The sequence below is a fragment of the Massilia sp. Mn16-1_5 genome, assembly GCF_004798585.1.
GTDB lineage: Bacteria > Pseudomonadota > Gammaproteobacteria > Burkholderiales > Burkholderiaceae_D > Telluria.
This window is the reverse complement of record NZ_PPXQ01000003.1, coordinates 286156-343826: the sequence shown is the minus strand read 5'-3', so window position 1 is coordinate 343826 and position 57671 is coordinate 286156. Positions and strand designations below refer to the sequence as shown.

Annotated in this window: 42 protein-coding genes, 1 tRNA gene and 2 pseudogenes (2 of these 45 only partly in view); 31 read left to right on the top strand and 14 right to left on the bottom strand. The window is 57.8% G+C overall.

Annotation, left to right across the window (positions count from 1 at the left end; translation table 11 throughout):
• Nucleotides 1-490, bottom strand: partial view of an ABC transporter permease gene (locus C2862_RS05325; protein ID WP_136219062.1) — the start only. The gene continues 2045 nt to the left of window position 1, outside the view; only the first 490 of its 2535 coding nucleotides appear in the window; it begins with the start codon at nt 488-490; its stop codon lies off the left edge, out of view.
• Between the two features lie 12 nt (nt 491-502).
• Complete coding sequence (locus C2862_RS05320) at nt 503-1510, bottom strand: adenosine deaminase (RefSeq protein ID WP_136219061.1); 1008 nt, start codon at nt 1508-1510, stop codon at nt 503-505.
• Between the two features lie 644 nt (nt 1511-2154).
• On the opposite strand from C2862_RS05320, the gene C2862_RS05315 reads away from it, so the two are divergent.
• From C2862_RS05315 to C2862_RS05235, 17 genes and pseudogenes are all read left to right on the top strand, one after another.
• Nucleotides 2155-4077 (top strand): PrkA family serine protein kinase, encoded by a 1923-nt coding sequence (locus C2862_RS05315; protein WP_136219060.1) that lies wholly within the window; start codon nt 2155-2157, stop codon nt 4075-4077.
• A 161-nt stretch (nt 4078-4238) separates the two neighbouring features.
• Entirely contained in the window at nt 4239-5510 is a 1272-nt protein-coding gene (locus tag C2862_RS05310; protein WP_136219059.1) for a YeaH/YhbH family protein, read from the top strand.
• Nucleotides 5511-5525: 15 nt separating this feature from the next.
• On the top strand, nt 5526-7052 hold the full coding sequence (locus C2862_RS05305; RefSeq protein WP_136219058.1) for a SpoVR family protein: 1527 nt from the start codon (nt 5526-5528) through the stop codon (nt 7050-7052).
• Nucleotides 7053-7595: 543 nt separating this feature from the next.
• Nucleotides 7596-8258 carry an energy transducer TonB gene (locus C2862_RS05300; RefSeq protein WP_136219057.1) on the top strand — a complete coding sequence of 221 codons (663 nt, stop codon included), beginning with the start codon at nt 7596-7598 and terminating at the stop codon, nt 8256-8258.
• 84 nt (nt 8259-8342) lie between these two features.
• Entirely contained in the window at nt 8343-9275 is a 933-nt protein-coding gene (locus C2862_RS05295; protein ID WP_229467295.1) for a MotA/TolQ/ExbB proton channel family protein, read from the top strand.
• Between the two features lie 3 nt (nt 9276-9278).
• Entirely contained in the window at nt 9279-9707 is a 429-nt protein-coding gene (locus C2862_RS05290) for a biopolymer transporter ExbD (protein WP_136219056.1), read from the top strand.
• A gap of 73 nt (nt 9708-9780) precedes the next feature.
• On the top strand, nt 9781-10212 hold the full coding sequence (locus C2862_RS05285) for a biopolymer transporter ExbD (RefSeq protein ID WP_210735887.1): 432 nt from the start codon (nt 9781-9783) through the stop codon (nt 10210-10212).
• Nucleotides 10213-10282: 70 nt separating this feature from the next.
• Nucleotides 10283-11512 (top strand): hypothetical protein, encoded by a 1230-nt coding sequence (locus C2862_RS05280; RefSeq protein ID WP_136219054.1) that lies wholly within the window; start codon nt 10283-10285, stop codon nt 11510-11512.
• Nucleotides 11513-11717: 205 nt separating this feature from the next.
• Entirely contained in the window at nt 11718-12728 is a 1011-nt protein-coding gene (locus tag C2862_RS05275) for a bifunctional riboflavin kinase/FAD synthetase (protein ID WP_136219053.1), read from the top strand.
• An 81-nt stretch (nt 12729-12809) separates the two neighbouring features.
• Complete coding sequence (gene ileS / locus C2862_RS05270) at nt 12810-15719, top strand: isoleucine--tRNA ligase (RefSeq protein WP_136219052.1); 2910 nt, start codon at nt 12810-12812, stop codon at nt 15717-15719.
• A 68-nt stretch (nt 15720-15787) separates the two neighbouring features.
• A complete protein-coding gene (gene lspA, locus C2862_RS05265; RefSeq protein WP_136219051.1) occupies nt 15788-16306 on the top strand; it encodes a signal peptidase II in 519 nt (172 codons plus the stop codon).
• Between the two features lie 20 nt (nt 16307-16326).
• On the top strand, nt 16327-17547 hold the full coding sequence (coaBC, locus tag C2862_RS05260; RefSeq protein ID WP_136219077.1) for a bifunctional phosphopantothenoylcysteine decarboxylase/phosphopantothenate--cysteine ligase CoaBC: 1221 nt from the start codon (nt 16327-16329) through the stop codon (nt 17545-17547).
• A gap of 19 nt (nt 17548-17566) precedes the next feature.
• Nucleotides 17567-17815: pseudogene (locus tag C2862_RS05255) on the top strand (dUTP diphosphatase); the annotation flags it as partial.
• Between the two features lie 372 nt (nt 17816-18187).
• Entirely contained in the window at nt 18188-19528 is a 1341-nt protein-coding gene (locus C2862_RS05250) for a tyrosine-type recombinase/integrase (protein ID WP_136219050.1), read from the top strand.
• On the top strand, nt 19521-21371 hold the full coding sequence (locus C2862_RS05245) for a phage integrase SAM-like domain-containing protein (protein ID WP_136219049.1): 1851 nt from the start codon (nt 19521-19523) through the stop codon (nt 21369-21371). The genes C2862_RS05250 and C2862_RS05245 overlap by 8 nt, the downstream gene beginning before the upstream one ends.
• Nucleotide 21372: 1 nt before the next feature.
• Nucleotides 21373-23283: a hypothetical protein gene (locus C2862_RS05240; RefSeq protein ID WP_136219048.1), complete on the top strand. Its 1911-nt coding sequence runs from the start codon at nt 21373-21375 to the stop codon at nt 23281-23283.
• Nucleotides 23273-23713, top strand: coding sequence for a hypothetical protein (locus tag C2862_RS05235; protein WP_136219047.1), 441 nt, complete (start codon nt 23273-23275; stop codon nt 23711-23713). The genes C2862_RS05240 and C2862_RS05235 overlap by 11 nt, the downstream gene beginning before the upstream one ends.
• Before the next feature lie 114 nt (nt 23714-23827).
• Here C2862_RS05235 and C2862_RS05230 read toward each other — a convergent pair whose 3' ends face one another.
• The 8 genes from C2862_RS05230 to C2862_RS05195 all read right to left on the bottom strand — a co-directional run bounded on the left by C2862_RS05230 (nt 23828) and on the right by C2862_RS05195 (nt 42581).
• Nucleotides 23828-24541, bottom strand: a complete 714-nt coding sequence (locus tag C2862_RS05230) for an HNH endonuclease (protein ID WP_136219046.1) — start codon at nt 24539-24541, stop codon at nt 23828-23830.
• On the bottom strand, nt 24538-26301 hold the full coding sequence (locus C2862_RS05225) for a DUF262 domain-containing protein (RefSeq protein ID WP_136219045.1): 1764 nt from the start codon (nt 26299-26301) through the stop codon (nt 24538-24540). The genes C2862_RS05230 and C2862_RS05225 overlap by 4 nt, the downstream gene beginning before the upstream one ends.
• A 99-nt stretch (nt 26302-26400) precedes the next feature.
• Nucleotides 26401-28386, bottom strand: coding sequence for a hypothetical protein (locus C2862_RS05220; RefSeq protein ID WP_136219044.1), 1986 nt, complete (start codon nt 28384-28386; stop codon nt 26401-26403).
• Nucleotides 28387-28394: 8 nt separating this feature from the next.
• Entirely contained in the window at nt 28395-33407 is a 5013-nt protein-coding gene (locus C2862_RS05215; protein WP_136219043.1) for an Eco57I restriction-modification methylase domain-containing protein, read from the bottom strand.
• Between the two features lie 4 nt (nt 33408-33411).
• Nucleotides 33412-36276 carry a helicase-related protein gene (locus tag C2862_RS05210; protein WP_136219042.1) on the bottom strand — a complete coding sequence of 955 codons (2865 nt, stop codon included), beginning with the start codon at nt 36274-36276 and terminating at the stop codon, nt 33412-33414.
• Between the two features lie 6 nt (nt 36277-36282).
• Entirely contained in the window at nt 36283-41616 is a 5334-nt protein-coding gene (locus tag C2862_RS05205) for a DEAD/DEAH box helicase (RefSeq protein WP_136219041.1), read from the bottom strand.
• Nucleotides 41617-41642: 26 nt separating this feature from the next.
• A complete protein-coding gene (locus C2862_RS05200) occupies nt 41643-41810 on the bottom strand; it encodes a DUF1778 domain-containing protein (RefSeq protein ID WP_136219040.1) in 168 nt (55 codons plus the stop codon).
• A gap of 534 nt (nt 41811-42344) precedes the next feature.
• Complete coding sequence (locus C2862_RS05195; protein WP_373888245.1) at nt 42345-42581, bottom strand: helix-turn-helix domain-containing protein; 237 nt, start codon at nt 42579-42581, stop codon at nt 42345-42347.
• A gap of 718 nt (nt 42582-43299) precedes the next feature.
• Here C2862_RS05195 and C2862_RS05190 point away from each other — a divergent pair.
• Together C2862_RS05190 and C2862_RS05185 are read left to right on the top strand one after the other, a co-directional pair.
• Nucleotides 43300-43878: a hypothetical protein gene (locus C2862_RS05190; RefSeq protein ID WP_136219038.1), complete on the top strand. Its 579-nt coding sequence runs from the start codon at nt 43300-43302 to the stop codon at nt 43876-43878.
• A gap of 97 nt (nt 43879-43975) precedes the next feature.
• On the top strand, nt 43976-44557 hold the full coding sequence (locus C2862_RS05185; protein WP_136219037.1) for an HAD domain-containing protein: 582 nt from the start codon (nt 43976-43978) through the stop codon (nt 44555-44557).
• Nucleotides 44558-44872: 315 nt separating this feature from the next.
• Here C2862_RS05185 and C2862_RS05180 read toward each other — a convergent pair whose 3' ends face one another.
• Both C2862_RS05180 and C2862_RS05175 read right to left on the bottom strand, forming a co-directional pair.
• Nucleotides 44873-46006, bottom strand: coding sequence for a reverse transcriptase family protein (locus C2862_RS05180; protein ID WP_136219036.1), 1134 nt, complete (start codon nt 46004-46006; stop codon nt 44873-44875).
• A 230-nt stretch (nt 46007-46236) separates the two neighbouring features.
• Nucleotides 46237-47367 carry a hypothetical protein gene (locus C2862_RS05175; RefSeq protein WP_136219035.1) on the bottom strand — a complete coding sequence of 377 codons (1131 nt, stop codon included), beginning with the start codon at nt 47365-47367 and terminating at the stop codon, nt 46237-46239.
• 632 nt (nt 47368-47999) lie between these two features.
• On the opposite strand from C2862_RS05175, the gene C2862_RS05170 reads away from it, so the two are divergent.
• The 7 genes and pseudogenes from C2862_RS05170 (at nt 48000) to C2862_RS05140 (ending at nt 54380) form a co-directional block, all read left to right on the top strand.
• A complete protein-coding gene (locus C2862_RS05170) occupies nt 48000-49223 on the top strand; it encodes a hypothetical protein (RefSeq protein ID WP_136219034.1) in 1224 nt (407 codons plus the stop codon).
• A 294-nt stretch (nt 49224-49517) separates the two neighbouring features.
• A complete protein-coding gene (dut, locus tag C2862_RS05165; protein ID WP_136219033.1) occupies nt 49518-49982 on the top strand; it encodes a dUTP diphosphatase in 465 nt (154 codons plus the stop codon).
• An 89-nt stretch (nt 49983-50071) separates the two neighbouring features.
• Nucleotides 50072-50275 (top strand): annotated as a pseudogene (locus tag C2862_RS05160) (dUTP diphosphatase); the annotation flags it as partial.
• A gap of 20 nt (nt 50276-50295) precedes the next feature.
• Nucleotides 50296-51381 (top strand): M48 family metallopeptidase, encoded by a 1086-nt coding sequence (locus C2862_RS05155; protein WP_136219032.1) that lies wholly within the window; start codon nt 50296-50298, stop codon nt 51379-51381.
• 140 nt (nt 51382-51521) lie between these two features.
• Nucleotides 51522-52532 (top strand): XdhC family protein, encoded by a 1011-nt coding sequence (locus C2862_RS05150; RefSeq protein ID WP_136219076.1) that lies wholly within the window; start codon nt 51522-51524, stop codon nt 52530-52532.
• 67 nt (nt 52533-52599) lie between these two features.
• Nucleotides 52600-53493 (top strand): DMT family transporter, encoded by an 894-nt coding sequence (locus C2862_RS05145; RefSeq protein ID WP_136219031.1) that lies wholly within the window; start codon nt 52600-52602, stop codon nt 53491-53493.
• Nucleotides 53490-54380 (top strand): DNA-3-methyladenine glycosylase, encoded by an 891-nt coding sequence (locus C2862_RS05140; RefSeq protein WP_136219030.1) that lies wholly within the window; start codon nt 53490-53492, stop codon nt 54378-54380. Before C2862_RS05145 ends, C2862_RS05140 begins: the two co-directional genes overlap by 4 nt.
• Here the strand turns inward: C2862_RS05140 and C2862_RS05135 are convergent, their stop codons facing one another.
• Entirely contained in the window at nt 54381-54794 is a 414-nt protein-coding gene (locus tag C2862_RS05135; RefSeq protein WP_136219029.1) for a T6SS immunity protein Tdi1 domain-containing protein, read from the bottom strand.
• Nucleotides 54795-54835: 41 nt separating this feature from the next.
• Here C2862_RS05135 and C2862_RS05130 point away from each other — a divergent pair, with 41 nt between their 5' ends.
• Entirely contained in the window at nt 54836-55024 is a 189-nt protein-coding gene (locus tag C2862_RS05130) for a hypothetical protein (RefSeq protein WP_136219028.1), read from the top strand.
• Here C2862_RS05130 and C2862_RS05125 read toward each other — a convergent pair.
• A tRNA-Met gene (locus C2862_RS05125) sits at nt 54995-55071 on the bottom strand. The genes C2862_RS05130 and C2862_RS05125 overlap by 30 nt on opposite strands.
• 173 nt (nt 55072-55244) lie before the next feature.
• Between C2862_RS05125 and C2862_RS05120 the strand changes: the two genes are divergently transcribed.
• The 4 genes in view from C2862_RS05120 to C2862_RS05105 are tightly spaced (at most 58 nt apart) and all read left to right on the top strand, a layout consistent with a single transcriptional unit that may run on beyond the window.
• A complete protein-coding gene (locus C2862_RS05120; protein WP_136219027.1) occupies nt 55245-55832 on the top strand; it encodes an NUDIX hydrolase in 588 nt (195 codons plus the stop codon).
• Between the two features lie 19 nt (nt 55833-55851).
• Nucleotides 55852-56574 carry a leucyl/phenylalanyl-tRNA--protein transferase gene (gene aat, locus C2862_RS05115; RefSeq protein WP_136219026.1) on the top strand — a complete coding sequence of 241 codons (723 nt, stop codon included), beginning with the start codon at nt 55852-55854 and terminating at the stop codon, nt 56572-56574.
• A 58-nt stretch (nt 56575-56632) separates the two neighbouring features.
• Nucleotides 56633-57361: an arginyltransferase gene (locus C2862_RS05110; protein WP_136219025.1), complete on the top strand. Its 729-nt coding sequence runs from the start codon at nt 56633-56635 to the stop codon at nt 57359-57361.
• A 48-nt stretch (nt 57362-57409) separates the two neighbouring features.
• Nucleotides 57410-57671 carry the 5' end (the start) of a quinone-dependent dihydroorotate dehydrogenase gene (locus C2862_RS05105; protein ID WP_136219024.1) on the top strand. The gene runs 776 nt beyond the window's last position, so 262 of the gene's 1038 nt are visible here — the first part of the coding sequence; its start codon is at nt 57410-57412; its stop codon lies beyond the right edge, outside the window.

Below are 57671 nucleotides of genomic sequence, written 5' to 3'. Positions count from 1 at the left end.
GCAGCGGATCGCCGACCTTGACGTTCAGGGCCGGCAGCAAATTCGCGTCGACCCAGACCGTGCCGGGCGCCGGAATCGAAGCGGCCGCCGTGCCGCGCGCCGCGCTGGCCTGGTCCGGATCGGTCGTGATGCGCAGGACGCCACGCAGCGGATAGCCGGGCGAGACGGCCTTGATCGAGGCCAGCTGGGCGCGCGAGTTCTCGCCCTCCCCGCCCTGGGCCATGCTGGGGAAGATGACGGTATCGGCCAGCAGCAGGCCGCGCCGCGCCGCTTCCTGGCGCCAGGCGGGCGGCACCGGATTGTCGGCATTCACCAGCAGGTCGGCGCCGAGCAGCTGGTTGGCATCGCGCGCCAGTCCCGCGCGCATGCGGTCGACGAAGAAGCCGACCGAGGACAGTGCCGAGACGGCGACGATCAGCGCCACCAACAAGAAGCGCAGCTCGCCCGCGCGCCAGTCGCGCGCGGTCATGCGGAGGGACTGGAGCAGCATGGGCAGCTTTCCTTAACGTGCGCCGAAGAAGGCGTCGACCTCGGCCAGGAAGCCGCGCTTCTGCTCGGGCCCGAGGAAGGCCGCCTCGAAGGAGTTGCGGGCCAGCTGGCGCGCATGCGACGCGTCCAGCGGCAAGGCCTCGAAGGCGGCGATGAAGTTATCGTTCATGTAGCCGCCGAAATAGGCGGGATCGTCCGAGTTGACGGTAGCCGCCAGCCCCTTGTCGAGCAGGGTGCGCAGGTTGTGCGAACCCATCACGTCGAAGACGCGCAGCTTGATGTTCGACAGCGGGCAGACGGTCAGCGCCATGTGCTCGCGCACCAGGCGCTCGACCAGTTCCGGGCTTTCCAGGCAGCGCACGCCATGGTCGATGCGTTCGACGTTGAGGACGTCGAGCGCGCTCTCGATATAGGCGGGCGGGCCCTCTTCGCCCGCATGCGCGACCAGGCGCAGGCCGAGCTGGCGCGCGCGCTCGAATACGCGTGCGAATTTTTCCGGCGGATGGCCGACCTCCGAGGAATCGAGGCCGACACCGATGAACTTGTCGCGGTAGGGCAGCGCTTCGTCGAGCGTGGCCAGGGCTTCTTCTTCGGACAGGTGGCGCAGGAAGCACATGATCAGGGACGCGCTGATCGGACCATCCTGGCAGGCGCGCCAGATGCCGTTGATGACGGTCTCGAAGGGCACGCCGCGCGCGGTATGGGTTTGCGGATCGAAGAAGATTTCGGCATGCCGGACATTGTCGGCAGCGGCGCGCTTCAGGTAAGCCGCCGTCATGTCATAGAAGTCCTGCTCGTGCAGCAGCACGCTGGCGCCGGCGTAATAAATGTCGAGGAAAGACTGCAAATCCGAAAAAGCGTAGGCCTGGCGCAACGCTTCGACCGATGGATAAGCTAGCGTTACGCCGTTCCTTTGCGCTAGCGCAAAGATCAGTTCCGGCTCGAGCGAGCCCTCGATATGGATGTGCAATTCGGCCTTCGGCATCTGTTCGATGGTCCGGCGCAGCTGCTCGTTCAGCATGGATGTTCTCCGTCAAGACGGTTTTTTGGGGCAAGATCGACAAGTGTACCGCATGCCGCCGCGCCTTACTTTTCATTGGAAGAGAGCCCGAAAAACGGCGTGTTTGGCGTGCGCCACCGGCCGGCCAGTTCGTGCACTATCGGACCAGGGCTTTTGTCACCCCAGCAGTAAAGACTGCTGGAAATAGCCATACGGTATGCATAGAACGTGTATTGCAGCCGACGCCTTATGCGCTTTCCAAATACACTCAGAAGCTATTGTTTTTCGTTAATAATCAGATACTTACAGTTGTTACATCCACGAGAACGATAGTGCTTTGACTTCGAGAACTAATAGGCACATAATAAATTTCAGAAACATAAAAAGACCCTTCATCCACGGGACACCCGGCCACAAGCCGGCTCAAAAAAGAACAATCCGCCTGAGCCGCCGCGCACGTCGCGTCGCTACCAGGACGACCCGCCTAACGGGTGGAACTTCGCGAAGCCGTCGCGAACGGATTTCGGCCATGCCCCCTGGTCGATCCGGCGCGCAGCAGGTCTAACGAAGTATCCGTACAACGCCAAGAAAATACCGGGCTTGGGCAGCGGCATACGCCGTCTGTCGTGACAGTGATCGTTGTTAGCAAACTAAAGGACATGCACATGACCATTTTTGACAACTACGCAGCCCGTTACGAGCGTACCCGCGAAGAAGAATATTCCCTGTCCGAATATCTTGCCCTCTGCAAGAAAGACCCGCTGACCTATGCGAGCGCGCCGGAGCGCATGCTTGCGGCGATCGGCGAGCCGCAGCTCGTCGATACCCGGCTCGATCCGCGCATGTCGCGCATCTTCGCCAACAAGGTCATCAAGATCTACCCGGCCTTCCGCGAGTTCTATGGCATGGAAGAGGTGATCGAGCAAGTCGTCTCCTACTTCCGCCATGCGGCGCAAGGCCTGGAAGAACGCAAGCAGATCCTCTATCTGCTGGGACCGGTGGGCGGCGGCAAGTCGTCGATCGCCGAGAAGCTGAAACACCTGATGGAGCAAGTCCCCTTCTACGCGATCAAGGGTTCGCCCGTGAACGAATCGCCGCTGGGCCTCTTCAACGAGGAAGAGGACGGCGTCATCCTGGAAGAAGACTACGGTATTCCACGCCGCTACCTGCGCTCGATCCCGAGTCCGTGGGCGGTCAAGCGCCTGCACGAATTCGGCGGCGACATCAACAAGTTCCGCGTCGTCAAGCGCTATCCCTCGATCCTGAAGCAGGTCGCCATCTCGAAGACCGAGCCGGGCGACGAGAACAACCAGGACATTTCCTCGCTGGTCGGCAAGGTCGACATCCGCAAGCTCGAGGATTATTCGCAGGACGATCCGGACGCCTACAGCTACTCCGGCGGCCTGTGCCTGGCGAACCAAGGCCTGATGGAATTCGTCGAGATGTTCAAGGCGCCGATCAAGGTGCTGCACCCGCTGCTGACCGCGACCCAGGAAGGCAACTACAAGGGTACCGAAGGCTTCGGCGCGATTCCCTTCGAAGGCATCATCCTGGCACACTCGAACGAGTCAGAGTGGAAGAGCTTCCGCAACAACCGCAACAACGAGGCTTTCCTCGACCGGATCTATATCGTGAAGGTTCCCTACTGCCTGCGCATTTCCGATGAGATCAAGATTTACGATAAGTTGATCCGCAACTCCTCGCTCGAGAAGGCGCCTTGCGCGCCCGGCACGCTGCGCATGATGGCGCAGTTCGCGATCCTGTCGCGTTTAAAAGATCCGGAGAATTCGAGCGTCTACTCGAAGATGCTGGTCTACGACGGCGAGAACCTGAAGGACACCGATCCGAAGGCCAAGTCGCTGCACGAATACGTCGACTATGCAGGCGTGGACGAAGGCATGAACGGCCTGTCGACGCGCTTCGCCTTCAAGATTTTGTCGAAGGTCTTCAACTTCGACAACACCGAAGTGGCCGCCAATCCGGTACACCTGCTGTATGTGCTGGAACAGCAGATCGAGCGCGAGCAGTTCCCGCCTGAACTCGAGCAGCGTTACCACTCCTATATCAAGGAGCACCTGGCGCAGCGCTACGTCGATTTCATCGGCAAGGAAATCCAGACCGCCTACCTGGAGAGCTATTCGGAATACGGCCAGAACATTTTCGACCGCTACGTTACCTTTGCCGACTTCTGGATCCAGGACCAGGAATTCCGCGATCCGGATACCGGCGAAAGTTTTGATCGCGAATCGCTCAACGCCGAGCTGGAAAAGATCGAGAAACCGGCCGGGATTTCGAATCCGAAGGATTTCCGCAACGAGATCGTCAACTTCGGCTTGCGCGCCCGGGCAACGAACGGCGGCAAGAATCCGGCCTGGACCAGCTACGAAAAGTTCCGCACCGTCATCGAGAAAAAAATGTTCTCGAATACGGAGGAACTTCTGCCGGTCATTTCGTTCAATGCGAAGGCCAGTGCGGAAGACGCGACGAAGCACGCCGACTTCGTCAACCGCATGGTCGAGAAAGGCTATACGGCCAAGCAGGTGCGGCTCCTGTGCGAATGGTATCTGCGTGTGAGGAAGTCGTCGTAAGAAAAAGTCGGCGATGCAGGGCAGCGGCTGCCCGCTGCCCGCCTCTGACGCATATTTGACTCCCCTGTCAGGCGTGCGCACCCCGCTTATGCACGCTGCGTATTAAGATAGGGGGACCGTGGCAGCTGGCGGTCCGCTGCGGTTTTTACAGGAGGCATGTTTTGACTTACCTCATCGACCGACGCTTGCAGGGCAAGAACAAGTCCGCGGTGAACCGCGAACGCTTCCTGCGCCGCTACAAGGCGCAAATCAAGGACGCGGTCGGCCGTGCGATCAAGGGCCGCTCGATCACCGACATCGAGAACGGCGAGAAAGTCTCGATCCCCGTCAAGGACGTCAACGAACCGCACTTCGGCCATGCCCATGGCGGCGTGTGGGAAACCGTCAACCCCGGCAATACCGAATACCAGAAAGGCGACCAGTTCAACCGGCCGCGCAGCGGCGGCGGCGGTTCCGGCCGCGGCCGCGCAGGCAACAGCGAACAGACCACGGAAGACGATTTCATCTTCGAGCTCTCGCGCGAAGAATTCATGAATTATTTCTTCGAAGATCTCGAGCTGCCGAACATGGTCAAGACGCAGCTGACCCAGACCATCGATTTCAAGACCCAGCGCGCCGGCTACAACGTCTCCGGCACGCCGTCCAACATCCACGTGCTGCGCTCGCTGCGCGGTGCGCTTGGCCGGCGCATCGCGGTTGGTGGACCGAGCCGGCGCCAGGCTAATGCCCTGCAGGAAGAACTGGATGAGCTGGCCGAGGCCGAAGTGCCCGAAGACGACCCGCGCATCCTCGAGCTGAAGAAGAAGATCCACCATCTGCACACGCGCATCAACGCGATCCCCTTCATCGATCCGTTCGACCTGCGCTACAGCAACCGCATCAAGGTGCCGAAGCCCAGCACCCAGGCCGTGATGTTCTGCATCATGGACGTCTCCGGCTCGATGGACGAAACCCGCAAGGACACCGCGAAGCGCTTCTTCATCCTGCTGTATTTATTCCTCAAGCGCGTCTACGAACGCATCGACGTGGTCTTCATCCGCCACCACACGGCCGCGGCCGAAGTCGACGAGGACGAATTCTTCCACTCGCGCGAGTCCGGCGGCACCGTCGTCTCGTCCGCCCTGCACCTGCTGCAAAAGGTGATCGCCGACCGCTATTCGAGTTCCGACTGGAACGCCTATGTGGCCCAGGCCTCGGACGGCGACAACTGGGACAACGACTCGGTGCTGTGCAAGCAATTGCTCGATACCGGGATCATGCCCAAGGTCCAGTACTACACCTACGTCGAAATCACCGACGGGCCGCCGCAGAACCTGTGGGAGCAATACACCGAAGTGGCCGCGCACCACCCCAACTTCGCGATGCAGAAGATCGTGACGCCGGCCGACATCTACCCCGTCTTCCGCGAGCTGTTCAAGAAGCAGCCCAAGTAAAAACAGAGGTACCCCATGCCAGACGACCTCATCAAGAATCCCCGAGCGCTGCCCGAACAGTCGGAGTGGACCTTCGACCTGATCGAGCAGGCACACGAGGAAATCCGCCGCGTGGCCAGGAAGTTCGGCCTCGACACCTACCCCAACCAGCTCGAGATCATCACCGCCGAGCAGATGATGGATGCCTACACCTCGGTCGGCATGCCGGTGTCCTATAACCACTGGTCCTTCGGCAAGCACTTCCTGTCGACCGAGAAGAGTTATAAACGCGGCCAGATGGGCCTGGCCTACGAGATCGTCATCAACTCGAATCCCTGCATTGCCTATCTCATGGAGGAAAACAGCCTGACGATGCAGGCGCTGGTGATCGCCCATGCCGCCTATGGCCACAACTCCTTCTTCAAGGGGAACTACCTGTTCCGCACCTGGACCGACGCCGAGGCGATCGTCGACTACATGGTGTTTGCCAAGAATTACATCGCCGAATGCGAACAGCGCTACGGCATCGATGCCGTCGAGGACCTGCTCGACTCCTGCCATGCGATCCAGAATTACGGGGTCGACCGCTATAAACGTCCGGCGAAACTGTCGGTGGCGCAGGAAGCGGCGCGCCAGAAGGAGCGCGAGGAATATGCCCAGTCCCAGGTGAATGCCCTGTGGCGCACGGTGCCGCGGCGCGAGGAAGAAGAGCGCGACGCCCCGCCGCCGCGCTTCCCGCCCGAGCCCGAAGAAAACCTGCTCTACTTTATAGAGAAGTATGCGCCGCTGCTCGAACCCTGGCAGCGCGAGCTGGTACGCATTACACGCAAGATTTCCCAGTATTTCTACCCGCAGCGCCAGACCCAGGTCATGAACGAAGGCTGGGCCACCTTCTGGCACTACACGATTTTGCAGGAACTATATAAAGAGGGGATCGTCGGCGACGGCTTCATGCTCGAATTCCTGCAGAGCCATACGAACGTCGTCTACCAGCCGCCGGCAACCAGCCCCTATTACAGCGGCATCAATCCTTACGCGCTGGGCTTCGCGATGATGACCGACATCCGGCGCATCTGCGAGAACCCGACCGAGGAAGACCGGGCCTGGTTCCCGGACATGGCCGGCAGCGACTGGATCAAGACCCTCGACTTTGCGATGCGTAACTTCAAGGACGAAAGCTTCATCGCCCAGTACCTGTCGCCCAAGCTGATCCGCGACTTCCATTTCTTCGCCGTGCTCGACGACGACCGCAGCGACAAATTGACGATTTCGGCAATCCACGACGAGGCGGGCTACCGGTATGTACGCCAGCAGCTGGCCGAGCAGTACAACATCGGCAACCGCGAGCCCAACATCCAGGTCTGGCAAGTCAATACACGCGACGACCGTGCGCTGACCCTGCGCCATACCCAGTTCCAGCGCCGCCCGCTCAACGGCCAGGCCCAGGAAGTGCTGAAGCACGTGGCCCGGCTCTGGGGTTTCGACGTCCGCCTGGAAACGGTCGACACCAGCGGCCACGTCGTCAGCTTCCTCGACTGCCGGCGCGAGAAGCGCCACCGCTAATCCCGCCAGCCTCTCCTCCAGGCAGCGTTCGCGCAGCCGACCATGTCTGGAGGAAAAATTTCTACTGATGCATGTCAAGACATAGCGACTCTGCGACGTGCCATCACTTCCAGTCATGCCTCCTGCCCCGCAGTCCCTCCATTTCTGTTAGCTGGCGAACGCTCGGGTTTGCTAAAACTGGCTATAGTTTGCAAAAAGCCGAGCATTGCACTATATGATATTTGCCAATTGGCAAATTCGGCGTGCATAATTTGGCAAAAAGCTAGTTCTTTCCAGATCTTCTACAGTTGGATAATATTAAGCTGTAAAGTTGTAATTTTATATAGAGTTCCCCTGCGATTTTTTGCACACCAAGGATGCGTCCGGATGAGCCGTATCCCTTGTTTTTACAGGGGTTTAGGCTCGTTTCGGGGCCTCAAAAATACCTGTGCAAAAAAGAATTCGTAGGTATAATTCGCCGATGTCCCGGATGCGGCCTTGTCATTTCGTCGTGTTTTGTGGGTTTAGTAGCAACAAAAAGAGTTGGTATTGGAGAAAGCAGGCATGAATTTTTCACATGAGAAGGAACCGGGGAAGAATCTCACTGGTATCACCATTGTGGTCCTGTTGCACGTCCTGGTCGCCTGGGGGATCATCAATGGTCTCGGTACGAAGGTGATCTCGAAGGTGCAGGAAGCAGTGGAAACGAAGTTGATCGAAGAGGTGAAACCACCTCCACCACCGGAGACTCCTCCACCGCCGCCGCCGCCGGAAATGAAGGCCCCGCCGCCTCCATTCATCCCGCCGGTCGAGGTCCAGGTGCAGCAACCGCCGCCGCCGCAAAACACCATTGCTGCCGCGACGAACACGCCGCCTCCGACGACCAGTCTGGCTCCGCCGGCACCGCCAGCGCCACCGGCTCCGGCCGCAGCGCCAGCCGGTCCTAGCCGTACCGCTGCAGTTGCTGACTTCAGCACCTGCGCAAAGCCGGAATATCCGAAGTCGTCGGCGCGTAACGAAGAAGAAGGTACGACGACGATTTCGTTCCTGATTGGTGTCGATGGCCGCATGGTCGATTCCAAGATCACGAAATCGAGTGGTTCGCGTGATCTGGACCGCGCAGCACAGACTGCCATCGGCAAGTGCCGCTTCAAACCGGCAATGGTCAACGGTCAGCCTGAACAGGCATGGGTCCCAGTACAGTACGTCTGGTCGCTGGAACAATAACCGAGACAGAAGATCGTCTCACAACTATGATTTTCGTTGTCTTTAGATCAGCGAACTGTCTATTTTTATATTTCTGGAGGAAGCATGTTTAAGAATACCCGTTTGTCCGCTGTACTGGCGGCAGTCCTGTTCTCGGTTACGGCGGCATCGGCCCTGGTCTCGGCACCAGCCTTCGCTGACGCACCGGCAGCAACCGCTCCGGCCGCCGGCGCACCGGCAGACGCAGCAGCCGCTCCGGCCGCTGACGCAGCAGCCGCACCTGCAGCCGAAGGCGCAGCAGCACCAGCTGCCGCTGCTGGCGAAAAAGAAGAAGTCAAGAACCCGTACGGCTTCTCGGCCATGTGGGAAGAAGGCGACTTCGTCAACAAGGGCACCATCATCATCCTGTCGCTGATGTCGATGGGTTCGTGGTACATCATCATCACCAAGCTGATCGACCAGTCGAAGATCATGCGCCAGTCGAAAGAAGTGTCGCAGAAGTTCTGGAAAGCCAACTCGATCGCTGCCGGCTCGGCTCAGCTGAAAGAAGGCTCGCCATTCCGCTTCATCGCTGAAACCGGCACCAAGGCAACCCAGCACCACGACGGCGCCCTGCTCGAGCAGATCGACCTGTCGACCTGGGTGACCATGCAGATCCAGCGCGCCGTGGACCGCGTCCAGTCGCGTCTGCAAGACGGCCTGTCGTTCCTGGCAACCGTCGGTTCGACCTCGCCGTTCATCGGTCTGTTCGGTACCGTCTGGGGCATCTACAACGCACTGACCAACATCGGTATGTCGGGTAACGCATCGATCGACAAGGTCGCCGGTCCTGTGGGTGAAGCACTGATCATGACCGCCTTCGGTCTGTTCGTCGCAGTTCCTGCCGTTCTGGGTTACAACTGGCTGGTCCGCCGCAACAAGTCGGCCATGGAAGACGTTCGTTCGTTCAGCGCCGACGTGCACTCGGTTCTGGTTTCGGGCGCCATGTCGACCTCGGAAGCCGCACGTGCTGCTGCTGGCGCTAAAAAGATTGGATAAATCATGGGTATGAGTGTCGGCTCCGATAGCGGAGATGATGATGCCGTGATGTCAGAGATCAACACGACGCCGCTTGTCGACATCATGTTGGTTCTCCTGATCATCTTCCTGATCACCAGCCCGGTGGTCCTGAAGCTGCAAAATGTGAATCTGCCGGCGGAAACGAACCAGGTCACCAAGACCACGCCGGAAGACATCAACATTACCGTCAATAAAGACGGCGAAATGTACTGGAACCAGCGCCGCATCGCGAACACGGACGAGTTGTTCAAGTTCTTCGCGGAGCAGTCGGTGAAGGTGCCGCAGCCTGCAGTGAAAGTCCGTGGCGACCAGGCTACCCGCTACGAAGCGATCGGTCGGGTGATCTACACGGCACAACGTGCTGGTGTGCAGAAGGTCGGTTTCGTGATCGAACCGCCTGACAAGGGCTAAACACAAGCCCGCGGCGCCGGGATGCATATCCGGCGCCGCACCTTGCACCCCAGTTATTTAAAAAGGAAACACCATGGGTATGAACGTAGGTTCAGGCTCCGCCAAAGGAGCTGATCCGGAACCGATGATGGAAATGAACATGACGCCCTTGATCGACGTTCTGTTGGTCTTGATCATCATGTTGATTATCACGATTCCGAAGCAAAACCACTCGGTCAATCTGAACATGCCGGTCGGCACCCCGCCGCCACAGACTGAAGAGCCGCGCGTCGTTACCATCGACGTCGACTTCGACGGCACCATCCTCTGGGACGGCCAGACGATCCCTGATCGTCCGACGCTGGAAGCGAAGATGAATGAAGTGGCTGCCCAGCCGAACCAGCCGGAAGTGCACCTGCGTCCGAACAAGCTGGTCGAGTACAAGGTGGTTGCCGGTGTCATGGCAACGGCCCAACGTCTCGGCGTCACTAAGATCGGCATGGTCGGTAACGAGCAGTTCCAGTAACCGCACCAGGCTTGACCAACACGGCAGGGTTTCCCTGCCGTGTCCATTTTCAAAGAAGGATTTCTACAGCATGAGCAAATTCCGTCTCGCACACCTCGGCCTCGCACTGGCCGCCCTTGGTTTCACCGCCGCCACCCCAGTCATCGGCCTCGCCCCTGCCCACGCGGCAGAAGCCATGCGTCCTGAAATCGGCAAGCGCCTGCAGGAAGCCCAGGCACTGATGAAGCAGGGTAAGCACAAGGATGCCCTGGCAAAATTGCGCGAAGCGGACAAAGTCTCCGGCAAGACGCCGAATGAAGCCTACCTGATCGACCGCGTGCGTGCCGCGGCAGCCTCGCAGGCTGGCGACTATGGCACCGCAGCCGATGCCTTCGAATCCCTGATCGCGTCGGGCAAGCTGTCGGCATCCGAACGCAGCCAGTTCTCCGAAGGCCTGATCGGCATCTACATGCGCGGCGGCGAACTGAACAAGGCAAACGAAGCCATCCTGCGCCAGCTGAAAAACGGCGACGATCCAAAACTGCGCGGCTACCTGCTGCAGAACTATTACAAGCAGGGCAACACCGCTGCCCTGGAAGCCGAACTGCGCAATGCCGAAAAGGCCGGTCGCATGACCGAAGACCAGCTCGGCATGCTGGCCAACATCCAGCTCAAGAAGAACGACAAGGTCGGCTACGTCAACACCATCGAAAAGCTGGCGGCCAACTACCCGAAAGCCCAGTACTGGAACGACCTGCTGAACCGCGTGCAGGGCAAGCCTGGCTTCTCGGGCCGCCTGTCGGTCGACGTCTATCGCCTGAAGCTGGCGAACAACCTGATGAAGAAGCCGAGCGAGTACATGGAAATGGCCCAGCTCGTCCTGCAAGCCAAGGCTCCGGCTGAAGCCCTGAAGGTCATCGACAAGGGCTACAAGGCCGGCGCCCTGGGCACCGGTCCCGACGCCGCCCGTCACCAGCGCCTGAAGGACCTGGCCGAGAAGACCCTGGCCGAGCAGAACAAGGGCGTCGCCGCCCTGGAAGCCGAATACGCGGCTGCCAAGGACAACGACGGCCTGGTTTCGCTCGGCTACAGCCTGGTGCAGTCGGGCCAGGCCGACAAGGGCCTGAAGATGATGGAAAACGCGATCAAGGCCGGCGGCCTGCGTTATCCGGACGAAGCCAAGCTGCGCCTGGGCGAAGCCTACGCGGCAGCCGGCAAGAAGCAGCAGGCAATCAACACCCTGAAGGGCGTCGCCGGCAAGGAAGGCACCGCCGAACTGGCCCGCTACTGGATCATGGCGATCAACAAGCCACTGGCCTGATAGCTATCCGGCTCTGCAAAACGCCGCCTGTTCTCAGGCGGCGTTTTTTTTGGCCGTTCAACCAAATGCCGGATTACCCACCGGGCATGGCCCGCCCGTCTCTCCGCATTGCAACAAGCCTTTACCGTATAATCAGGGTTTTCGCCCCGCGGCATGGCTCACCACGACATGCGTGGCAGGCTTGCCGGGCACTCTGGAACCATCAATGAAGGTATTTCGCGGACTTCCCAACGACGCAGCGCGCGCACCATGCGCCCTTACCATCGGCAATTTCGATGGTGTCCATCGCGGCCACCAGGCCTTGCTGGCGCGCGTCCGGGCTGCAAGCGAAACGCTGGGACTGGAAGCGGCGGTGATGACCTTCGAACCGCACCCGCGCGAATATTTTGCTCGCCGCAGTGGCGACCTCAGCCGCGCTCCGGCGCGCATCGCCAACCTGCGCGACAAGCTCGAAGACCTGGCCCTGGCCGGCATCGACCGCGTCATCGTCGAACACTTCAACGAACAGTTCGCTTCCATTTCTCCCGAAGATTTCATCGCGCGCGTGCTGGTCGACGGCCTGCACGTGAAATGGCTGATGGTGGGCGACGATTTCTGTTTCGGCGCGAAACGTGCCGGCAATGTCGCCATGCTGATGGAAGCCGGCAAGCGCTACGGCTTCCACGTCGAGACCCTGCCGACCGTACGCGAAGGCGACCAGCGCATCTCCTCGTCCGCCGTGCGCGCTGCGCTCGCGGCGGGCGACCTGCAGGCTACCGGCGCCCTGCTCGGCCACCCGTATGCGATGTCCGGCCACGTGATCCACGGCGCCAAGCTGGGCCGCACACTTGGCTTCCCGACCCTGAACCTGCGCGTCGCGCACCGCCCTGCCCTGCAAGGCATCTTCGTGGTGCAAGTGCACGGACTGGCCGAGCAGCCGCTGCCGGCCGTCGCCAGCCTCGGCGTGCGCCCGACTGTCGAAGACGCCGGCCGCATGCTGCTGGAAGTGCACGTCTTCGACTACGACCGTCCCTGCTACGGCAAGCTGGTGCGCGTCGAGTTCCTGCAAAAACTGCGCGACGAGGAAAAGTATGTCGACCTCGACACGCTCACCGCCGCGATCCACCGCGATGCCGAGCAGGCACGCGCCTGGTTCGCGCGCAACACGCCGCAGCCGCAAGCGCGCGATGGCAGAAGCACCCGCGCCCGCGCCCTGAGCGCCACCGACCGAATTTGACGCGCGACGGCATCGTTCGCCCGCGCGGCTGCGCCTCGACACCGAGCCAGCCACCACTGCATTTCCTTACCGAAGAAATTTATGTCCGAAAACAGCAAACCCGTCCAGAACGCGCCTGCCCAGAAAGCGGCCAAGAAGCCTGAGAATAAGCCAGTGAGCAAATACCCGGTCAACATGACCGATACGCCCTTCCCGATGCGCGGCGACCTCGCCAAGCGCGAACCGGGCTGGGTCAAGCAATGGCAGGACAAGCAGATCTACCACCGTATCCGCAAGGCGGCCAAAGGCCGTCCGAGCTTCGTGCTGCACGACGGTCCCCCGTATGCCAACGGCGACATCCACCTCGGCCACGCCGTGAACAAGATCTTGAAGGACATGGTCGTCAAATCGCGCACCATGGCCGGCTTCGACGCGCCCTATGTGCCGGGCTGGGACTGCCACGGCATGCCGATCGAGATCCAGATCGAAAAACTCTACGGCAAGAACCTGCCGACCGCCGAAGTGCTGCAAAAAGCCCGTGCCTATGCGCTCGAGCAGATCGACCGCCAGCGCGCCGGCTTCATCCGCCTGGGCGTGCTTGGCGAATGGGAAAATCCCTACATGACCATGGCGTACGGTAACGAGGCCGACGAGCTGCGCGCGCTGGGCAAATTGCTCGAGAAGGGCTATGTCTACCGCGGCCTGAAGCCGGTGAACTGGTGCTTCGATTGCGGCTCGGCGCTGGCCGAGGCGGAAGTCGAATACCAGGACAAGCGCGACCCGGCGATCGACGTCGGTTTCAAATTCGCTGAAGAAGAAAAGCTGGCTGCGGCCTTTGGCCTGCCGTCGCTGCCGACCATGAACGGTTTCATCGTGATCTGGACCACGACCCCGTGGACGATCCCGTCGAACCAGGCGCTGAACGTCAACGCCGAGGTCACCTATGCCCTCGTGCAGGCGGAACGCAACGGCGAGCCGCTCCTGCTGATCCTGGCGCAGGACCTGGTCGAATCCTGCCTGCAGCGCTACAAGCTCGAAGGTCAAGTCATCGCCACCACGACGGGCGACAAGCTGGAAGGCATGCGCTTCAAGCACCCGCTGTTTGCCGCCGATCCCTTCTATGACCGCCTGTCGCCGGTTTACCTGGCCGACTACGTCACCACCGACAGCGGTACCGGCGTGGTCCACTCGGCGCCCGCCTACGGCCTGGAAGACTTCATCTCCTGCAAGGCGCACGGCATGAAGGACGACGAGATCCTCAAACCCGTGATGGGCGACGGCCGCTTCGTTTCAAACCTGCCGCTGTTCGGCGGCCTGACGATCTGGGAAGCGTCGAAGCCTATCTGCGCCGCGCTGACCGAAGCCGGCGCCCTGTTCGAACTCAAGATGTTCGACCACAGCTACATGCACTGCTGGCGCCACAAGACCCCGATCGTCTACCGCGCAACCAGCCAGTGGTTCGCCGGCATGGACATCACGCCGAAGGATGGCGGCCCGACCCTGCGCCAGACCGCGCTGGCCGGCATCGAAAAGACCCAGTTCTTCCCGGACTGGGGCCAGGCGCGCCTGCACGGCATGATCGAGAACCGTCCGGACTGGACCCTGTCGCGCCAGCGCCAGTGGGGCGTGCCGATGGCCTTCTTCATCCACAAGGAAACCGGAGAATTGCACCCGCGCACCCCGGAACTGCTGGAGCAGGTCGCCAAGCTGATCGAAGAAAAGGGCATCGACGCCTGGCAGGCGCTCGATCCGCGCGACTTGCTGGGCGATGACGCCGACATCTACGAGAAGAACAAGGACACGCTGGACGTCTGGTTCGACTCCGGCGCCACCCACCAGACCGTGCTGCGCGGCTCGCACGCCCAGCAGTCGACCTTCCCGGCCGACCTGTACCTGGAGGGTTCCGACCAGCACCGCGGCTGGTTCCACTCCTCGCTGCTGACCTCCTCGATGCTGAACGGTACGCCGCCGTACAAGGCGCTGCTGACCCACGGCTTCACCGTCGACGAGAACGGCAAGAAGATGAGTAAATCGTTGGGCAACACCCTGGCGCCGCAGAAGATCTCGGACACCCTCGGTGCCGACATCCTGCGCCTGTGGGTGGCCTCGACCGACTACACGGGCGAGCTGTCGATCGGCGAAGAGATCCTGAAACGGGTGACGGAATCCTACCGCCGCATCCGCAACACGCTGCGCTTCCTGCTGGCGAACACCTCGGACTTCGACCCGGCCAAGCACGCCGTGCCGGTGGCCGAACTGTTCGAGATCGACCGCTATGCGATCGCCTCGATGGCGCAGTTGCAGAAGGACGTCGCTGCCCACTTCGACCGCTACGAGTTCCACCCGGTCGTCGCGCGCCTGCAGAACTACTGCTCGGAAGACCTGGGCGGCTTCTACCTCGACATCCTGAAAGACCGCCTGTACACCACCGGCGTGGATTCGCAGGCGCGCCGCTCGGCCCAGACCGCGCTCTGGCACATCGCCCATGCGCTGCTGCGCGTGATGGCGCCGGTGCTGTCCTTCACCGCCGAGGAAGCCTGGGCCGTGTTCGCGGGCCAGCAAGCCTATGCCGACTCGGACGAGACCATCTTCACGCAGACCCTGTGGACCTTCCCGGAACTGCCGGATGCCGAAGCCCTGCTGGCCAAGTACGCGGCCCTGCGTGAAGTGCGTGCCGACGTGACCAAGCAGCTGGAAGAAGTGCGCGCCTCCGGTGCGATCGGCTCCTCGCTGCAGGCCGAGCTGACGATCAAGGCCGCCGGCGCCAAGCACGATCTGCTGGCGAGCCTGGACGACGACCTGAAATTCGTCTTCATCACCTCGCAGGCCAGCGTCGAGCAGGCCGCCAACGAAGCCGAGGAAGCCGTACAGGTGACGCCGTCGGAAGCGCCGAAGTGCGAGCGCTGCTGGCACTACCGCCGCGACGTCGGCCACAACCACGAGCACCCTGGCCTGTGCGGCCGCTGCGTGAGCAACCTGTTCGGCGCCGGCGAAGCACGCCGCTTCGCGTAAGGACCCGGCAAGCAACCGCCATGTCGCGACCCGGCATGGCGGTTTTTCATATCCAGACCTGACCTCCCATGGCAACCAAGAAAAAACCAACGATTTCCAAGGTCCACAGCAGCGGCGCCGGCATCGGTCCCTGGCTCGGCATCGCCTTTCTCGTGGTCCTGATCGACCAGCTCACCAAGATCACGGTGCAGAAGACCTTCTCCTACGGCGAAACCCTGCCGATCACCAGTTTCTTCAACCTGGTGCTCGTGTATAACCCGGGCGCAGCTTTCTCCTTCCTGGGCGACCAGGGCGGCTGGCAGCGCTGGTTCTTCACCGCGATCGCGGTCGGCGCCATCGGCTTCATCCTCTACCTGATGAAGCGCCATGCCGGCCAGCGCCTGTTTTGCTGGGCCCTGGCCCTGATCCTGGGCGGCGCCGTGGGCAATGTGATCGACCGCGTCGCCTATGGCCACGTGGTCGACTTCCTCGATTTCTACTGGCGCGGCTGGGGCCACTTCCCGGCCTTTAACGTCGCCGACATCGGCATCTCGGTCGGCGCCTTCCTGTTCATCGTCGACGAACTGCGTCGTGTGAACAAGCACTGAGCAAGGAGCTGGACATGAGCATGGACCTGCAAGGTAAGAAAATCGTCCTCGGCCTCTCCGGAGGCGTGGCCTGCTACAAGGCGGCGGAACTGTGCCGCGCACTCATCAAGCAGGGTGCGCAGGTGCAAGTCGTGATGACCGATGCCGCGACCCATTTCATCGGGCCGGTGACCATGCAGGCCCTGTCCGGCAACACCGTCTGGCTCGACCAGTGGGACCCGCGCATGCCCAACAACATGGCGCACATCGACCTCACGCGCGGCGCCGACGCCGTGCTGATCGCGCCCTGTTCGGCCGACTTCATCCGTAAACTCGCGCACGGCGTCTGCGACGACCTGCTTTCGACCCTGTGCCTGGCGCGTCCGCACGGCGTGCCGCTGCTGGTCGCGCCGGCCATGAACGTCGAGATGTGGCAGAACCCGGCCACTCAACGCAATGTCGCTACCCTGCGCCAGGACGGCATTTGCATCTTCGGGCCTGCGGCGGGCGAACAGGCCTGCGGCGAGACAGGCCTGGGCCGCATGCTCGAACCCGAGCAGCTGCTCGAGGAACTGGTCGCCTCCTTCCAGCACAAGATCCTAGCCGGCAAGCGAGTCTTGATCACGGCCGGACCTACTTTCGAGGCGATCGATCCGGTGCGCGGCATCACCAACCTGTCGTCCGGGAAGATGGGCTATGCCATCGCCCGTGCCGCGCGCGAAGCGGGCGCCGAGGTGACGCTGGTGTCGGGCCCGACGGCGCTGGGCACGCCGCACGGCGTGCGCCGCATCGACGTGCTGTCGGCCCAGCAGATGCACGATGCCGTCATGGCCGGCATCGAAGGCCAGCACGTGTTCATCGGCGTCGCCGCGGTGGCCGACTGGCGCGTGGCGAATGCCAGCGAGCAGAAACTGAAAAAGCAGGAAGGCGGCGCCCCGCCCCAGCTCGAATTCGTGCAGAACGCCGACATCCTGGCGTCCGTCGCGGCCACCACCTCGCTGTCGGGCTGGCCTTACTGTGTCGGCTTTGCCGCGGAGTCGGAAAACCTGGTCGAATACGGCGCCGCCAAGCGCGAGCGCAAGGGCATCCCTCTCCTGGTCGGCAACATCGGCCACCACACCTTCGGCCAGGACGAGAATTCGATCGTCCTGTTCGACGAGAACGGCCACACCGTGCTGCCGCGCGCCGACAAGCTGACGCTGGCGCGCCAGCTGGTGTCGGAAATCGGCAAGCGCCTCGAACAGCGCTCCCTACTTACCTGATTTACCCAGACAGCATTACATGAAGACTATCGACGTAAAAATCCTCGACCCGCGCATGAAGGAACTGCTGCCGGCCTACGCCACGCCGGGCAGTGCCGGTCTCGACCTGCGTGCCTGCATCGAGGCGCCGCTGACGATCGAACCGGGCCAGACCGTGCTGGTGCCGACCGGTCTGGCGATCCACGTGGCCGATCCGGGCTATGCGGCCATGATCCTGCCGCGCAGTGGACTCGGCCATAAGAACGGCATTGTTTTGGGCAATCTGGTAGTTACACGTCATTAATGAAGCAGTCTCGATGGTCTCAAGGCCACTGTTTCCTACAACTCTCGAGATAACGAAGTCTCTCCCCTCTCTCCGCATTGACCACCATTCGGTCCTGCTGTCTACGGCTCTCGCCTCCCGGTTCTCACTCAGCCCTGAGTCAGCTAGCCTAGCTAGCTACTGTCTTCGTACGTCACTTCCCAGCGTTTGATATAGCACGAAATAAGTAATTCGCAAGCGTAACCCATTGATTTTAAAAGAATATTTTACATAGCTCCGGAAGTTGGCCGACAATACAGCTGCGTCGGCAGCTGCCGCTTCCAGTCCACGACTGCGTCCCGACGAGCCTCTGCAAGGCCGAGCCAAGACGCAGCTGACATGGGCCGTACGACGGCTCTAGTCTCAGATTCGGCAAGCCCAGCAGTCATTTATATTTTTATGCATTTTTTCGCCCCTCTTATAAAGCGACGAATTGATAAGGTCTCAAAAGTATTATTTCTAATGGAACTCTACTTCTTCGACCCCAAAATTTTTGACAATCTGCCGAATTCAGAACGCAAGAAATACACTGAACTCATCAACTCCCTTGCGATACCCGCCGGCCGTCCATTCTTTCTCGACAAAAACCACGTCCCAGACAAAGAATTGGATGGCTTTTGCTCATATTTACTTGAGCCACGCCGACGTAGCCCGAATACCTGGAGGACTTACGCGAATCAAATTTCTTTATTTTTACGATTCGTCGAAGCACAGAAGAAAACTTGGAAAGATGTGACTCGAAAAGACCTCCTTACTTACTATCGCGTTCGCACTACAGGCGACTTCCAAGATGGGAACATTATAAAAGGACAATCTTGGAACGTGACAGCCTCAGCGGTTGTGCATTTATATGAATATGGCGTCGAAGCGGGAATCGTCGAGGTTCTCCCATATAAATATCGGAAATCGAGAGCCATGTTCGGGCGCGGGCATACAGAAACCTCTGAGCTTATTGTAAATACGATTCCTGAGCGTGTTAACTTTATTAGCATCACCAACTATAAGACCCTTTGGCGCCCAGCCTTAGCGCAACAACGAAACGCACAGCGAAACTTAGCCCTATCAGATTTGCTCATTACGGTTGGCTTACGCATATCCGAGGCGTTGTCGCTTCAAACTCATCAATTACCGGACCCCGATAATATCAAATTCGCGGGTAAGAAGAGTGTGTCAATCCGGGTTGTTGGAAAGGGAAGCAAGCCGCGAACAGTGCTTGTACCCAAAAGAATCATGCGCGCATTACGTTTTTATATCGACGAAGACCGTCAAACTGCCCTGAAGGCCTTATCTCGAAAGAAGAAGAAATACAAACCCACAAATCATGTCTTCTTAAGCGAAAAAGGAACAAGGCTCTCTGCTCGTGACGTGCAGCGTTTTTTCGCCGGCATATCGAAACGTACTGGATTAAGATTAAGTCCACACGGCTGCCGGCATACCTTCGCGGTGTACCAGCTAGAAGCCATGATAAAAAGGATGGCCCTCAACCTGCGCGAACTTAAGCAGCACGGCGCCGACGCCTATCGACAGGTCCTAAACGACCCATTACGACAACTGCAGCTATTGTTGGGACACTCGATGTTATCGAGCACCTATATCTATCTTGATTTCCTTGAAGAATCTGAAACGCTTGTCGATGAATCTTTGAATGACTGGAGCGACTGGGAACGACAGCATGGTTAAGAAACGTATTGAATTCTACGAAGTAGTTGAGACTGAAAATAATGTCACGACACTTGGTAGCCTGGTGTTGGATAAGCGAAGTACCTTAGGCGCAAAAGCACTAATCGACTTAAGAAATTTTTCGTGTTATGAGTTTCTCTCGAGAGATTTGTTAGCAGCCTTGGACGAATATACAAAGCCTAAAAAATTAGCTAGCGACCATAGCTTTATAAGCTATGGCCAAGCTATCCGCACGCTATTGAGGTTCTGCACGGAATCCTGTCAGGTCTCTGAATTTCGCATGCGCAATATAGATACCGAGTTTTTACTCGAATTTCGAAGCTATGTGCGACTCACATTCTCAAACGACACAAACGACCACCGCCGTCGGCTTTATGGAAATATTGAAAGATTGATTAAGGCCGCACAAGAACTAGGCTTGGTGTCTACTGAGCTTTGCGCGCCAAGAAACTTCAAACACTCTAAAAAAATAAAAGGAACTCTGCCTTACACCACTAGCGAAGCCTTAGACATCGAGGACGCGTGTCGCACGCATATAAGGGCGACGTTAGAACGTTTGGACAAAGGAAAAAAAATTTTACAAAACGGACAAGACCCTAGAACCAGAAGCCCTAGAAAAGGAAAATCGCCACTAGCACCTGAAGAACGTTTGTGGAATCAACTTCCAAATTTACTATGGTTTGTTGTGAATGTGATGGATGGCATGTATGTCCAAAACGCCGGAACTGCCAAACGTGGCCTCTCCTCTTTTAACAACGCAACCAATGGGGCCTATAAAGGTCCCTATCGAAAATCCGATGTTTTCTCGTATCTTTATCCATTCGTAGAGGACTTGATACCTTTCGTTAACTTACTAGCCAAGACAACCGGAAGAAACGAAACGTCGATATTGACATTAAGCAGAGACTGCTTGGAAGAGGTTGACGGGCGTTACTTGCTTTGGTACAAAAAGCAGAGAGGCTCAAGCAAACTCTACAAAAGGCCAATCTCAAACGAAGGGATGTTTTCGCCTGTTGGCTTAATAAAAACTTTACTTCAGATAACCAAGCCGCTGCTAAATCTAGCAAAACCAGAACATCGAGAGAATTTATTTCTTGGATTTACAATTAAATCAAGGGGCGCCGACACGGTCAAGCCGATAGACCCATCATACTTAAAATATCAGATGAATAGAAGAGGCGGTTGGTGTGACCGTAATGAGCTCATGACGGAAAGCGGAGCACCGCAAAAGGTCTCACTTCGTCGATGGCGAGTCTATTACCTAGTCAAGCGCTATCGCACTCATGGCCAGTTAAGCAAAGTTAGTCGTGACGCAGCACACACACTATTACGAACGAGTGTTAGTTATGTAAATAACGAAAGTATGACGCATGTACATGAGCGTGCGACGGAAAACGGAATTCGTGCAGCTCTGAGTGTGGCGCGGCCGACAGTCGTTACGGCAGAGTCTCCCGATGAATTGGCGGAGACACTAAGGTCTTCCAAGCAAGAAGCTTCTAAGCTTCTGCAAGGAGAACAGGATGTTTTTATAGCCGCGTGTAAGGACTTTTATAATCGGCCAAACGGCGAAAAAAATACTCCCTGCGACAAGCCCTGGGCTTGTTTGGGATGTTCCAATGCCGTGATTACTCGACACGTGCTGCCCAGAGTCGTTGCATTTAGAGATTTTATATCTCAGCAACGAACTGAGCTCACCCAAGAGGACTGGCAACAAAAATTTGGAGACGCCTGGATGGTCCTGCATCAGCACGTACTACCAAAATTTTCTGACGAAACTATTGCCGAAGCACAGCGGTGTGCAAAAAGTGAAGTATTTTATTTCCCCATTACATTAAGGGCGTGATATGCGCGAGGTAGGGTATGAAAGTCTTGAGCCCATAACAGCGGAACTAGCGAAAAGCCGTTTTGTAAAAGCAAACCTGCCAGTTTCTGACAAATCCAAATTCGGGGATTCAATTTGGGATATGTCGTCACAGGTAACTTTACCAGGAATAAGCAAGTACCAGAAAACTTGGGATTTTTCGAGAATTCCGGGATTCCCAGCAGGGTTTTCGCTTGCGCTCGCAGAGTACGCGTATGCTCGCCTCTACACTCCTGTTATCACAAATGAGAGAGAGGTTGTTTGGTTGACTGTTCATAACGAACTTATTGTCCTGTCCGAGTTTGCAAGTTTCTGTGCCAACAACTTCTTAGAGGACTTTGGCAGCATCGACGTAGTACATTTGAAAAAATTTCTTAATCTGTTACGCTTTGAAACTAATGGTGTGGCAAAGTCGGAAGAGAGGATTTCTTACATCTTTCGTGTTATTTACCGCTTTTGGGAATATGGTGCGCGAATAAGCCGCCCAATCCCCAGTCTGCCTTTCGGAAAGAAACACGAAAGAATGTTCAAATCGCCAGCTCGAGTCCCAGAGGAAAATTCAACACCAGTAATTCCTGAAGCTATTTTTAGTGCCACGGCCTCAATAGCGTTAGATTACGTTTTGAAATATAGCACAACAATAGTTGCGGTCTGGCGTGAATTACAGCTCTTCTGGAACTCAAAGCTTGTGCCACGTAATCTTGAGCAGGTTGTTTCGCTTCGAAAGCTCAGGAGGAAAGCGGCAAAAGTGTTAGTAGAGAAACCGGCTGGCTGGCGTTTAGACGGCTGGTCATCATTGGGGGAGCTTTATGCCGAGTTACATCAATTAAGAACCGCCTGCACTATCGTTATCCTAGCCTTTTCCGGCATTCGCATCTCCGAACTGCTTTCGATTGAAGCAGGGTGCTGTACCACTGAGCAGTATGAAGACGGCCATACTCGGCGATATATAAATACCTTGCTCCATAAGCACTGTGAGCGTGGAGCGAAAGACACATGGGTCGTAATACAAGAGGTAGTGGACGCGATTTCTGTTCTGGAACAACTTACTGAAAAGGTAAGAAGTGCCACTGAAGACAAGCGTCTTTTCCTAAGTGATGGGACCGGTCATTTCTTTGGCATACATAGGGATTTCTCACTTGAGAAAGTTTCAGAATATACAAACGGGGCGATAAATTATCAGCTAAACTCTTTCCGAGACCATTGCAACAAATTTCTTCACGCGAAGATTCCATGTTGGCTTGACGATACTCTCGCAGTATCCGTGCAATGGGAATTTAATACTAGACAATTCAGAAGAACACTAGCGCGATATATTGCAAGGCAGCCTTTTGGCTTAATTGCTGGAATGCGTCAATATAAGCATGTAGAAGTGACGGTGTTTGAAGGATATGCTGGGCAGGAACCTGAATGGAACAAGCTACTGGAGAGTGAAAGAGTACTGGCGAGTATTGATTTGCTTGACGAAGTTGCGTTGGATTTATCAAGTGGAGAATTAGCTGGAAAACTTGGAGAACACCTAAAAAAGCAATTTTTTCTGGAGTTTAAAGGGCAAGCTGAGGATTTCGCGCCTTCCCAAATCGCAAAATGGCTAGCCAACTCGCAAAAACCAATCTTTGTTGGCAAGCTTAACTTCTGCTTTTTCGAGCCCAAAAATGCAGCTTGTACTGATTCATCCTCATCACGTCCGATTCTCAATCACTGTCAGCCGGATATCTGCAGCAATTCATGTATTGGAAAACGCCACATAGCAAAATGGGAAGCACAAGCGAAGCAGGCGGAAGACCTTGCATCGCTCCCCAAGATAACGAAAATTCATCGTATCGCACTCATAAATGAAGCAACAAAATTGCGAGCGGTAATCGATACTTACGGAAAGAAGGATGAAGGATAAAACAAAACAAGCTATTACAGATGCTCTCGACAAGCTCGCATCAGCCAAACCCGCGCGAACAAATGGAAAAATCACGGGATTAAACTTAGCTAAAGAGGCAGGCGTTAGCAAAGCGACTCTGTACCGATATCTTAACGACCACATCGACCTCCAGACTGAATATGCTACTCTCCGCAAAAACGGAGTTTCGGAAGAAGATGTAGTTCCAGAGACTTTAGAGCAAGCATATCGTCTAGCGTCTGAAGAAGTGAAAATGCTTCGGTCGGCTTTGTCTGATGAGCGAGAGGCAGCTGCCCAAGCATCTAAACTTCGAGCGAACCAAGTTCTGCTTTTATGGCTGGAAATCGAACGTTTGCGAGAAGAAAACGAAAAGCTAGCGTCCTCACTAGCCAAGAGTGCCGCATTGCTGAGGCCGAGCAATATTGAATGAAAGGCTAGTGGCTTAACGGTTCCATAAATGCTTACGGTCTCTGGCATTAATGCTCTATGAAAGCATGGAATAGCACAAGTGGTAATACTTTAAATTACTACAATAAGGTCGTGCTCAATAGCGAAATTCGTTATCCCGATGAAACGTTAAGTACGAAATCTGAGCCGGCTTAACGTTGTGGATTTGCCAATCATTTGAGATTCCTAATTGAATTTGAGCCGCCGCCTGCAGGGCGTTTGAAACAATCAGCTTTCCTTCATTTGAGAATGAAATCCAACCACCGTCGAACAGTGCATCAACGTGGGGAGCGAGCAGAAGCCCATTGAATACATCCAGCCTCTCGTCGTCGCTCAGGCACTTAGCCCAGGGTTTGATATGCGATGCTCGCAGCAAGGCAGGCACGGCGAGGCCGGTGACGCAACAACGTCCCTGCCAGTAATCCATCAGCGCATTTCGAAATAGGTTTTGGCCTACACGCTGTACTACCAGTCGCTCGGCTTCAGTCGTTTGCGGCAGGTGTAGGGTTCCATGTCGGAACTGGTCCGCGACACGATTGGGCATAGTTCTTGCGACGGCTGACGCACGTTGAAGCGTTGCATAGAGCTTGTCCAAGTCGGCCACGAGGAGGACACCACCGTCAGCGCCATCTAGCAGTGCCGGTGTCGAAGCTGAGACACAAAATCCGCCGCCGCTGGCATGCACAAGAACCACTTCGGGGAACTGGGCCGAGCGTAGCTCTAGCCCGCCATCATTGAGCAACAATGGTGTACGCTCAAAGCCGCAATCTGCGGCGGCCTTCTCCAAACGGAGACGCTCCAGCGGGGTCATGCCGTGCTGTCCGCCAGCTTCTCGTAGCCTGCGCGAATCACTCGGGCAATAAGCGGCCTTCGCGCGGCCAGGAACTCGTCGTAGGCCATGCTCCACCAACCGTCAGGCAATGCGTGCCACTCACACATCCGAGCCAATTCATCGGTCGAAAAGCGTGCCGCATACTGGGGCCAATAGCTAGCTGGTGGTCCATCGGAGATAGCGATGTTGTCATCCCACTCTACCAGCGCGAAGTTCGCTATCTGATTAATGTCGCGAATGCTTTCGATGCCCTGCTTCTTCAAGTAATGTTTGGGGAACAAGTGGTGACGCTCCAGTGCCTTCTTCTGTCCCTGCGCCGGCGGGTCTAACAGGTCAGCCACCGGGCTTTTCGAAAACAATGCACGCGCGCCCAACAGCGTTTGTGCCGCGTAAAAACCGAACAGCGCCGGACTGCGTCCCGCGGAGGTCGCAAGGTCCATGGGCAGCGTCTTGGTCCAGTAGTCGTCAGTGAGCGTAGCGATTTCCACTGCAGCCAAGCGTGTCAGGAACTGGTCGCCGGACTTGAGTTCGCGAAGCGCCGCTAAGTCCTGCTCCATTCGCGACTCCGGCGATGCAGTGAAGCGACCGGTCAGAAGCGACATGTACAGCCAGCGCGCGATGGCATTCTTGAGTTGGAATCCCTCCACGCCGTATTCTGTTCGGCCAAGTAAGTAAAGTTGGTAGGCAAACACCAACGCATTGACCGAACTGATAGTTTTCTCACTGCGGTAGCCCGCCGCGCGCACGATGTTGAGGAAGTCGGCCCAATAGGTGAGATTCAAGACACGGGCCTGGGCGCCACGCAGCTTACTGAACTGGCTGTCGCGCAGACCAGGACTGGCCTCGCCGGTCGCTAAATCCTTACCACGCAGTAGTGAATACACATTTTCGAGCCGCGCGCGTCGGAAGGCCACCCCGACGTCTACTCGCAGCAAATGGTCAGGGTCTGGTTGAAAGATTTGATTGAATGGGCTGGGCTGTCCCGCTGGAGCGGGCTGGCGCGCGGCGCGGCAGAACTGTTCCAATTCCGAACGACCATCATCCCAAAAGACAGACATCAGGGTCAGGATAAAGTCCGATTGGTTTAGCTTCTTGCCCTCGCTGTTGATGCGCACGAAAACATCGGCTACCTGCTCCTCGGTGCATTGTTGCGAGAGCTCCAGCGCAATAAAGGGGAAATTCGTTAGGCCAGCTAGGCGCCCAATCGCATCGGCAATCTTCTCTTCCTCGGCATCGGACACCTCGCGGGCCGCCGATAAACGCTTTAGATATTCGGCGATAGTTTTATGCGTGGGGCGGTTGAACACTTCGGAAATATCGACGATATACTCGGGGTCCCGCTCAGTGGTTGCATCAGGTACGGCGAAGATGCCGCTCTGTGGTCGGAAAGCAATCCGGATATGCTCACGCTCAAAGTTCTCTCGCAGTACAGCTTCACGCCTGATAACCGCATACAAAGACGTTAGACGCTGCTGTCCATCTACGATGAGTAGCGAAGGCGTTTTTTGCTTGTTCGAATCGCCGATAACTTTGGTATCGGCGCCCTCCGCTCCGGTTTGCCAGAACAGGAAATAACCGACCGGGTAGCCGCGGTACATTGAGTCAAACAGGTCTCGTACTTTAGCATTTGCCCACACAAACGGGCGCTGGATGTCCGGCAAGCCAATGCGACCGAGGCCGATGTCATTGATGAGGCCGCCGAGGCTGTAGTGAACTTCTTTAAATAGAGTATCGGTCATAATCCTAAGAAATTTTATTTTTAATATCGGATTTAGCACTGCTCACAGTCATGGACATCGTCCTGCATAGTGCGGTGACATATGGCATTTTACTTTTTGTCACTCGAATCCCGGCAATACGGGCATAAGCTCTCGCTTAAATAAGAGCTTTTCATCACAGCCTGGCTCCAATTCCAGGACGACATTCGGCTCCCCACGGAGCTCTTCCGGCGGGGGCGAAGTAGTCGTCACGATGAATTGAAACGGGATGGCGCCGTTCCGGCCGAGTTGCTCTGCGGCCTCCGACACCATCAGAAAGAACTCTCGGTACAGGCGCTCGCTCATATCAGCCTCTCGTGGGCAGTCATGGACCAAGAAGCCGGGATGGCTGCTTGCTTCCGACGTGGCCGAGTCAAGCAAACAGACGATGTCGCCCAGGAGCACTTCCAGTACCTGATACGCTTCACCACCACGTGAAACCTCAAACGGCCGAAGCTCATGGTCCGGAACAAATCGAGCGTGCCCGGCAGCCCCGAGCAACCGCGTTGAGACACAGGAGGTCAAGGATTTGATTGCATCGGCACGAGAGGACTGCTGTAACCGTCGAACGCCTACCGAAGTTCGTAAGCTACCTAAGTCCGACTCGAGCTCCTGCTGGCGCTTTCGTGCTCGTAACAAATCGGGAGAGTCGATGCCTTGGACTCTTTGCGAATGCAATAACTGAAGTTCATCCCAAGACCTTTTCAGAAGAGTGCGGGAATTTTCGCTCGTTGCGATTCGAACGTGCAGCCTTCGCAACTCAGCCTTCTTGCCCGAAATCCGTTGAGATTGCTCGGATATTGCCGTTGTAGTGTTCTGGAATTCAAGTTCCAGTTGAGCCAGCTGCTGGGCAAGTTCCGAAGCGCTTGCCCGTACTTCTTTACCGTCGCGATGCCAGGTCATGCTGACCGCATCCTTTCGGTCTTGAATATGCCGACACATCGAGAACTCGACGTCACCGTGGTCACACCGGCCGCCAGCAAGTCCCTCTAGTCGGTCACGCAACGTGGTCAATCGCTCAAAGTCGGCACGGTTCGCGTTAAGGAGCGCCTTGGCGATACCCACCTCAAGCTCGGCCCGCCGAAAAACATTATTCAAACTGGCAAGACGAATTTGTTCCTGTGCGAGTTGCTCTTCGGCCTGCTCGACCTCACGCTCTAAACGGTTTTCCTCTCTCTCCGCAGCTGCCAATGTGGCCTGCAAACGAGATTCGACTGATTGGCCAACGGTCGTTACGTGCAGCGGCTCGCCGTCATCGGCTCCAAGCCGGAAGCGCAACTGACGCTCGGCATGAGCGAGCAAAAACACCGGTGCGCGCTCCAATTCAGGAATCCGCTCCTTACCTTGGTCGAACTCAACTTGTTTTGACTCAATTTCGCGAAGAAGCTTGTCCAGCCCGGTGTCGATAAGTCCTAATATAGAAGCGACGAACAGTGGTGGGTCGCGCCGCGGCCTAGGAAATCCATGTCCTTCGCCGTCCCGCCAATGATAAAACCCGTCAAAACGAGTCCTCTGGTCTCTAATGCACCAAGCCAGCAAATGGCGCCACTTGAGTGGCTGATTTGTACCTGGTAGCGATTGCGCGGCAAGACGACCTATCGAAAACCGCTCCAGTGCCTTGAGGTATCCCGAGAAATCATTCGAAGCCTCCCCTTGAAGAAGCAACTGTAGCTCGTCGCACTGCGCAGCTAGCGAGTGACTGTAAGCGCTATAAGGTCGAAAGACCAGCCACGTCGCGTCTTCAACGTGGACCTTCGCGGCCACGCCTCCTTTGGGGAAACCTCCTACCGCCTTCTCGCGCAACGTTGCGATGGCAGGCGCATCATCCCCCAGTACATATCGCATCAGTAGACAGAGCGAGGTCTTCCCGACTCCGTGGCCGGCGCTGGTCAGGCCAGGGGACTCACTTGTTGCTGATTCCTTGGCCCAGACAATGTTAAGCCCCTGGTGCAGTTCAATGGCACGTGTCAGCACCAGTGGCTCGCGGGACTCCACCAGCCAAACGGTTTCAACCCACAGTCGTGGATGCTTCCGAACGGGTCTGTACTCCTTGAGCCAGTGTGTCATCGTGTCCCCTAACGTGTCCCAGTAGCCCTAAGTGCTGCAGAACCACCATCAGTAGCTGCTTCCTCTGCCAATAGGCGCCGCGACTCTGCGGCTAGTAACAGTCGAGCGATGTCGGTGTGTTCCTCCAGCTGACTTATGTCACGTGGAAGTGCTTCCCCGCCGCGCTTAAACAATGACTCCGTTCCCTCCGTCTGGCGCACAAGGACTGAGATGGCCTCAAGGCGCTGAACAATGGGGCGAACACGCTCCAGCAGCGGCACCACATCCGCAGGGCCTTGCTTACTCATCAGGGTCGCAAGCAGTTGCCCATCCGCCGGTTCAAGATGCTCCTTCGCAGTAGCCGAACGGGCAATAAGGGATTGGAGTTTCGATACAGAACATCCGCCAGGACAATGTTCCAGGAGTGCGACGATGAGTCCTGCGAACTTGGCCTCCTCTGCGTTTCGAATCAAGCCGTGTTCGGAATACTGCATAGGCACGGCCGAAGTGCCTGGAGCTTCTCGCGACGGCATTGCGCTTTGATGGTCCCATGTCTCCATCACCAAGCGGCATGTACGGTATTCGCCGAAACTGCGCTGCTCGCTTTCTTTGAGCACGCGGAAGGTTTCGCTCGGGTAGCCGGCACCCATCACATCGGCCGGCTCGAGGATATAGCGCAATTCATCACGAGTCAGGCCATAAAGCCGGGCGTAATAGGCGTCGAGTTCGGCCCGAAGCCGGGCGCGGCGCGCTCGGTCCCATGCAAAGGGCTGGCCGCTTTCGGCCGCGGGGCGCAGGTCGTAGGCGGCAAGCTCGTCAGCCCAAGGCTTGAGGTCGTGCGAAACGTAAGTTAGTTCAAGAACACGAGGAACGATAAAGTTCAGGTCGGTCGGCGTGTACCGGTCGGGAGGAAGGACGGGAAGCTGTTTCAGATAGCCGTAGGTCAAGTGCGTGCCGCCCACCTTTTGTCGCGCGACGTAATCGAAGACAAGCGATTGCCAGTTGGCCAGCATGGCCGCTTGGAGCGACGCATCCTCATCGCTGAAATACAAAGGCATCGTGTGCCCGACCGCCACGCGAGGTAAAACCGTACCAATGACCGTCCGAACCTTCTCGACGCCCGTAATGTCCCGCCAGCCCATTAGCCACCGCGGACTACGACGCTCCATCCAGCTATCGAGTAAGTCACGAAGCGCGCTCGCTAGTGCGGTAGCACGCAGGGTTTCCGCTAATACCTCCAACTCATCATCGACAAGACGTAAGTCAACGCTCTGCGCGGCCCACCTAGGGAAATCGGCTATTGCCCTCTTCGTCGTTAGTCCTTCTGCACGCAGCACGTCATTGAGAAGAGGAAAGCGGGTCTTTAATTCTGCTTCGGTGAGCGTAACGTGACGCAAGGTCTGTGCGGGTGTCCAAACTGTGGCTGAAAGCGGCGTACCGGAAGCGCGTAGAAACAATTCGCCGGTTACCCATTGGGCCAACGCACGCAACAGGTCAGTTAGTGCGGCGTCCTCTGCCTCATACTTCTCTACATTTTGTGCCGCATGCATGGCCAGCCAACTCCGGGCCACGCGCGTGGGGACACGGGCGATACGGGCCAACACTTCGCGCTCGTCGACCCAATATCGTGGGCTCACTGTAAAGCCAGCGTCGGCTTTTTGTGCGGTGGTGACATCAGCGGTCTCAACCTCACCTGCCGCGCCATTCGGAGCATCAACAAAGGTCGCCCAGCGATGGTCAAACTGGTGAATCATCTTCGCTTCGTACAGCGGTAGCATCCGCTGTAGCTCGGGGGTTACGGGCGTGTCCTGGAACAGACCGCTATCGCCAGACATATGGAACATCGTCTGAAAGCGGATACCCCATGGATTCACGTCAGTTTGTAGCTCCTCGCCAGATGCATCAGTGACAGCCTCCTCGATGAGAACCGGCGCCGCGCGATAGAGCTTCTTAGTCAGCTCAGCGTCACGTTCGCTACGAAACACCGGGCAGGTACGTGTATTAGGATTGATAAGGGCAAACTCTTCTGGCGTAAGCCGGAATTGACGCCGCGTGTCATGAATTTGCTCGGGCTGGCGGGCGAAAAACGCCAAAGTAGCCGGCTCACTAGACGGGCTTCCGCCTAAAGTAAGCAGCGCGAAACGAAACGCATGGTGCACAGATGGGAACACGAACTCCTCGTTCTCCAGGCACAACAGGCTTCGAAGAAAACCACCGACAGCTAACTGCTCAAAGTATGCCTTTGTCGAGTCATCGGTCGCAATGCCAGTAGGGACTATGAAGCCTGCTCGTCCAGTCGGTGCAATGGCTTGTAGGAAGGACTCAGCAAACAACGCATATGTATTTACGTCGCCGACACCTGTGAGCGGATAGCGCCGTCCATTGTGTGCGTATAGGCTGGCCGCTTCTGCACCGCGTCGCGCGGCAATAAAACTATCGTACAGCGCCATCTCCGCTCGATTCGGCGGGTTAAGACCTTCGGCTCGTTCGCGGTCAGGATTCACGCGATGCAGCAGTACACCTTCGCGTAGCCATTCGATGCGCTTGGCACGTTCGGCCTTGTTCCGAGCCTCGGCCACAAGCGGGCTACGGGTGGCGAAGAACTCCTCCTCCTGCAGTTTGATGCGCTCCCAAGGCGGGTTGCCCAGCATCACGGAGAAACCACCCTGCGCTGCGACTTGCGGGAAAGCCAGCCACCAGTGAAAAACACCGTGTTGGCGGCATAGCGCTTGGGCCGCGTCTTCTACATGAGCTCGAGGCGGCTCGCCGCTGAACACACCCCACAGATAGCTCGACAGCGGTACGATGTCTTCTGCTCCTGCTAACTTGGGCGCCAAGAAGGCAGCCATATAGGTGTCAGAAAGCCGGGCAAATGTGCTGCGATGCGCATCAGCGTCCGCAGCTACCCAGGCTTGACGCTTGGCGGCTAGGTGCTCGGGAGTGTCGTCGTCCAGTGTTTCCACCGATACCGCTTGCGCGGCCAATCCAGTTTTCATGAATAGGTCGCTGCCAGCGATTGCTCGCCAGCTCTTTAAGTCTGCCTTGTTCTGTTTCTTCAGTGCGGCAGCCACAACCTTGTCGTCCCCCGAGAGCACTGTGTAAGCCTCATCAGGAATACCGTTTTCCAGCACCTTGGGGTCCAGCACGCCTAGCAGCGCATCGCCCACACGCAAGTGGTGGTCGATAAAGCTCAGTGGCCGGTCCGGCGAATAGGCCTCGAGCCACAACGCTGTTTTGGCAAGCTGAATGGCCATTGGATTCTTGTCCACCCCATAGATGCAACGACTGACCACGTCGCGCAGCGCATGGCGGTAGTCAGCGGGCGTGGGGGCACCGCCCTCGCGCTCGGCGGCGGCGCGTTGCAACGCCACCTCGTCAGCCAGGCGGCGCGCGGCAGATAGCAGAAAGTGGCCACTTCCACAGGCGGGGTCGCAGATGGTAAGCGCGAGCAGTGCGTCTACCGGACACTGCGGATGAGTCTTAACCGTCTGGCCAATGACAGGTTCGAGCGAGCTTTGGATAAGTTGCTGCACCAAGCTGTCGGGCGTGTAATAGCTGCCGGTGAGCTTGCGGGTGTTGCCTTTGGTGCTCGCATCGGTAGCGTCATCGCCGACAAACGCCAGGCGTGCACTGGCGGGACTGCTCAACCCCTGTAGGTCGGGTACGAGTTCCAGCAGGCTTTCGTAGACGCTTCCTAATTCCTCCGGCCCCATATCACGGTAGTTGACGCGCGACAGACCGTCGTCGACATGGAACCAGCCAAGCTGGAACACGGCGGCCAGCAGATGGTGATTGTCGAGCTGGGCTCCGTCCAGGCGTGGGCACTGGTCTAAGCTGAACAGACCACCAAGCGCAGGCAGGCCTAGCGCAGGCTCACCAAGAGCCAGTGCCCCAAAACTAATGGTGAGCGCCTGCCAGAGGTCAGCATGGCGGTCGTGCTGGCTGCGGCGCACTGCTCGCTCGCGCAGCCAGGTGAGCGAGTAGCCGGCGAGGTAGCGGGCCTTGGCTTCGTCTGTGGCCCCGGGTGCAAAGACCAGGCGCTCGCCAGTGGCACGGTCGAGCCGGTCTTCCACCGTGGCTAGAAAGATGAGACGGTAGACCAGTCGTAGCAACTCTTCAAAGAAGGCCTGCCGGTCGTAGCCACCGGCCTCTCTAGGCGTTGCGTCCTGCAAGGCCGCGCGCAACACGCCATTGGCCGGGTGTGAAAGGAAGCCGGTGCCCAAAGAGCGCAATGCCTCGGCCACCTGATAGCGCAGCTTGCCCCGCACGGTAACGCCGGCTTGCTGGCCGGCGGCACGCCAACGTTCCCAAGCGCAGTCGGTAGGAGCGGTTTCGGCATAGCCAAAGCGCGAAGCGTGGGCCAGGAGCCAGAAGGCACTAAAATCGGCTAGCAGTTCTTCAGTGAACAGGGCTTCGAGGTCGACCTCGATGTAGGCCGGACGGGTAAGACTGGCGTTATCGCGCAGGATACGAAGTGTCAGTCCGTTACTGACGATGGCCCAGAGTGTGTGGTCACTGGCATTGAGTACCTCCTGTGCCAGCATAAAGGGGCTACGGCGGCGGGTGCGGCCAGTGTCGGGGTTGGTCTCGCCATAGCGTTCGGCGCCAACGTCTAGCGGCTGGTCAAACCCGGCGAAGACCAGGGGAACACGCCCACTGTTGCCGGCATGGCCGATGGCGTAGTGGTGGCCGGCGTGCTCGATAGCCGGACAGCTGGCAGCGTCGTGGAAGTGCAGAACATCACGCAGCAGCGGCAAGAGCCATTCGCGGACAGTGAAATCGTGGCTCTGTACATCTCGGCGCTGGCGCAGCGACTGGAAGTCGTGCCAAAGGTTCAGTGCAATCTTGAAGTCACGGGCGATTTCGTCACGTAGCTTCAGCCCCTTCGCGATGCGGTAATGGCGTTCAGTCTGTTCGCTGGCATTTGGGTCAGCCAGCAGAGTAAGACGAGTAAGCTCGTCGGCAGGAATGAGACCGCCTTCGATGCGGATAGCCCGATAGGCGAGCTGATGGGTGAGACGGGTGGCGTTGCGGCGGGCCATTGTATCAGGCTCCCAAAGCGGTGGCGGTGGTGGCTGCGCCGGCGTCTGGCAGCAGGACATACAGACCCATCACATCTACGGGCAGGCTCGCGGTGACCTGATAGCTGCCGCGGCCCTCCGCTGCTTCGCGTACGCGGCGGTGGTCTTGCAGCAAGGCCTGAGCACGGGCCTTGGCGATAGATTCGAGCTGTGGCTGCCAGCTGGGCAAGGCATCAAGCGCGGATTGCAGCTGGCGGTTACGTAACGGGGTGGGCATGTTACGAATCGCTTCCGCTCCCAGCAACTGCCGTGTCTGCTCGGGAGTGAGTTCGGTGAAGGCGTCGGAACCGTTGACGGCGACGGCTACAGCTTCCTCGCACATCAGCAGCCGTTGGTGCTGGCCACGTGTGACAGTGAGCTGATGGCGGATGCGCAGTAACAGCACTGTGGTCTTGAGTGACACAGCGTTCACGAATGCCGTGCCGGCACGTGCCACGCCAGTGTCCTCGACCGCAGCTTCGTCCAATGCCTGTTCCAGCAGCGTGTCGGCTAATACCGCTACCAAGGGGTGGGTGCGATGGATGAAGTTGGTACCCTGAGCTGCAGGCTGATGGAAGTCAATGCGCAGCGTGCCGGACAGGCCCTCGACTGCGAGACGTTCTCGCACGGCCGGTGGCAGGTGTTCGGTAAGTAGCTTAAAGTGCTGCCTCACAGGTTCCAGTGCGGCACCGAGCTGGGCCGCAGCGCGGATGACGAAGCGTTCGACCTCAGCTTCACCACCAAGTATGGCAGCAGATTTGTGCAACTCGGGAAGGACGTCCTCGGGCTTGAGGCGGCGCTGAGCAAAGATGCTATGGTTCTGCTTGGCCTTTTCCATAGCGCTTTGCCAAGCGAGGTCAATTTCTTTGGCTGGTTCACCCCAAAGGTCCAACTGAGATTGATAGGAAGTTGCCGAACCCTTCCGCAGCAACACTGCATTCATTAGTGCCTGCGTGAGCTTGCCCTCGTCGTCAGGCATAGGCACGAGTACGCCCAGCTCTTTGCGGATGCTCTCTGCCTTGCGGAGGATGACCTGTAGCACAGCGCCATCAACCGCGTTGTCCTCACCGTAGAGCATGGTACTGCGCACCTCGCGTGCCTTTTGGCCAAAACGGTCTACTCGACCTTCCCGCTGTTCATGACGAGTGGGATTCCAGCTTAGGTCATAGTGGACAACGGCGGTGAACAGGCCTTGCAGGTTGATACCCTCGGACAGACAGTCGGTTGCTACCAGCACACGGGTCTCGCTATCGCCCAACTGCTCGACTGCTGCTTCGCGTTCGTCGGGCGTGAGCTCGCCGGTCACGGCTTTAATGGTGGCGGACTTGAATCGTTCCTGCAGTGCCGCGGCCACGTAATGCGCGGTGGCGATGTAGCGGCAGAAGACGACAGGCTGGAAACCATCCTTTAACAGCAGGGCCACGTGGTCCTGGAGCTTGGCGAGCTTGGGGTCGTTCTGCTGGCCCGCCAGCGCCGCGGCGTTGCCCATCAAAGCCTGCAGTCGCTGACTGTCTTCAGTCTGCGCTCCTGGCTCAATGTCGTCGGTGGACAGGGCATCTTCCATACCGTCGAGCACCCGGTCTACGGCTTGGGCTTCGAAATCTTGGAGCGAGGTGGTTTCAGTTTCGCCGCCTTCTCCCATCGCCCCTTGCAGGCGAGTACGCAGTGCGTTGACTGCAGCCGCGGGCGATGACGATATGCAGCGCAGCAGGGCCAGTGCCGCCCACCAATTCATACGCTGCTCGCGTAGGCCTTGGCCTTCAGAGCGTTCGACAAGCTCACGAGCATAGGTGAGCACATCGTTAAACAACTGTCCCCACGCACCGGTCAGCTTATAGGTAATTTCAGCGGTACGCCTTTCGGGGAACATCGAGGTGTCCTGCCACTCGGCGATGTCGGGCCGGCGACGTTGGATAAAGTGGAGCGACAGGGCTTCACGTAAGTCGCTGCGCTGGCCGGCCGGCAGGGATTTCAGCTGAGTAAAGTCTGCTCTTAGCAAGCCAAGAAGATTGAAGAAGGCATCCTCATCACCGCTATGGGGGGTGGCCGTGAGGAGTACCAAATGGCGCTCGGCATCGGCGGCAAGACCTTTGAGCAACTGGTAACGCTGCTGGCGGCCCTCACCACCTTGCGTGCAGGTGTGAGCCTCGTCAACGATGACGAATTCGGGGCAGAAACGCTGGAAAGCCTCGCGGCGGCGCTCGGACTTAATGTAGTCAAGGCTCACCACGGTGTAGGGATAGGCGTGGAAGACTGAGGTACCGGGCGGTAGGTCTCGCTCCAGGCGGTCGGCGGTGTTGGAACGTACCACCACTGCAGGGATATGAAAGCGTTCGGTCAACTCTCGCTGCCACTGCTCGCAGAGATGCGGCGGGCACAGGACTGTCATACGTTGGACCTCGCCGCGGTCAAGCAACTCGCGAGCAATGAGCGCCCCCTCGATGGTCTTACCGATACCGACGTCGTCCGCAATCAGCAGGCGCACGGTCGGCAGCTTGAGCGCCATCAGCAATGGCACTAGCTGGTAAGCGCGAGGTTCGACAGCGATGTTGCCGAAACTGCGAAAAGGGCCCGCACCATTGCGCAGCTTTAACTGCAGTGCGTCCAGCAGCAGTTGGCTGGCAGCGTGGCTGCGCGCCTGAGCGACCGTGGGCCACGGGAAGGTGGCGGGCTCGACTGGCTGACGTTCTAGCGGCAGGTAGATAAGGGTTTCATCGCGCTCGCCGCCCCCCAAGGGGCGCAGGCGCAGCGTCTGGTTGTCGAGTGTTTCGGGTCGGGGCAGAACTATCCACTCACGGCCGCGGGCTGCAACGAGGCTGCCTGGAAGGAATTCCAGAGTTGGGGCATTCATATCAAATCAGGTTTTGCCGGGACCAAAAAGGTCGGCGTTATTCTTGAAAATGTCGGGCCAGTGGGCCTGCTCTTTAGGAAAGCGAATAACCAAGTAGCCAAGCTCGTCCAAGGTCCGGTTTATGGCGGCGTCCTGTACACGCTGGGCTTCGGTTTCGTGGTGCGGCCCATCAATGAAGACGGCTAGGTTCATCTCGTCATAGAAGAAGTCAGTGCAAACTTTGGCTCCAGTGATAGTGTGCTGGCCACGGTCTGGCTTACGGTAGCCGTGCTGGATGACATGGTCCAGCCAAGCCTGTTCCAAGTTACTGCCGGCAGTCCGGGCGAGTTCGGCATCGTGCTGTTCCGGTGTGCGCCCTTGCGTGCCCTGATGGGCGCGAGCCCGAGTCAGGCGGCACAAAATGTCGAGCAGCAGACCGCTTGCATCCTTGTCCTTGCGGTCGATGAGGGTATGGTCCGGCTGGTTGTAATAGGACAGCAGGCAGCGGTAGCAGCCAGCTTCGCACAACGGTTTGCCTTCGTGGTCGAGTTCTTCTGTCAGCGCATTTCGGGACCATGCTTGGCCGGCCGGCGGCCCTACAAAATGCATAACGTCCAGAGCCTTTGCGGCGACGGCCGACAAGGCATCGGGCTCTGTGGCTAAGCGGGTGAGCACGCCGGCACCGCCCTCGGCCGCCTCGAACAGCAGGATGGACTGGCGATTGTCGCGCGTGGGCAGGGGCTCGGCCATCAGCTCGCTTTCTTCTAGCTGGTAAACGGCCTCGATACCCCGCTTGAGTGCGTATTGCAGAGTGGTCAGGGTCTCGGCTTTAAGCTCGCCAAGGCGCTGGTGCGGGCGCACGATAAGAATGTTTCGGCGGTCCTCGACGTAGGGCACGATGCGTTGCGGTGGCGTCTTGTCGGGTGGCGCTTCACCTTCGTTCTCCACCTCGCCGTTGCCGTCCTCCACCCCGCCGACCCAGTGGCCGGTGACAGGATTCATCATGAAGCCCCGGATGGACTTCTCCTTACGTCGGCGCCAGCCGAAGTTCATGCGCCAAACGGTGGCGGATGGACCGTACTGCAATTCCAACAAAGGGCCTTCATCGTCTACGACCACAGTGGTGACCATATTCAGCGTCCCCTCGGCCTCCGCAAACTGGAGCGTGGTCTGCATCTCGTAACCTTGGCGTACGCGCTCTTCTTCGTTGGCGGTGATGCGCTCGGCGCGCTTAGTCGAAACGTTCTCGATACGATAAAGACTCTTTACCTCCTGCGCTCCCGACAACGAGGCGCCGCAGGAGACGCAACGGTCGGCATCGCGCTGTGAGCGGAAGTGGCCGTAGCCGCAAGTGGGGCATAGGCGGGCAACTTCAGTGGGTAGTCGCGCGCCCTCGCTGACCTGGTCTTGGCCACTGATAGTCAGCAGGGCCTTAGTCACCCTGTACTGGCTGCCCTCGTGATAGATGAGGCTGTAGGGACCGAACTCACCGAGCGCAAGAAAGCGTGGGCGGGATAGAAAGCTCTCGCGGCCGATGCTGCCCCGCCGCGCTGGCAGATAGGCCAGCAGAGGCAAGCGCGGGAAGTTGTAGCCGGGCAAGAAGCCTTGGCTGGCAAGGTAGCGATAGGTATAGAAATCGGAATTAAAAGCGCTATCGCCGGCCAGCAGCAGGTCTCGCTGCTTGCGGGCCTCATTGTGGCGCTGCTGGGCTTCGCGGCGCTCACGCTCACTTGCGGCCGGATTGTTTTCGATTTTGAAGTTCAGCTCAATAGCCTGAGCCGTAGCTCGGTACAGGTCGCGCCAACGTTGCAGGGCATCGTTGAACTCAAGATACGCCCGTTGAAAGACCGTCTCTGCCCAGTGGTCGCTGTACCAAGGTGCGTTCTTGGGTGTCAGCTCATTGGCCAGCATACCTAGCACCTTGAGCCCTCGTTTATGCGCCAGCTTCTTGGCTTCAGCCTTGTCCAGGTCAGCGGCCACTTCGTCGATGATGGGCAGCTTCTCAGGTAGATTCATGTCCAACAGGTCACGAACGCTGTTGCCCAGGCGTTTCCCGGTCTCAGCCAGCCAAATGGCATGCATATGGCTTTTAACCAGCTCCAAGTTCGCCAGGTCCAGCGTGGGCGCGTTGACCTGCCCGTGCACCATTCGCACAGGGTCGCGGAAATAATACTGGTCGTGCGGAGACTGGCTGGCGCAATAAGTGATGACCAAGGCCGGCTGCCCAGCGCGGCCAGCACGACCGCTGCGTTGTGCGTAGTTGGCCGGTGTGGGCGGTACGTTGCGCATGTAGACGGTGTTCAACGATGAGATGTCGACACCGAGCTCCATGGTCGGAGAGCAGAACAGCACTGGCAGCCAATCGAGCTCGGTGCCATTCTTCTTTCGCCATTCGTCGCGGTCCTTCTCGGTGTAGCGGAAGCGGGCTTCTCGCTCCAGCCTGTCCTCCTGCTCCACCTGCGCCGTGTGCTCGCGGGCTTCGAAATCGAAGAGCTGGTGCACTGGACTGGCAAGCAGCCCAGCGATATTGCGATACAGGCCACGGAAAAATTCATTGCCCTCGGCTTGGCGCTGGCTCTGACCCGCACCCACTTCCCACAGCAGTGTCGTGCCGTTCAGCTGCCAACCAGTCAGGCCCACGTCCGTTTCTTCGCGCTTAACTAAGCCATACGACTCGGCGGCTTTGAGCAGCGCAGCGATGACGTCTGGATAGGTATGGTCGTCGATGTCCCTGTAGTAGGGATTGCCTCCTCCCCAGGTGCTACCCTGCCGCAGCATTCGACCAAGACGCGAACGGCTCGAGCCGATAACCAAGAAGTCCTCGACCTTCACTCGGCGGCCGCGACGGTCGGTTTCTTCGCGAGGGCGGGAAGTAACGAACCAGCGCGCGGTTATGGGCCGCTCATCTTCAGTGAAACCCCAGGGCTCTCGGAGGTTAGCGTAGCTCTGCGTCCGCAGTTGTTCGAGCTCCGTGCGGTCCAGGTAGCGTGTGGCGATGCACAGGCCTTGGCGCATGAAGTCGAACAGGGCTCGTAGCACGACGGAGCGCTCGGCGGCCGTAGCCGCCTGGAGCACCCGCGGTGCCGTGGCCCATTCGGACGCATCGGCGGCGAGGTCTTCGATGTCCTGGTAGCTAATGCGCACTAAGCCCAATTGCTCTAGGTTAGGGTTATTGAAGCGCCAACCACGCCGTAGGTCAAAAAATGTGCGGTAGCCTAGGATGCCGCGCATGGCCTCCTGTACTTGCCGCCGCGTGTTGCCCTTAACCTCAGGCTGCTGCATATACTCAGCACGCACGGCCGGGTCGTCGCGGTGGAAGCCCAACGCGTCGAACACAGCATTTGCGACCTCGCGCTCTGACAGGGCCTGGCCACCGCCTTTATGCACTGCGGACAACAACGCGGCCCGGGTCAGCAGTACCTGCAGGAAGTCGTTGAAATGGCCGGCCTGCAGGGCCGCATCCTGTCGGTTGTCGGAAAACCCTAGGACCTTCTTGGCGTCCGGGGACAGTTGCTGGTCCTCTTCGTACAGGTAGCGCAGTGCCGACAGCGTGAGCATCGTCGTGGCGGAGCTGCGGCCTTCGCCCGACAGCGACGTAAGGCGCAGGGCATCTTTGCCAGACGACGTGTGCGACACCCCACAAGCCAAGCAAAAACGGAAGGCGCCGGGGATGAACCAGGCTAGCAGTCCCTTGTCTGCGGTGGTGATGCCGTCAGGCCGTACCTTGACCGATTGTGGGATGAACTTGCGCTGGCCTGATTTGATGCGCCACTCGCCATCGGCGCGCTCCTCCAGCCAGGTTTCCGGGTAGCGCTCCAGCACCTCCGGGTCCCACAGGCCGCGGCCGTCGGGCATCAGGAACCCGAACTTCACCTGCTCGTCATCATGTTGACGCTCGTCGATGCTACGCACGTTGAAAGCACGGCCTTCGGGGCCGTCGGTATCCCACACCGGGATGTATTCCTGGCCGCAGTCGCGGCAAAAGTGCACGTGGTAGTACCTCCGCTGCCGCTGGTCATCTCCAGAAACGAACTGTTGCCCGTCGAGGGTGATGGCACGGTGGAAAGGTGCCTCGAGCGTCGTGTAGACCTTGCCACCGCCAGCGATGAACTGGTGGAGTTTGAAGGCGAAGAGGCTCTTGCCGGAGCTGTCGGTCACGGCGTAGGCACGCAGCATGAATTGCTGGAGGTAGGCCAAGCAAGTCTCTATTGACTCCCTCGAGGCCTCGTGGAGCGACTGGGCAGCATCTGCAAGTTTGCGCGGGCGAGCGCGCCGGGGCTTGTCGTCCTCGTAAGTCAGGCCCAAGGTGAGCTCGACCCACACCGACATGGGGTGCGCCGCCATCGCTTCAAACTCAAGGTCCATGGGCACCCCGGCGCGGATGGCGGGACCGAGCTGACTCTGCACCGTCTGGAGCGTCTGGCTCTCTGGCGTTGTTCGACGCAGAGTTTCTGTGATGACGTTACGTTCGGGGATGGGCGTGCCGAATAGACGCCGAGCGACATTGGCCACGACAGCATTACGCTCCATCTGGCTGCCTTCAGACGCCATCGTGGCCGAGGTGCCGATGCAGATGAGTTCGCTAGAAAGTGCTTCACGCACCCGCCGCACTAGCAGCGCGACGTCGGCACCCTGGCGACCGCGGTAAGTGTGCAGCTCGTCGAGCACCAAGAAGCGCAGCCCCCTAGCATTGCGCATCACGGCCTTGTCGATGTCGTTCTGCCGGGTCATCAGCAGCTCGAGCATCATGAAGTTGGTTAAGAGAATGTCTGGCGGCGTCGCGGCCATAGCGTGACGCTCCTCATCCCCCTCTTGTCCGGTGTAGCGCCCAAAGCTCACGGATTGCGTCGCAGGGTCCGAGCCCAGGAATTTCTTTAACTCCTCAAGTTGGGAGTTGGCCAGCGCATTCATCGGATAAATGACGATAGCGCGCGTGCGAGGTGTTGCGTCGACCTTTTTCGCCTTGAGGCAAGCATCGACGATGGGAATGAAGTAGCTAAGGGACTTGCCAGAGCCCGTGCCGGTAGTCATGACATAGCTCTCGCCGGCCGACGCCAAGCTGATAGCCTCAGCTTGGTGCTGGTGCAACGGCAGCGTCATGCCGGCAGAACTAGCCGACTTACCCAACCGGAAGATGGCCGAGCATTCCTCGCTCAGTTGTCCCGCTTGAACGAGCTCGTCGACGGTGCCACCTGACCGGAAGTTCGGATTGATTTGAATGAGCGGCTCAGGCCAGTAGCGTTGGCTGTCGTACTCACGGTCGACGTACGCCCGAATGTCATCGGCTCGGATGCGCGTAAAGCTACGAGTAAACTGTTCGTAGTCAGCAACGATGTGCTCACGAAACTGAAATACGTCCATCAATCCCCCTAGTTGACTTAGCGGCTCTACGGCTGCTTATTCGGCACAGCTACTTCATGCGTAGTGCAGTGTTGCCTCACAAGCACTTCAATGAAGTTTGCGATTGTTCGGTGCTCGCGCTCAGCGGCTAATCGAATTAGTTCCTTTAATTCCGGGGTTATCCGAAGATTCAGCGTGTCAGACTTGCGTTCCATATTGCAGATTGGCAAGAGAAAATGTACCGCAATTGTAACGCATGCCTGACTTGCCTTGGGGACAAAAATTGACGTTATTCCATCGAAAGGGGGTAGACGGACAGCACCGAATTTGCCCTTAATGACTGGAGCGGCGAGAGACGCATATAGAGGGAGCAATTTGGTAAAATTGCTGACCTAACTCGAACTCCTCTAGGGCCAGATTTCGCGATACCTTACGTCCTCAAGTAAGGCGTTACGCGTCAAGGTTTCTCATCGCCTGTCATAGGTAGGGGCGTAAACGTCGCCAATCGCGAGTCTACTCCCGGCCCGCGCTCTCGTACTCAGGACGCGAAAAGCTCGGCTCATAAGCATGCCATGTGCGGCTTCGGCGGTAAAAGCGGTCCTAGTGCCGCCGCCTCTATTCAGCTAGGTCAGTGTGGCAAATCGCGTTCTGACTCTGTTCTGACTTCACTCAGACGGACGAACCAGTCATCAGCCGTCCTTGGTGCCTCGGGATTGAGTCCTGCGCAGTAACGCGCCACTTTGCCAAACTCACCCGGGCGCATCTCTTTGTGTATGCGCGTTTGCGATTCCAGCCTCAACTGCCTCGAGAAAGTCTGAAGTCGAGACGCCCATTGCCGTGCACCATGCTCGTATCTCGACTAGGTCTAACCGACGCTGGCCACTCTCACATTTGCTAATAAACACTTGCGTGACGTTCAACTTCGACGCGAGCTCCATCTGAGTAAGGGGTACCTGCTCACGCATCTCGCGAAGAACTCTGAGCATGACGCCGTACTCTCGTGTGTAGATTGTCTTTTCCATTGTCGGCCGTTGCTTGCTGGGAGCAACAGCTTGCACGGAGCTGATATATATTCCAAAATCGAATATTCCAAGATAGAATATTGCAGATTCCGTTGAGCGTTCCTGTGCTGCTACCTCGAACTGCTAGTTCGGCGGAAAGTTAACTATCGAGCCGAGACGAGTGACTCTTGGTAAGAAAGAAATAGCAACGTCTGCGGTGCATCGGCTCCGTAAGTTACGCATCCACCCTGCGCTTTTTGAACGGGCCGCCACATTTCCTTTATTAGAAGTGAGTTTGAAAATTGAAAGTTTCAACATTACGCCTACACACGCCTGGGTTGAAGTCGAACATTATCCAAGCCATCGAGGCGCTTGTCGCATATGCAGAGCGGCATAAAGACCATCGTGTCCACAACATGCAATTTCCCGAATTTTGCGGGATAGCTGGTTTTCCGCCAACTACAACACGAGAGGAAGTCGTAAAACTTATGTGTCAAACACGTAAAGCAACAGCGTCGATACGCGTAACTGAAACCTCTCCGCCAAAAAAAAGAGAGCTTTTAGCCGGCAGCTGGCCGGTGTTTAATTTTATTTATATAACCCATGCGCAAATATCATTTGAAGTTTGCGAGTATATGTGGGATGAGCTTCCAACGCAGACTTGATTACACCGCAAATAAAAGGCCACCCTGTGACCTCAGAAATGATTGCCAAACGCATTCGCCCGATGTATTCGCCGCCATGGCTCGGCCGCCCATTCACTCTGACCGAGGATTCGTTAGCATGGGGGCGTTATGTTATAACGGACTCTACAATGACAGAGGCGAGCAAGAGTAAGCGGCGCTATCTTGAGTCCGTTATCAGGCAGACCGACCCTGTGCTACTAGCTTCCACATTCGAACATTTACTTCATGTTTACTGCCCAAGCAACTTCCCAGACTTCCTTCGTGAGATACAAGCCCTAGCGACGTACTACTACGCAAAAGAGCATTTGAAGGCGTTACTTCGCGATGGTTGCGCTCCAGATGACTATTTCCGGGCAAGAATCGCGACAGTCGGTGCTTTTGACGAAGCTCTTGCAGCAGTATTCGAATCTTCCATACCGTTACATGGACTTAGCGACCTGACCTATGTTTTGTATCGCCAGAAATTGCATGGCATGCATTTGACCAGTTTCACTGATGACCAGCATACATATGAAGCGGCATTCACGTCGGACCTAGTGCTCGATTCCATCCACCTCGAGAGTGATTGGAGCCGCATATGGCCACAGTCCACTTAAGTTGGCTAACCACATTCAGCCTCATAGACAGGAAACTAAAGTCTCAATTAGCGAATGCGTTGTTTTAATACAGAATTACGAGATAAAGGCAACATCTATGGAAAATGATGATGATATGAGACATGACACTCGCTCCCTCGTGTTTCTCGACATGGACGACGTCCTTTGCTTGGACGACGTGCATCACAGCGGCCTGCTGTTGAAAATATTCGAGCAGACGATTCCGGACTATCCAGAGATGTGGCAGCGCCTCGTTGACTTCGGCGCAGCAGAGAATTTGCGTCAGCTCCATGCTGAGTTCAAACCTGTATATGTTATTAGCTCGTCGTGGGCAACATACCTCGACCGAGAGCAGATGTGCGAAGCACTGACTCGGACGCAGCTGCAGTTCGTAGTGCAGAACCTACATGCGGAGTGGAGAACGCCACGGGCACTGTCGTCGAGTCGGCGAGACGAAATCGAGGGGTGGCTTGAGGCACATCGTGAGCCGTCGCAACCGTTCATCATTATTGACGACAGCTGGAGTGGGACCTGCCTGGCGCATTCTCCCCTTGCATTAGACGGGCATGTCGTGCTGTGCAGAAGCGGATTCGGCTTCACTAAGAAGCGGCTGAAGGAAGCGTGCAGGCAGTTGCAGCGCCAAGGAGCAGTTGGTGGCAGTGCTCCTCGTGAAAGGTGAAATGAAAAATGCGGCACACTCATCTAGCCGTGTCGCACATATTTTTTGAGAGCGCTCTTCCAGAAGGCTGCTTTACAGAAAAGAAAGATTTCCACTCAACACTGCTTTTCTGGTTGAGCAGCCAAAAATGTGAACGGAGCGTCGCGCTACGATAACTTGCCAAAAAAGCCTCGACAGTAATAGAAGCGTTCACTTGCACAACTTTGTGTTAGCAATTATTAGACAGACACAACATCCGGGTGACGCCAGCAAGGTCCGCCCTGCAATAGCTACCCCGACTTTCCTTGAGTATTATTATAAATATATTAATTACAGCTAATTTTCAAAGTCAAGCCAGGGCAACGCGTTGAATTGCTGGCGGAATTTTTCACCTTTGCTCTTATCAACAGACAAAACATAAGAAATTAAACCAAATAAATGATGTTTAAAACCTATGATAGAGTAGAATCCACGTTTTTCGCAATGCTCGGATATACCATTTTTTTCAGAAAAATACAGGTGCAGTCTTATTGAATCGCGTACCTCTTTGGGTATGCTAGGGCTAGCAGCATTAATATTAAGACCAGTCAACGTCTTGCGTGCACCAGGAGGAATAATTCTAGTTTTCTTCCCGTTATCTGAAAAACCGTGTTTTCGCAATATTTTAGTGACTTCTCGCTGCAAATCATATGCAGACTGACGACTAGAGTTTACGAAGGAAAAACATAAATCGTCAGCATAGCGGCTATAAGTAACAGATTTCGAAATAGCCCACTCGGTTAACTCTTCGTCCATTTTCATGCACACTAGATTGGATAATGCCGGACTTGTAGGAGCTCCTTGCGGCAAACTGCCTACAAACCTCGAGTCGTAACTTGAAATCGAATGCGCCTTAAAAGAATTTTTCCAGCGAGCACCTTTTCGAAGCGGAGTGACACGAGTGCAAATTCGAGCCATTTCAAAACTTAGCAATGCAGGATATCCCAAACCCAAGAATACGTTGAATACCTGTTTCTCTGAAATATTGCTAAAAAAATCCTTGATATCTATTTTAATTATCCAGTCTGCGCCGCAGTGAAGGCTTGCGTGCTCAATGAGCCTACGTTTCGGCACATATGCAAAGGCAGCTGGATGCGGGACAACTTTATTAAGAATATTCTGATTAATCCACTGTTGAACAGCCATTAACTGAGGAACAGGGATAGAAATCCATCTTTTACCGCCAGTACGCTTTGCAATTGGGAAATTTTTGTATGGAAAGTCAGGATACTCGATACCTGAGCGACTTACAAACCCATGCAAATCTGCATAAAGCGTGCGGGATAGGTTCGCTAAGTGAGCTAACGAAAAGACGACAGGCAAGCCACGCGCAGCGGTTCTTTGGCCTTGAGACACTAAAGCATTTAGGTATAAATCGTCATACCCTCGTGCATTACCTTCTTTGCGAAAAAGATTGGGGTTCCATTGCATAACTTACTTCACCTCACGCAAGTGAGGTTCTGATGTGCGCTTTTGCGCAAAGGCTTCGACGCCCGGAGGAGCAGGAGAACGAGCGCGAAAGCGCACATTAGTACTCACTCAAGCGGCGGCACCTACAATGAGCGACGGAAGTCCGTGCTCAATGACAACCCCATAGACCGATGCACCGAATCTAAGAGTCATCAACGGAAGCTGATACGGCCAGTGCGTATCAGCTACGACTAAGCTTCACGACGGAACCCCGAAAAACTTGATGGAAAATAGAATTTTTCTTCCCGTATTGTAACACGTTTTTCACGTTTCCTACCCAACCGAGCAATGATGTCGTGAGCAAATCGAGTGAGTGTTGCATTTTCATCAATCACACCACTAATTTTCAGTTGCCTTAACAAAGCGTCAAAATTATTACCAGGAAGAACAAGTAAGTCCTTGATTTCTTCAATAGTCCGTTTTTTTGATAACAGAGTAAGTATTAAGAGCAACTGGTGCTGCTCTTGCCCATACCCTGAAACAGCATCCATAAAGTTAAGTGCTAGTTGATAATGGCCACTAGTCCAGAGCTCTTCAGGCATTGCAATTTTAGCCAAATCCTCGTTGAAAAGAGGATATACTTCTGAGGATATACTGCGATTCGGAAATAACGGCCTCCATCTTTTCCGACTATTTCCTGCAGAGCCCTGCCAAAAAATTAGAGGCAAATTATTAGGAGCACCATACTGAAAAACTATCGGTGTCGCTAGACCACCATATCCCATAACTTGATTCTCAGGCCCAATCACGCTGCCGTACTTCCTTAATACGCTTTCCATACCAGAGTTTTTCAACATGAAAGACTTATTGATGGACAAATTCACCCGTATACGCGACATTTCTAAAGAATGAATATTTTTAAGTATCTTTTTAATTCCAGATTGATGCGCAGCGAACGTCAGAAACCAGATTTTGCACCACCCGAATGAACACCAAGATTTAATAGTGCTCGAAACACTTGATTCCCAGGAATTTATAAACCTATCACCGGTTCCAACAAAATCATCAACAAAAATAATGTTCCTAACCTTCCGCTTTCGCATGGAATCTAGCCTTGGCGTGAGCTCTACATGTTTCGGTAGGTCGCGTTCGATATTTTTCAGTGAGTGAGCTATTCTACCCGAACTATCGCTAGGTAATTTTATCTCTTTGTCTTTGTTGAACTTGTGAATAAATGGCTTATTTACAGGGAATATCGCAACAGCGCTTTTCCCGTTTTTGGCTGCAATTTCTTCAAGCACTGAATTAACTGAGGTGTGAAGCCATTCCTCAAACTCTTCAAAGCCGATATATCGCATGCGAAGAAGCATATGCTCTGCCATGTAAACATCCGGAATCTCGAATTGAGACAGCCAGTCTTTAACCGGTGGGATATCAATAAGTTGCACTATAATTTCTCGCGATACCATTAGAGTGAGTTTCTAACATTTATGATGCGCATTCTTTCTATATCAACTGGGCCTGACTACGACTGCCATTACTAAAAATAAAGCCTTCCATCGCTTTTTGGTGACTTCGACTCTTTTATCTGCAACTGAGCTTATTTACCTCAACCTAAAGAAGCATCAGCCTGGTTTACGATATCTTTAACTTCCCAAAAACGTCATCTCCCTGATAAAAGTTCAGGCCAGCGAGCAGCACCTGAATCCGCACCATATCAAAGCAATCAAAATCATGGTTACAACATTGTCCACTTCGGCTATCCTACCCCTTACATCGCTCATAGCCAAGGATTTACGTTTAATCAGATACATTGCACTCGAGCATTGATTCTTTCACGCAACAAACCGTTAGAATAGCACTTAGATATCGAGCATTGAGACGTTAGCCCGAAATAAATTGCTGATAGAGCGTCGTGCTTGTCTGACACGGTAGCAACGGCTCCTAACGTCGTATTTACTTTAATCCCCTCAGGTACAGTGGTGAAGCTCATCACCATGAAGGAAGAACGTACATGTGGAAAAAAACGTCCTTCGAGCGGCAGAAACTGTTCGATGAAGTGTGGGCTACCTCAGTAAAAACCTTGGCGAAAGAATACGGACTGTCCGATGTGGGGCTTCGGAAAATCTGTGTAACGCTGGACGTTCCGATGCCGCCTAGAGGGTATTGGGCGAAGCTTGCGGCCGGCAAGTCGATTCCTCAACCGGTACTGCACGAGACTACCGTCCCCACAACGTACGTGCGAGTCATAAATGTTGTGGAGGTAGATTGTGTATTGGAAGAGCGTGTGGCTAAAGCTCAACGCGCCACGATTCACTCCGAAAAGTCAGAAAGCCCAGAGTACGTGGCACCTCTTGAACCGGAAGCCTTTTCTCCTCAAACGAAGCTGGTCACACGAGCTCTCAAGAGTACCAAACTTGAAGAAGGCGCCTTGAGCTCACTGGGGGTTACCTGGGCAGACATTTCTGTCTCTCCAGAACAGAAACAACGAGCAATTATGCTCGTAGACAGATTTGCGCATGAACTCGAAATATTGGGTGCGAAATTTGAGAACTCACATCTGCCTGTACCTCTCTTGCGTCGCGGGATGCGCCGCGACACAAGCAAGAAGCGAAATTGCTTCATTTTGCATGGACGGCACTTCTTCATTTACATACGAGAACGAATTATGCAGGAATTGGCACCGCCACCCGCTCTAAAACCTCAGAAGGCGCCGCGCGGCATGGCACGGCAGCGAACTTGGGAATATCGCCCACCTGAATATCGCTATATCCCGACAGAGAAATTAAGCGTGTCCATTGTCGACGCTACGACCTACTATGAGAGCTGCAAAGTCGACGATACCGCTCGCGGGACAATTGAAGTCAAAGTGAAAAAGGCTCTCCAATCCGTCGCAGATTCGGCCATTCGTCGCAATGTTGAGAACGAAGTGCGAGCGGAGCGCGAACGAGTTCGCCAAAAGAAGGCAGACGATTGGGAAGCCGCAAAAGCAAACAAAGACTCGCTACTGGCAAAGCTTGCTAACTTCGAAAGGATGGCAAAGGACCTCGACCGTGCTCGCTCACTTCGCCGCTTGATAAAAGATGTGTCAGCGAACCAAGCTACAGCACCAGCAGAACTTGCCAGCAGCCTCGAGCTGATAGCACATATGGCCGACTGGCTAGACCCGCTCATTAAAGCTCCATGGCCTGAAGTCGACTCCGTAGTGGACAAAAATCCTTTCAAAACTTTCTGGTAGTTTCTGAACCAATCCATGCTCCTGTCCGGTAGTGTCGGGCTCGAGGTTACGAATTGACCACTGCACCTAAACCGGAAGGCTCATTAGCAAGGAGATACTCGGGCTCTCGCGTGACCACTAGTCAATGTTCAAGAAGAAGCTGTGCGCACTACTCGACTTTGAAGGCGGCCTATCGACGTGAAGCGAAAGAAAAATCGACTTCGGACCTTCGACAAAGTCTTCCCGGTGGAGGTTAGTCCACGACCATAGTCGACTATCTAGCTATACAATACGTGATTTGCTACCGTAAAAATTATGTCAAAGCGTCTTATCGAAGCCAAGGTTGTCAACCCTATACTGTTTAACAGTATCGCTGCCCCCTCCTACGCCACTGCAGGCTCTGCCGCTATGGACCTCCGCGCATGTGTTGACGGTATCGTAACCATCCCACCTGGTGGTCGTTTGCTCGTGCAGACTGGCATCGCGCTCAACATGATGGACCCCGGCCTTGTTGCCATTGTCGCATCTCGCTCCGGTCTCTCGTTAAAGCACGGAGTGTGCGTCGCTCAGGGCATCGGGGTAATCGATTCCGACTATCATGGCGAAATCGGCGTCATCCTAGCCAATCACGGTGATAAACCATTCGATGTCAACCCGGGTGACCGCATTGCGCAATTGATGTTCCAGCCTGTAGTCCAGGTTGCACTGCACTTCACCGATGAGTTCTCAACCGAAACTGAGCGCGGCGCTGGTGGGTTTGGTAGCACTGGTCAAGCGTAAAGGCTGAGACGGTTTTTTCTGTTAATCTACGCCGGACCAAGCTCTGCCACGCATTGCCCGAGTTTGAGACTAGACCACGTCGCATAACCGTCGGCTTGATCGACTCCGATTACCAGGGTCAGCTGATGGTCTCGACCTGGAACCGCGGCCACGCCGCCTTTACGCTTCAGCCGCTGGACCGCCTGGCGCAGCTGGTGATCGTGCCCGTCCTGCAGGTAGGCTTCAATGTCGTCGACGAATTTGCATCGAGCGAACGGGGCATCGGAGGATTCGGGAGCACCGGAAAACAATAACAAATCGTAGAAGGAGAAAAATGATTCGCTTTGAACGTCTGCGCCCAGCCGCGCTGGGTATCGCCACTGCCGTCCTGCTGGCAGCCTGCGGCACCCAGCCCCAGATCCGCCAGCCCGGCATGCCGGGCGGCCCGGTGACGGCGACGCCGGAAGGCGCGCCGCTCACGCCGCAAATGGCGGCCGCGGCCGATACGCTGACGAAGATGGCGGCGATGCAGGACCGCCTGTACCGCGTCGCGGCGCCGCTCCTGATCGACAACGCCGAGCTGTGCCCGAAACACGCGCGCAACCTGCTCGGCTTCACTGCGAAGAACCGTCACTCCTACCCGGGCGTCTACAACGAGGCCGCGCACGTGGCCTTCGGCATGGACGAACGCCTGCAGGTGACCGGCGTGCTGGCCGGCAGCGGCGCGGCGAAAGCCGGCCTGCGCCTGGGCGACGACCTGGTCGCGGCAGGTGGCAAGCCCTTGCCGACCGGTCCAAGCGCACCGTCGACGGTGGGCGCCGTATTCGGCGGCCTGATGTCCTCCCACTCGGCCCTGCCGCTGACGATCGAGCGCGACGGCCGCCCGCGCGACCTGAGCATTCCCGTGACGCGTGCCTGCGGCTTCGGCATCGAGCTCGGCAACGGCGACAACGTCAACGCCTACGCCGACGGCGCCCGTGTGATGGTCACGCGCGGCATGCTGGGCGTGGCGCGCAGCGACGACGAGCTGGCCTATGTGCTGGCGCGCACGATGGCGCACAACATCCTCGAACACCCGAAAGCCCAGCGCAACCAGGCCACGCTCGACAGCGTGATCGACAACCTGACGCGCATGAGCCCCGACACCGGCATGCTGAACGGCAGCGCCGGCATCAAGGCCATGCCGCAGAACCTGGACGCGGCCGCCGACCGCCTCGCCATCTTCCTGCTGGCGCGCGCCGACTACAACATCGAAGGCGCGCCGGCCTTCTGGAAGCGCTTCGCGTCGGCCTACCCGGCCAGCGTGCCGAATGCCTTCACGGCCAACCACCCGTCGACGGCGGCAAGGCTGACGGCGATGGAGCTGGCAATCGAGGATGTGAAGGCGAAGAAGTCGTCCAGGAAGCCGCTGACGCCGTAGGGTGGGCGCCCCGAGCCCACCGGCGCGAACCAAGGTGGGCACAGGGCGCCCACCCTACCCTCTACAAAGCCTACGGAGCCGGCATCATGCCGGCTTTTTTTGTATCATTGACATCCCTCACCAGCCGCACCCGCCAGACCATGGACAGCCTCGACCTCGACGTACTCAAGACCGCCGCCAGCTGGCTCGATGGCGGTCACCGCTGCCAGCTGGTCACCGTCATCAAGACCTGGGGTTCCAGCCCGCGCCCGATCGGCGCCACGCTCGCCGTGCGCGACGACGGCCGCGTGATCGGCTCGGTCTCGGGCGGCTGCATCGAGGATGACCTGATCGACAACGTGCGATCGCGCGGCATCGCCCAGGATGCGCGTCCCCACATCGTCAGCTACGGCATCAGCGCCGACGACGCCCATCGCTTCGGCCTCCCCTGCGGCGGCACCATCGAGCTGGCGATCGAGCCGCTGGGCCCGCATAGCGGCCTGCGCGAGCTGCTGCAGCGCCTGGAAGGCGGGGAATTGCTGGAGCGCCGCCTCGACCTCGGCAGCGGCGCAGTCACCCTCAGCCGTGCCGCCCCGGGCGCAGTGCTGCGCGTGGCGGACGAAGCCCTGTACACGCTCCACGGTCCGCGCTGGCGCCTGTTCATCATCGGTGCCGGTCCCTTGTCGCGCTTCCTGGCGCAGGTGGCGAGCGCCATGGATTACCGCGTGATCGTCTGCGACCCGCGCGAGGAATACCGGGCCGACTGGAACGTGCCCGGCGTCGAACTGGTGCACACGATGCCGGACGACCTCGTGATCGAGGCGAAGCTCGACGCGCGCAGCGCCGTGGTCGCGCTGACCCACGATCCGAAGCTCGACGACCTGGCCCTGATGGAAGCGCTGAAATCCGAGGCTTTCTATGTCGGGGCGATCGGCTCGCGCCTGAACAATGCGCGCCGGCGCGAGCGCCTGAAGCTGTTCGACCTCAGCGACGCCGAACTCGACCGTCTGCACGGACCGATCGGCCTCTACATCGGCAGCAAGACGCCGTCCGAGATCGGCATCGCCATCCTGGCCGAGATGACGGCCATTAAAAACGGCGTGCCGACAGCGATGCTGGTACCGCATGCGGCTGCGCCGCAGCCGGCCACGGACGCGGTCTGCGCTCTATAAAAGCAATAAACGGGATGCGCCGCGGTGCCCCATGTGGCACCATTCTGCTCCGCTTTCTGAATCGATCATGAACACAGCCAATTTCCTGCGCCTCTTGCTGCTGGCCGCCATCTGGGGCGGCTCCTTCCTTTTCATGCGCATCGGCGCGCCCGTGATGGGGCCGGCCGTGCTGATCGAGTACCGGGTGCTGTTCGCAGCCCTGTTCCTGGCCGCCGTCGGGCTGGTGCTGCGCAAGCGACTCGACCTGCGCGCGCACTGGAAGCATTACCTGATGCTGGGCTTCTTCAACTCCGCTTTACCCTTCCTGCTGTTCGCGTATGGCGCGCGCACGTTGACGGCCTCGGTGCTGTCGGTCCTGAACGCGACCGCGCCGATGTGGGGCGCGCTGCTCGGCGCCGTCTGGGCGCGCCAGCCGATCACGCTACGCAGCGGCCTCGGCCTAGTGCTGGGCACGGTGGGCGTGGCCCTGCTGGTCGGCTTCGACGACGTCTCGCGCCTGCCCGGCGCCGGCCTGGCCATCGCCGCGGCGCTGGCGGCCGCCCTGTGCTACAGCATTGCCAGCCTGTATGCGAAGTCGGCCAAGTCGGTCGAGCCCTTCGCGAATGCCCACGGGACCATGTGGGCCGCGACCCTGTTCGTGCTGCCGGCACTGCCCTTCTTCCCCTCGCCCGGCACCGCGACACCCGGCGTCTGGGCGGCCGTGCTCGCGCTCGGCGTGCTGTGCAGCGGCATCGCTTACCTGATCTATTTCCGCCTGATCGCCGAAGTCGGCCCGACCTCGGCCCTGACGGTGACTTTCCTGAATCCGGTGTTCGGCATCCTGTGGGGCGCGCTGTTCCTCGGCGAAGCGGTCGGCTGGCATACGCTGGCGGGCGCCGCCATCGTGCTGGTCGGCACGGCGCTGGTGACGGGTTTCGTGCCGCGCTTCGGCCGTCCTGCGCCGGCGGCCGCCAAGCCATGACGACGCAAGTGCTGTCGATCGCGCTGCCAGCGGATTACCGCAGCGCCGACGTGCTGGCTTTCCATGCGCGCGACGCCGAGGGATTGGCCGAACAGGTCGATGGCGCCCGGCTGCGCAAGGCGGTGCTGCTGGGCGGCGTGCCGGTGCTGTTCGATGTGGCGCTGGCGCCTAAGACGGCCGAGTGCCGGATGACGGCCGACGGTCCGCTCGGTACGGCCACGCAGGCGCTGGCCGAGGAAGCGCTGCGCAACATCCTGGCGCTGCGCATCGACCCGGCGCCCTTTGCCGACTTCGTGCGCGACGATCCCCTGTTCGCGCCGCTGGTCGCACGCCAGCCGGGACTACGCATCGTCCAGTCCGCCACTGTCTTCGAGGCCCTGACCTGGGCCATCATCGGCCAGCAGATCAATTTACCCTTTGCCATCAGCCTGCGCCGCACTTTCATCGAGCAGGCGGGCCGCGCCCACAGCAGCGGCCTGTGGTGCTATCCGGAAGCGCAGGACGTGGCGCGCCTGGAACTCGACACCCTCACCAGCCGCAAGTTCTCGCGCGCCAAGGCCGAGACCCTGCTGCGCGTGGCGCGCATGGCCGACGCAGGCGAGCTGGACCTGGCGCAGGACGACGACCCGGCGCGCACCGCGCAAGCGCTGCTCGCGATCAAGGGCATCGGCCCCTGGACCGTGAACTACACGTTGTTGCGCGGCTATGGTTATGCGGACTGCTCGCTCGAAGGCGACGTCGCCGTGCGCGGCGCCTTGGGACGCCTGCTGGGCGAAACAGAAAAGCCCGGCCTGGCGCGAACGCAAGCCTGGCTTGCGCAGTACAGCCCGCATCGCACGATGGCGGCCGCGTACCTCTGGGCCAGCCTGAGCCAGACGGCAGGGTAGTCAATTCCAGCGCGGCATCCCCTCCAGTTGCTGCGCCCCCTCCCCCGAAAAACGGATCAGCTCCGACAAGGGCACCGTCGCCAGGTTCTCGCTGCCGTAGTGGCCGCCCAGCGCACTGGGGATCTTGAGGCAGTAGGTGCGGTCGTCGGTCAAGGGGCCGAGCGTGGATTCGGCCAGGTGCACCAGTTCCGGCATGTACCAGTCGTTGAGAAAATCCTGGTTGTAGGAAAGCGCATCGAGGGCGGCGCGGTCTTCGGCGACCGGTTCGCAACACAGGTCTTGCGGCCGCAGGCGCCAGTAGCTGCCGTCGGCGTCGCGCAGGATCAGGTTGCCGAAGGCGTTGGCGCCAAGGATTTCCACGGCCCGCAAGCCCATCCAGCCCCAGGCCTCGTTGATGTCTTCAACAGTAATCATGGTCGTATCCGCAGTGAGCGTTGGACGTGTCGGCGCGCGCCATGGCAAGCTTCATGGCCGAGCCAGCTTCTTGTTGGACAACGCCGAGTTCGGCAAGTGCGGCGGATGGGTTTGATGCAGGTCGAGTCCGGCAGAAAGCGCCACCGGGACTGAAAAGGAAAAAGCCGCTGATCCTGTCGAATCAACGGCTTCCTGAATTCTGGTTGCGGGGACAGGATTTGAACCTGTGACCTTCGGGTTATGAGCCCGACGAGCTGCCAGACTGCTCCACCCCGCGTCTGATGAAGTGAATTATACGCGGATTCGGCCGTTTAGGCAAATCCAATGCCAGCGCTGCGGACGATTGATGCCGTGAATCACGCGAGAGCAACACTGCTGCCGAGCCGCCATGGCGGCACAGCCGAACGAATAGCGTGTAAAGTAGCCGTAAATTCATTCTCCCGATTCTCTATGAACTTTTGTTCCGAGTGCGGCCACGCGGTCGCGCTAAGCATCCCCGAAGGCGACAACCGGCCGCGCCATGTGTGCGTCCAGTGCGGCACGATTCATTACCAGAACCCGAAAATGGTGATCGGCTCCATTCCCGTGTGGGAGAAAGGCGGCACGCTGCAGGTGCTGCTGTGCCGGCGCGCGATCGAGCCGCGCCACGGCTACTGGACGCTGCCGGCCGGCTTCATGGAAAACGGCGAGACGACGGGCGAAGCGGCCGTGCGCGAGACCGAGGAAGAAGCCGGCGCCAACATCGAGATCGGCCCGCTGTTTTCGCTGCTGAACGTCGCCCACGTGCACCAGGTCCACATGTTTTATCTCGCCCGCCTGCTCGACCTCGACTTCGCGCCGGGCGAAGAAAGCCTGGACGTGCAGCTGTTCGCGGAAGCCGACATTCCCTGGGACGACCTCGCCTTCCCGACCATTCGCACCACCCTGGAACTGTTCTTTGCCGACCGCGTCAAAATGCGAGAGACACCCGGCAGCACGTATGGCGTGCACAGCCACGACATCCGGCGCCCGATGATTGCGCCGCGCGAACCAGACTGATTCCTGCGAGGTCTGCCCCATGATTCCCTGGCTTGACGCGCACACGCCGTTTCCCGACGTATCCCAGGCACTAACGATGGACGCGCCCGGCCTGCTCGCGGCCGGCGCCGACCTGTCGCCACAGCGCCTGCTGCTGGCCTACCAGAACGGCATCTTTCCCTGGTTCTCGGAAGGCCAGCCCATCCTCTGGTGGAGCACCGACCCGCGCATGGTGCTCTATACCGATGACTTCAAGCTCAGCGACAGCCTCAGGAAAACCCTGCGCCGCGTCGAGCGCAGCCGCCAGGAAGGAGGCCGCTGGCAAGTAAAATTCGACAGCGATTTCGAGGCCGTGATGCGCGCCTGCGCGGCACCGCGCCGCGACGGCCCCGGCACCTGGATTTCGGAAGACATCATCGACGGCTATACCGGCCTGCACGCACTCGGCTACGCCCACTCGGCCGAAGTCTGGCTCGACGGCGAGCTGGTCGGCGGCGCCTACGGCGTCTGCATCGGCCGCATGTTCTACGGCGAATCGATGTTCGCACGGGTGTCCGACGCCTCCAAGGTGGCGCTGGCCTACCTGGTTGCCTTCCTGCGCAAGAACGGGGTGCGCATGGTCGATTGTCAGCAGGAAACCGGTCACCTGGCCTCGCTGGGCGCGGCGCCGATTCCGCGCAGCGCCTTCCTGCAGCATTTGCGGGCTGCGATCCGCGAACCGTCAATTGGCCCGTGGGAACCTGTCGCACCGTTCGCCGCTTAACCGTGCGCGGGTGAGTATTCGCTAGAATAGGTCCATCAAGACGCTCCGAGAGCTTTGCATGACGCACCTAAACGACCTGCCCTTCTCCACGCTGCAGTTCTACACGACCGCCCCGTATCCGTGCAGCTATCTCGACGCCCGCCAGGCGCGCTCGCAGGTCGCCACGCCTTCGCACCTGATCAATGCGGACGTGTACTCCGAACTGGTGAAGAACGGTTTCCGACGCAGCGGCATCTTCACCTACCGCCCGTATTGCGACGGTTGCCAGGCCTGCATCCCGGTGCGCGTGCGCTGCGCCGAGTTCACGCCGAACCGCACCCAACGCCGCGCCTGGAAGCGCCATGGCGATCTCACGGCCATGGTCGCCAACCTCTCGTTCTCGGACGAGCACTACGCGCTCTACCTGCGCTACCAGACCACGCGCCACGTCGGCGGCGGCATGGACCAGGACAGCCGCGACCAGTACGCGCAGTTCCTGCTGCAAAGCCGGGTCAACACGCGCCTGGTCGAGTTCCGCGAGCCCGACGGCACACTGCGCATGGTATCGATCATCGACGTCCTGTCGGACGGCCTGTCCTCGGTCTACACCTTCTTCGATCCGGACGTGATCGGCGCCTCCTTCGGCACCTACAACGTGATGTGGCAGGTGGCCCAGGCGCGCGAACTCGGGCTGCCTTTCGTCTACCTCGGCTACTGGATCGAGCAGAGCCCGAAGATGGCTTATAAAATCAACTTCCGGCCACTGGAGGCGCGGATCAATGGCGTGTGGGGCATCCTCGACCGTTAAGGGGCCCCCGCACGGTACAATTAGCGCGAACTTTATTCCGAGCGCTCCATGTCCGACAAACTCCTCTACACCCTCGCCCGCCCCCTGCTGTTCACGCTACCTGCGGAAACCGCCCACAATCTCACCCTGCCGGCCCTGCGCCGCGCCGCCCAGCGCGGCATGACGGGGATGTTCAAGAAGCCCGCCGCCGATCCGCGCACCGTGATGGGCATCACCTTCCCGAACCCGGTGGGCCTGGCCGCGGGTCTGGACAAGGATGGCGCCTACATCGACGGCCTGGCCGCGCTCGGCTTCGGCTCGATCGAGATCG

Bases quoted from the DNA above. Each gene is read 5' to 3' on its own strand.
- C2862_RS05180 (WP_136219036.1), bottom strand. From the start codon at position 46,006: ATGCAATGGAACCCCAATCTTTTTCGCAAAGAAGGTAATGCACGAGGG.
- C2862_RS05135 (WP_136219029.1), bottom strand. From the start codon at position 54,794: ATGATTACTGTTGAAGACATCAACGAGGCCTGGGGCTGGATGGGCTTG.
- ileS (WP_136219052.1), top strand. From the start codon at position 12,810: ATGTCCGAAAACAGCAAACCCGTCCAGAACGCGCCTGCCCAGAAAGCG.
- C2862_RS05150 (WP_136219076.1), top strand. From the start codon at position 51,522: ATGGACAGCCTCGACCTCGACGTACTCAAGACCGCCGCCAGCTGGCTC.
- C2862_RS05315 (WP_136219060.1), top strand. From the start codon at position 2,155: ATGACCATTTTTGACAACTACGCAGCCCGTTACGAGCGTACCCGCGAA.
- C2862_RS05320 (WP_136219061.1), bottom strand. From the start codon at position 1,510: ATGCTGAACGAGCAGCTGCGCCGGACCATCGAACAGATGCCGAAGGCC.
- C2862_RS05275 (WP_136219053.1), top strand. From the start codon at position 11,718: ATGAAGGTATTTCGCGGACTTCCCAACGACGCAGCGCGCGCACCATGC.
- C2862_RS05215 (WP_136219043.1), bottom strand. From the start codon at position 33,407: ATGGCCCGCCGCAACGCCACCCGTCTCACCCATCAGCTCGCCTATCGG.
- C2862_RS05235 (WP_136219047.1), top strand. From the start codon at position 23,273: ATGAAGGATAAAACAAAACAAGCTATTACAGATGCTCTCGACAAGCTC.
- C2862_RS05195 (WP_373888245.1), bottom strand. From the start codon at position 42,581: ATGCTCAGAGTTCTTCGCGAGATGCGTGAGCAGGTACCCCTTACTCAG.
- C2862_RS05285 (WP_210735887.1), top strand. From the start codon at position 9,781: ATGGGTATGAACGTAGGTTCAGGCTCCGCCAAAGGAGCTGATCCGGAA.
- C2862_RS05120 (WP_136219027.1), top strand. From the start codon at position 55,245: ATGAACTTTTGTTCCGAGTGCGGCCACGCGGTCGCGCTAAGCATCCCC.
- C2862_RS05250 (WP_136219050.1), top strand. From the start codon at position 18,188: ATGGGCCGTACGACGGCTCTAGTCTCAGATTCGGCAAGCCCAGCAGTC.
- C2862_RS05240 (WP_136219048.1), top strand. From the start codon at position 21,373: ATGCGCGAGGTAGGGTATGAAAGTCTTGAGCCCATAACAGCGGAACTA.
- C2862_RS05170 (WP_136219034.1), top strand. From the start codon at position 48,000: ATGTGGAAAAAAACGTCCTTCGAGCGGCAGAAACTGTTCGATGAAGTG.
- C2862_RS05205 (WP_136219041.1), bottom strand. From the start codon at position 41,616: ATGGACGTATTTCAGTTTCGTGAGCACATCGTTGCTGACTACGAACAG.
- C2862_RS05145 (WP_136219031.1), top strand. From the start codon at position 52,600: ATGAACACAGCCAATTTCCTGCGCCTCTTGCTGCTGGCCGCCATCTGG.
- C2862_RS05300 (WP_136219057.1), top strand. From the start codon at position 7,596: ATGAATTTTTCACATGAGAAGGAACCGGGGAAGAATCTCACTGGTATC.
- C2862_RS05230 (WP_136219046.1), bottom strand. From the start codon at position 24,541: ATGACCCCGCTGGAGCGTCTCCGTTTGGAGAAGGCCGCCGCAGATTGC.
- C2862_RS05190 (WP_136219038.1), top strand. From the start codon at position 43,300: ATGATTGCCAAACGCATTCGCCCGATGTATTCGCCGCCATGGCTCGGC.
- C2862_RS05210 (WP_136219042.1), bottom strand. From the start codon at position 36,276: ATGAATGCCCCAACTCTGGAATTCCTTCCAGGCAGCCTCGTTGCAGCC.
- C2862_RS05130 (WP_136219028.1), top strand. From the start codon at position 54,836: ATGGCAAGCTTCATGGCCGAGCCAGCTTCTTGTTGGACAACGCCGAGT.
- dut (WP_136219033.1), top strand. From the start codon at position 49,518: ATGTCAAAGCGTCTTATCGAAGCCAAGGTTGTCAACCCTATACTGTTT.
- aat (WP_136219026.1), top strand. From the start codon at position 55,852: ATGATTCCCTGGCTTGACGCGCACACGCCGTTTCCCGACGTATCCCAG.
- C2862_RS05295 (WP_229467295.1), top strand. From the start codon at position 8,343: ATGTTTAAGAATACCCGTTTGTCCGCTGTACTGGCGGCAGTCCTGTTC.
- C2862_RS05200 (WP_136219040.1), bottom strand. From the start codon at position 41,810: ATGGAACGCAAGTCTGACACGCTGAATCTTCGGATAACCCCGGAATTA.
- C2862_RS05185 (WP_136219037.1), top strand. From the start codon at position 43,976: ATGGAAAATGATGATGATATGAGACATGACACTCGCTCCCTCGTGTTT.
- C2862_RS05225 (WP_136219045.1), bottom strand. From the start codon at position 26,301: ATGACCGATACTCTATTTAAAGAAGTTCACTACAGCCTCGGCGGCCTC.
- C2862_RS05110 (WP_136219025.1), top strand. From the start codon at position 56,633: ATGACGCACCTAAACGACCTGCCCTTCTCCACGCTGCAGTTCTACACG.
- C2862_RS05175 (WP_136219035.1), bottom strand. From the start codon at position 47,367: ATGGCAGAGCATATGCTTCTTCGCATGCGATATATCGGCTTTGAAGAG.
- C2862_RS05280 (WP_136219054.1), top strand. From the start codon at position 10,283: ATGAGCAAATTCCGTCTCGCACACCTCGGCCTCGCACTGGCCGCCCTT.
- C2862_RS05155 (WP_136219032.1), top strand. From the start codon at position 50,296: ATGATTCGCTTTGAACGTCTGCGCCCAGCCGCGCTGGGTATCGCCACT.
- coaBC (WP_136219077.1), top strand. From the start codon at position 16,327: ATGGACCTGCAAGGTAAGAAAATCGTCCTCGGCCTCTCCGGAGGCGTG.
- C2862_RS05245 (WP_136219049.1), top strand. From the start codon at position 19,521: ATGGTTAAGAAACGTATTGAATTCTACGAAGTAGTTGAGACTGAAAAT.
- C2862_RS05305 (WP_136219058.1), top strand. From the start codon at position 5,526: ATGCCAGACGACCTCATCAAGAATCCCCGAGCGCTGCCCGAACAGTCG.
- C2862_RS05140 (WP_136219030.1), top strand. From the start codon at position 53,490: ATGACGACGCAAGTGCTGTCGATCGCGCTGCCAGCGGATTACCGCAGC.
- lspA (WP_136219051.1), top strand. From the start codon at position 15,788: ATGGCAACCAAGAAAAAACCAACGATTTCCAAGGTCCACAGCAGCGGC.
- C2862_RS05220 (WP_136219044.1), bottom strand. From the start codon at position 28,386: ATGACACACTGGCTCAAGGAGTACAGACCCGTTCGGAAGCATCCACGA.
- C2862_RS05290 (WP_136219056.1), top strand. From the start codon at position 9,279: ATGGGTATGAGTGTCGGCTCCGATAGCGGAGATGATGATGCCGTGATG.